The following is a 53,440-nucleotide window of genomic DNA, read 5'->3' as shown; positions in this document are numbered from 1 at the left end:
CCCCCAACCCCTCCCGCGAGCGGGAGGGGAGTTATGAAACCGACGCCCTCATCGCCTCCGACATCGACGCCTATCTCACCCTCCACCAGAACAAGTCGCTGCTCCGGTTCATCACCTGCGGCTCGGTCGACGACGGCAAGTCCACCCTGATCGGCCGCCTGCTCTACGATTCGAAGATGATCTTCGAGGATCAGCTCGCCGCGCTCGAGGCGGACAGCAAGCGAGTCGGCACCCAGGGCCAGAATATCGACTTCGCSCTKCTSGTCGACGGCCTCGMCGCCGAGCGCGAGCARGGCATCACCATCGACGTCGCCTATCGCTTCTTCGCCACCGAGAAACGCAAGTTCATCGTCGCCGACACGCCCGGCCATGAGCAATACACGCGCAACATGGTCACCGGCGCGTCAACCGCCGATCTCGCCGCGATCCTGATCGACGCGCGCAAAGGCGTGCTCACCCAAACGCGCCGCCACTCCTATCTCGTCAACCTGCTCGGTATCCGGCACATCGTGCTCGCGGTGAACAAGATGGACCTGGTCGGCTATGATCAGGCGACCTTCGACGCGATCGTCGAGGACTATCGCGCCTTTGCCGACTCGATCGGCATCGAAAACTTCACCGCCATCCCGCTCTCCGGTCTCGCCGGCGACAATATCGCGTCGCGCTCCGACGCGATGGACTGGTACACCGGCCCTTCGCTGATCGAGCATCTCGAAACCGTGCCGCTCGGCACCGACGCCGCGCAGGACCGTGCGTTCCGCCTGCCGGTGCAATGGGTCAACCGCCCCGATCTCGATTTCCGCGGCTTTGCCGGCATGATCGCCTCGGGCGTGGTGCGCCCCGGCGATGCCGTGCGCATCCTGCCCTCGGGCAAGACCAGCAAGGTCGCCCGGATCGTCACCATGGATGGCGATCTCGACCAGGCCGTCGCCGGCCAATCGGTGACGCTCACCCTCACGGACGAAGTCGACTGCTCGCGCGGCGACGTGATCGCCACCGCATCGTCCCCGCCCGAGGTCGCCGACCAGTTCAAGGCGACGATCGTCTGGATGGCCGAGGACCAGCTCCTCCCCGGCCGCACCTATTGGATGAAGATCGGCACCCAGACGGTCGGCGCGACCGTCCAGCCGCCCGATTATGCCGTCGACATCAACACGCTCGCCGAGCTGTCGGTGAAGACCTTGGGCCTCAACGATATCGGTGTCGCCCAGCTTTACACCGACCGGCCGATCGTCTTCGAGGCGTTCGACGAAAGCGCCGATCTCGGCGGTTTCATCCTGATCGACCGCGCGACTAACGCCACGGTCGCGGCGGGCATGCTGACCTATTCGCTCCGCCGCGCGCAGAACGTGCATTGGCAGGCGATCGACGTGACCCGCGAGGCGCATGCCGCGCAAAAGGGTCAGCACCCGAAGGTCCTGTGGTTCACCGGCCTCTCAGGCTCGGGCAAGTCGACCATCGCCAATCTGGTCGAGAAGAAGCTCCACGCGCTCGGCCGCCACAGCTTCCTGCTCGACGGCGACAATATACGGCATGGCCTCAACAAGGATCTCGGCTTCACCGATACCGATCGGATCGAGAATGTCCGCCGCATCGGCGAGGTCGCCAAGCTGATGGCCGATGCCGGGCTGATCGTGCTGACGGCGTTCATCTCGCCTTTCCGCGCCGAGCGCGAGCTGGTGCGATCGATGCTGCCGCATGGCGAGTTCGTCGAGATCTTCGTCGACACCCCGCTCGCCGAGGCGGAGAAGCGCGACGTGAAGGGCCTCTACGCCAAGGCGCGGAGCGGCGAGATCGCCCATTTCACCGGCATCTCCAGCCCCTATGAGGCGCCCGAGCGGCCCGAGGTCCGGATCGACACGACGCGCGAAAGCCCCGAGGCGGCAGCGGAGCGGATCGTCGAGCATATCATGGGCGTCTGGAGCCCCGATCTGTGACCGACGCTGAAGTCGCCCGGTCGGTCGCGCTCCAGGCGGCCGCCCTGCTGCGCGAGCTGTGCGCCGCCGGCAATTGCATTGATGCGGATCTCAAGCGGCGCGGCGATGCCGAAGCCAATGCCCTGATCCTCGACCTGCTTCATGCCGACCGTCCCGACGACTTCGTCCTGTCGGAAGAGGCCGCCGACGACCGCACGCGCTGCGCCGCCAGCCGCGTCTGGATCGTCGATCCGCTCGACGGCACACGCGAGTTCGGCGAACGACGCGAGGATTGGGCTGTCCATATCGGCCTGGCGATCGATGGGGCGCCGGTGACCGGCGCCGTCGCCCTGCCCGCGGCGCACCGCATATTCGTCACCGATGACGCGCCGCCCGTCTGGCCCCCGCTCCCCGTCCGCCCGCGCATGGTGGTCAGCCGCACCCGCGCGCATGCAATCGTCCAGCAGGTGGCGGAGACGCTCGGCGCCGAGCTGGTGCCGATGGGCTCGGCGGGCGCGAAGGCGATGGCGGTGGTCGACGGCCAGGCCGAAATCTATCTCCACGCCGGCGGTCAATATGAATGGGACAATTGCGCGCCGGTCGCAGTCGCGCTGGCGGCCGGCCTGCATGCCTCGCGCATCGACGGCAGCCCGCTCGTCTATAATTGCGCCGATCCCCTTCTCCCCGATCTGCTGATCTGCCGCCCCGAATATGCCGAGGCGGTGCTGGCCGCGGTGGCCGCGACAGCTGCCTGAACCGCCGGCGGGCGGACAGATCGATTTAAATCTGGTCCGCGCATGTCACTATAGCCTTGCGGCGATTGTCTTGCCTCGACCGGCTCTTTCTCATGACTGGAGATATCGAAGGCCCGGGCCTGTTCCGCACCTTTTATCGAGGGAACAGGTGATAGTTGGATTTAGCTGCCGAACTTCACGCCGATCCACAGCGTGCGTGGCGTGCCGAGGTCCATCGATCCGCCTGCGTTGCGCGTGATGACCGTCTCGTCGAACAGATTCTCCGCGCGCGCCACGATGGTGAAATGCCGGCCGATCGGCAGCCGGGCGACCGCGTCTACCGTCGTCGCCGCCGGCAGCACGCCGGTCTGCAGATCGTCCTCATATTGCTTGCCGACATAACGGACGGTGGTCGAGAAGGAGGGACCGGCCTTGGGCTCCCATGCCAGGGTGGCGCTCGCCGCATGCTGCGGGCTCTGCGCCGGGATCAGGCCGTTGAGGGCGGCCGAGGCGCCCGACGCACGGACATGGCTGTCGCTGAGCGCATAGGAGCCGTCGAGCGACACCGCACCGTGGCGAAGACCGGCGGTGACCTCGATCCCCTTTGCGACGATCGCATCGACATTCTGGCGCTGGCGCAGGTTCGTGCCGATCGTCACATTGGCGATGGCATTGTCGAGCCGGTTGTAGAAGCCGGTCAGTCCGATCGAGATGCCCGGCGCCGGCGTCAGGTCGATGCCCCCCTCGACCCCTTTCAGCTTCTCCAGACCCAGATTTTCATTGGCCTGAGTCAGGATCGGAAAGACCTGGAAGGGGCGGTACAGTTCGTTGAGCGTCGGCAACCGGAAGCCGGTATACCCCGCCGCCCGCAGCGCGACCGCGCTGGTCACATGATAGAGCGCCCCGACCCGGCCGGTCGCCTCGAACCCGTCGCGATCGGCGAAGCGGTTGTCCTTGGTGGTCGCGCCGGCCCCGGAAAGCTCGCGGATGAAGCCGTTGGTCAAGGTCCAGCGGTCGCCGCGCACGCCACCGGTCAGCACGAGATGGCCGATCGTCCAGTCGTCCTCGATAAAGGCGCCGATGGTGCTGCTGTTACCGCCCGCGTTGCGGCGCGTGGTGACGGCACCGCTGGCGGCGTACGCGTCCTCATACAGCTCGCCATCCGCAAGCCGCGCATCGACACCGACGCGGAGCACATGGTCGGCGCCGATCGGGGGCCGCACCTCGATCTTGCCGCCCAGGCCGGTAGACGGCGTATTGCGCTGGTCGAGCGTCAGCTTGAAACTGGTCGCGCTGATCACCTTGTTGGTGAAGTTGCGCGCCTGGACATAGGCCAGCGCATCGATTGCCCAGTCGCCGCGATGGACCAGACGGATGCTGGCATCCTGCCCTTCCGAGCTGCTGTCGGCGCCCTTGAAGCGCAAGGTGCGGTTGTCGCGGAACACGAGGCCCCGCGCCTGGATCTCGGTCTCGGCATCGACCGGGACGACCGCGCGGACACCGCCCGACCAATCCTCGAACCGCGCGCGCGAATCGGCGGGCGTGCGCTGCGAATCGGGCGTGGTGCGATAGCCGTCGCTGCGTTCCCACTTGCCCGAGACGGACACGAACCCGCCGCCCAAATCGGGAGTCAGGCTGGCCGTGACGTTCTGCGAATCATAGCTGCCGTAAAAGGCGCTGCCCGCCAGGAGCGGCAGGTCGGCCCGCGTCGCGCTGGCCAGCTCGACCGTCCCGGCGACGGCGCCCGCGCCGAACGCGCCCGCGCCGCCGCCGCGTGTGATGCGCACGCCCGAGAAGCGATCGCCGACCAGCGCGTTGAACGGGATGTAACCGAAGAACGGATCGGCCAGCGGCACACCGTCCAGCAGCACCAGTGCCCGGCTCGAGGCGTTGCCGCCCAGCGCGCGCAACGTCACGCCCTGTGCCGACGGATTGGCCGAGCGGCTGTCCGACCGGCGGAATTGCTGCAGCCCGGCGACATCGGCCAGCACATCCTCGACCCGGCCCGACGCGTCGTTGGTCAGCCGGTCGCGGTCGATCACCACGGAGCCATAAGCGGGCGTACCGGGCGGGAGCGGCAGGCCGGAGCCGAGGACGACGATATCGGCTGGGTTGGTGGCGTCAGGCGTGGCCTGCTGCGCGAGCGCCGGAACGGGAAGCAACAGGGCAACAAGAGGGAGACCGTAAAAGCGACGCACCGGCAACTATCCTCGTCCGTGAATGATCTTGGCACATCCTATATGATTCGGAGGCGCAACGGCCCACCTAGGGGCTTTAGGCCGCGCGCGCTACATGATCGGCGGCGGCGCGGCGCGCAATGTCATTGATTTTCGGGAGTGCCCGAACGCCTCGACTAGGCCGCGCCGGTCAACCGATACCCCACGCCGATCTCGTTGCGAATGATCGTCGGCTGCGCGGGGTCCGGCTCCAGCTTCTGGCGCAGGTTGCGAATGACGATACGCAGATACTCCACCCGGCTTTCATGCGCGGGTCCCCACACGTCGCGGAGCAGTTGCGCATGGCCGACGATCCGGTCGGGCCGCCGCGCCAGTTCGGCCAGCACGCCATATTCCTTGGGCGAGAGATGGACCTCCTCCCCTGCCCGCAGCACGCGGCGGCTGTCGAGATCGATCGTCACTTCCCCGATCGTCACCACCGGCTGTGCCGTCTGGTCGGCGAGCCGGTGGCGCAGTGCCGTGCGGATGCGGGCAAGCAGTTCCTCGGTGTCGAACGGCTTGGTCAGATAATCGTCGGCGCCGAGATCGAGCGCCGCGACCTTCTCGGCGGTATCCTCGCGCGCCGAGACGACGATCAGGGTCGCGCCGCGCGCCTTGATCAACTGGATCAGCTCGAGCCCGTCGCGGTCGGGCAGGCCGAGATCGAGCAGCACCATATGGGGCTTGTCGATATCGAGCAGCGACAGCCCTTCCCGGGCCGTCGCCGCCTCCCCGGCCTTGTAGCCGGCGCGTTCGGCGGCGACGCGCAGCAACCGGCGGATATGCGCGTCGTCCTCGACGATCAGGACCTTGGCGGCGATCGGCATGCCCCTTGTTACGGCCGCGCCGCCGCGCGGTCGAGCGCCCGGTTTAGCGCCAGCACGTTCACGCGTGGCTCGCCGAGGAAACCGAGCAGCGGATGCTCGGCCTGTGCCTCGACCAGCACGCGCACGTCACCGGGTGTGAGCCCCCGCGCCTTCGCGACGCGGTCCACCTGATAAAAAGCCGCCTCGGGGCTGATATGGGGGTCGAGCCCCGAGGCGGAGGACGTCACCAGATCGGGGGGGACCCTGTTGCTTCCTGGTGAAGGGGGGTTGGCGGCGACATCGGCCTTGACCCGGTCGGCCAGCGCCTGGGATGCCGGGCCGAGGTTCGAGCCCGACGACGCGCTGGCATCATAGCCCTTGCCCGCCGCAGAGGGGCGGCCATGGAAATAGCGGTCGCCGGAAAAGCCCTGGCCGATCAGCTCGGAGCCGATGATCTTGCCGTTCTCGGTGATCAGGCTGCCGTTCGCCTGGGCGGGGAACAGCGCCTGGCCGACGCCGGTGAGCGCGAGGGGATAAGCGAGACCCAGTAGCAGCGCATAGCCAATGGTCAGCGCGAAGGCGGGGCGGAGGGCGGATTTCAGGTCGGTGAGCATGTCTTCAGTTCCTTATGTGCTCCCGCGAAGGCGGGAGCCCAGACTGGGTCCCCGCCTTCGCGAGGACACAAGAAGGGCTAGGCGAGGTGCAGGGCGGTGACGGCGAGATCGATCAGCTTGATCCCGACGAACGGCGCCAGCAGCCCACCCAGCCCATAAACGGCGAGGTTACGCGCCAGCAGCGGCCCGGCCGGCATCGGCCGATACGTCACGCCCTTCAGCGCCAGCGGCACCAGCATCGGGATGATCAGCGCGTTGAAGATGATCGCCGACAGGATCGCCGATTCCGGCGTCGCCAGCCCCATCACGTTGAGCACGCCAAGCCCCGGATAGAGCGCGACGAACATCGCCGGGATGATCGCGAAATATTTCGCCACATCGTTCGCCACCGAGAAAGTGGTCAGTGCGCCGCGGGTCATCAGCAGCTGCTTGCCGAGGCCGACGACCTCGATCAGCTTGGTCGGATCGCTGTCGAGATCGACCATGTTGCCGGCCTCGCGCGCTGCCTGGGTGCCGGTGTTCATCGCCACGCCGACATCGGCCTGAGCCAGCGCCGGTGCGTCGTTGGTGCCGTCGCCGCACATCGCGACCAGCCGCCCGCCCTGCTGCTCCTTGCGGATCAGCGCGAGCTTGTCCTCTGGCGTCGCCTCGGCGAGAAAATCGTCCACCCCCGCCTCGGCGGCGATGGCGGCGGCGGTCAGCGGGTTGTCGCCGGTGATCATCACCGTGCGGATGCCCATCTGGCGCAACTCGCCGAAGCGCTCGCGGATGCCGGCCTTGACCACGTCCTTCAGCGCGATCGCGCCGAGCAGCTTGCCGTCCCGCGACACCGCGAGCGGCGTCGCGCCGGACCGGGCGATCTCCTCGGTCACGCGGCGCAGTTCGGCCGCGACGGGGGTGTTGCCCAGCCCCGGATCGGCCCGCAGGATCGCATCCACCGCACCTTTGCGGATCGTGCTGCCCCCGGTGATGATGCCCGACACGCGCGTCTGCGCGGTGAAGGGGATGATTTCCGCATCGGCCGGCATGGTGCGGGTCGGGACGGCATGGCGCTCGCGAGCCAGCACGACGATGGAGCGGCCCTCGGGCGTTTCGTCGGCGAGGCTCGCCAGCGACGCAGCGCTCGCCAGCGTATCGATGTCGATCCCGCCCACGGGCACGAACTGGCTCGCCTGGCGGTCGCCGATGGTGATGGTGCCGGTCTTGTCGAGCAGCAGCACGTCGATATCGCCCGCCGCCTCGACCGCGCGACCCGATTTGGCAAGCACGTTGAAGCGCATCAGCCGGTCCATGCCCGCAATGCCGATCGCCGAGAGCAGCGCGGCGATGGTCGTCGGGATGAGGGTGATCAGCAGCGCCGCGAGGATCGCCACCGGCACGCCGCCGCCCGCATAGGAAGCGAAGCCCGGAATGGTGGCGACCGCGATCAGGAAGATGATCGTCAGGCCGACGAGCAGGATGGTCAGCGCGATCTCGTTCGGCGTCTTCTGCCGCTCCGCACCCTCGACCAGCGCGATCATGCGATCGAGGAAGCCGTGCCCCGGCTCCTGGGTGATGCGGACCTTGATCCTGTCCGAGATGACGCGGGTACCCGCCGTCACGGCCGAACGGTCGCCACCTGCCTCGCGGATCACCGGCGCACTTTCGCCGGTGATCGCGGCTTCGTTGACCGAGGCGACGCCTTCGACGACTTCGCCGTCAGCGGGGATCAGGTCGCCGGTCTCGACCAGGACGAGATCACCCTTTTCGAGTTGGGTGGCAAAGGCGATCTCATAGGTCTCGCCGACGCCGAGCAGCCGCTTGGCCTTGAGATCGGCCTTGGTCGCGCGGAGCGAGGCAGCCTGGGCGCGGCCCCTGCCCTCGGCCAGCGCCTCGGCAAAGGTGCCGAACAGCACGGTCAGCCATAGCCAGACGATAAGCTGGATCTGGAAGCCGAAGCTGAGCGGCTCGCCGCCGATGACCAGCAGCACGGTGAGCAGGGTCGCCACGACGGCGGTGGTGAACATCACCGGGTTCCTGATCAGCTGGCGCGGATCGAGCTTCTTGAACGAGTCGCCGATCGCCGGGACGACCAGGCTCGCGGTGAAGATGGAGGTTGGTGCGGACATGGATCAGTCCCGATCGAGGATGAAGGAAAGGCGGATGCCGAAATCTCTGCCGTCACCCCGGACTTGTTCCGGGGTCCATCGCGCCTCAGGCGTTGCGGCGCGTGAGGAGGGATGGATGCCGGAACAAGTCCGGCATGACGGTTGGGATAGCGCGCTCATGACAGCGTGCCGTTGATCATCGCGAGATGGTCCGCGATGGGACCCAAAGCGAGCGACGGCAGGAAGGTCAGGCCGCCCATGATCAGGATGACGCCGATCAGCAGCCCCACCCAGAGCGGTCCGGTTGTCGGGAAGGAACCCGAGGACGGCGGCGTGTATTTCTTGGCCGCGAGACTGCCGGCGATCGCCAGCATCGGCACGATCATGAAGAACCTGCCACCCCACATCGCGATGCCCAGCAGCGCATTGTAGAAGGGCGTGCCCGCGGTCAGGCCGGCAAAGGCGGAGCCATTGTTCGCGACGGCCGAGCTGAAGGCGTAGAGGATCTCCGAAAAGCCATGTGGCCCCTTGTTGAGCGGCCCGGCGAGCCCGGCGGGCATCACCGAGGCGATCATTGTGCCGCCCAGGATGAGCAGCGGCAGCACGGCGATGGCCAGCACGGCGAACTTCACTTCGCGGCCTTCGATCTTCTTGCCGACATATTCGGGCGTGCGGCCGACCATCAGCCCGGCGACGAACACCGCGAGGATGGCGAACAGCAGGAAGCCGTAGATGCCAGCGCCGACGCCGCCGACGACGATCTCGCCCAGCTCCATGTTGATCATCGGGATCATGCCGCCGAGCGCGGTGAAGCTGTCGTGCATGGCGTTGACCGCGCCACACGAGGCGGCCGTGGTGACGCTGGCGAACAGCGCCGAGGCGGCGATGCCGAAGCGGACCTCCTTGCCCTCCATATTGCCGCCGGCGACATGGAGCGAATGCAGCACCGGGTTGCCCGCGGCTTCCTGCCAATAGGCGACGCCGGTGCCGGCAACGAAGATGATCAGCATCGCGGCGAGGATCACCCAGCCCTGGCGGGTGTTGCCGACGGCCTTGCCGAAGGTCCAGGTGAGCCCGACGCCGATCAGGAAGATCGAGAGCATCTGGACCAGGTTGGTCATCGCGCTTGGGTTCTCGAATGGATGCGCCGAGTTGGCGTTGAAGAAGCCGCCGCCATTGGTGCCGAGCATCTTGATCGCTTCCTGAGAGGCGACCGGGCCGAGCGCAATGGTCTGCTTCACGCCCTCGAGCGTGGTCGCGTCGATCGACTGGGCAAAGGTCTGGGGCACGCCGCTCCAGATCAGGTAGACGGCATAGACGATCGAGATCGGCAGCAGCAGGTAGAGCGTGACGCGCGTGACGTCCGCCCAGAAATTGCCGATCGACTTCGCTTCGCGCCGCGCGAAACCGCGGAACAGCGCAAACGCCAGCGCGATGCCGGTGGCGGCGCTGAGGAAGTTGTGGATCACCAGCCCGAACATCTGGCTGAAGTTCGAGAGAGCGACCTCGCCCGAATACCATTGCCAGTTGGTGTTGGTGGTGAAGCTGATCGCGATGTTCCACGCACCATCGGGCGCAATGCCGGGATAACCGCGCGGGTTCATCGGCAGCAGGTCCTGGAAACGGACCACGAAATAGGTGAGCAGCAGGAGCGCGAGGTTGAACGCGATCATGTGCACTGCGTAGCGGCGCCAGCTCTGCTCGGCGTTCGGGTCTATCCCGCCGAGCTTGTAGAAGCCCCTCTCCACCGGCCCGAACACATAATGAAGCGGCGTGCGGCGGCCCTCGTAGAGCGCGAACAGCCACATGCCCATCGGCTTGGCCAGCGCGACGAGGATGATGACGAAGAGGGCGATCAGCCCCCAGCCCTGAATATCCATGACGATACCGATCAGAATCGCTCGGGCCGCAGGAGCACGGCCACGAGGTAAAGGAGGAGGGCGGCGGCGGTGATCGCGGCCAGGGTGAGATGCAGCGTCATTGCGTCACGCCTCGTCGCACAGGCGGATATAGGCGAGCGTCAGCGCGAACAGCCCGGCGAGCGCGCCGAGCCACAGGATATCGGTCATGGGGCTGTGCCTCCGATCGGCCGGCACGGTATGGCCGGGTCGGAAAGGCAGATAGGCGCGCGGTGCGTTAAGGTGCGACGGCGAATGGGACCGAAACGCGTTAAGTTCGCATATAGATTGGGGCGTGGGCGTGGCGTTTGCCGATGGGGAAGGTCATATCCCTCTTGGCCGGTTCTCCCTTCTCAACCCCTCCCCTTCAGGGGAGGGGCAAGGGGTGGGGCAGCGACGAGCGGGGCTCGATGCCCCGATCGGCGCTTCGGGCTTGGCGAAGAGTCTTTATGAGCGTGCAGACGCACGCCCCCACCCCCAAACCCCTCCCCTGAAGGGGAGGGGCTTAAGTGAGAAGGTTGGCGCGATAACCGACAAACGCCCCTCGCCCGACGCCTTGCTCCGCGCCGCGGAGCGGGAAGCACGCGGGCAGCTCAAGATCTTCCTTGGGGCAGCCCCGGGCGTCGGCAAGACCTATGAGATGCTGAGCGAGGGTGCCGCCCGCCTTCGCTCCGGTACCGACGTGGTGGTCGGCGTGGTCGAAACGCATGGCCGGGCCGAGACCGAAGCGCTGGTCGCGCCGTTCGACGTGATCCCGCGCCGCACCATCGATTATCGCGGCCAGGCGCTGACCGAAATGGACCTGGACGCTATCCTCGCGCGTCGTCCGGCTCTGGTGCTGGTGGACGAGCTTGCACACAGCAATGTCGAGGGCAGCCGCCATCCCAAACGCTGGCAGGACATCCAGGAACTGCTCGATGCCGGGATCGACGTGTTCTCGACGGTCAACATCCAGCATGTCGAGAGCCTCAACGACCTGGTCGCCAGCTTCACGCGCGTGCGCGTGCGCGAGACCGTCCCCGACAGCGTGCTGGAGGAGGCCGAGATCGAAGTCGTCGACATCCCGCCCGACGAGCTGATCGAGCGGCTGAAGGACGGCAAGGTCTATATTCCGGCCGAGGCGACACGGGCGCTCGGGCATTTCTTCTCCAAGGCGAACCTGTCGGCGCTGCGCGAGATGGCGCTGCGCCGTGCGGCGATGAGTGTCGACCGGCAGATGCTCGAGCATCTCGACGCGAGCGCCCTGCCGGGCGCCTTTGCGGCCGGGGAACGGGTGCTGGTGGCAGTCAGCGAGCTGCCGGGGGCCGAGGCGCTGGTGCGCACCACCAAGCGCCTGGCCGATGCGCTGCGGGCGCCCTGGACCGCCGTCTATATCGACACGCCGCGGGCGGAGGGCTTCGGCACCGAGGAGAAGGCGCGGATCGCCGCCACCCTGCGCCTCGCCGCGAGCCTTGGCGCCACCATCGCCACCGTGCCGGCTGAGAGCGTGATCGACGGGCTGCAGGCTCAGGTCGAGGGCATGCGCGCGACTCAGCTGGTGATCGGCAAGTCGCGGCGGAGCTGGTGGTTCGAGATGCGCCATGGCTCGGTGGTCGAGAAGCTGCTGCGCAACGTCGAGGGGCTGGCGATCCATGTCATCCCGGCCGATGTGTCCGCACCGTCGCGAAAGTTCGGGCAGGGTTTTCGCTGGGATGCCAAGCCCACAGTCTATGCGGCGGTCATCGCGTTCGTTGCCGGGACGACTCTGCTCGCCAAACTGGTCGAGCCGTGGATCGGCACCGGCGCCATCGACCTGCTCTACCTGCTGCCGGTGGTCACCGCCGCCAGCCGGTACGGGCTGAAGCCGGGGCTCGCCGCGGGCGTGCTCGCCGCGCTTGCCTTCAACTTCTTCTTCCTGCCGCCGCTCTACTCCTTCACCATCACCGAGCCGCAAAGCGTGCTGACGGTGCTGGTGCTGATCGGCATCGCTGCCTTCACCAGCCGGCTGACCGGAGGCATGCGGTCGCGTGCCGCGATCGGCGTGCGCAGCGCGCATGAGAATGCCGCGCTCGCGGCCTTCGCCCAGGCGCTGACGCGCGTGTCGGACGCGCAGTCGACCGCGGACACGGTATGCGTCGAGGTCTCGCGGCTGCTCGACGTGAACGCCGTGCTGCTGGCGGAGCGCGATGGCCAGCCGGCGATCGTCGCGGCGGCCCCGCCCGCCAGCGACCTGACCCCGATCGACGTCGCGGCGGCCGACTGGGCGTTCAAGCGCGGCGAGACCGCCGGATATGGCACGGTGACGCTCAATGCCTCGGACTGGCAGTTCCATCCGCTCAAGACGTCGATGGGCGTGCTGGCGGTGCTGGGCGTCGCGCGGAACGACGGGAGCGACCCGGTGCCGTCCGATCGGGCGGTGCTGCTCTCCACCCTGGTCGGGCAGGCGTCGCTGGCGCATGAGCGGCTGCGCCTCGACGACGAGATGCGCGAGTTGTCGGTACTGAAGGAGCGCGACCGCCTGCGCGCCGCGTTGCTTTCCTCAATCGGCCACGACCTGCGCACCCCGCTGACCGCTGTGACGACGGCGATCGAGACCGTGGCGGCCGAGCACCCCGATTCGGCGGCGATTCCCGTCGCCCGGGCCGAGATGCAGCGGCTGCGGCGCTTCCTCGACAATCTGCTCGACATGGTGCGGCTCGATACCGGCGCATTGAAGCTGTCGATCGAACCGATCGACCTGACCGACGCGGTCAGCGGCGCGATCCACGACCTGAAGGACCTGCTGCGCGGCAAACATATCGACTTCCAGGTGCCGGCGAACCTGCCGCTGGTCCGGGCTGATGCCACCCTGCTGCATCACATCCTGATCAACCTGCTGGTCAATTCGGCCCAGCATGGCGGCGCCACGGGCACGATCACGATCGAAGGGCGTCGGACCGCCGATGCGGTGACGATCGCGATTCGCGACGACGGGCCGGGGCTGACGGCGCCCGACCACGACCTGTTCCAGGTCTTCACACGCGGCACGGGCAGCGACCGTGAGGGCGGCAGCGGGCTTGGCCTCGCCATCGTGAAGGGATTCGCCGACGCAATGCAGGTCGGCGTGCGGGCCGGCAACCATGCCGAGGGCGGCGCCGTATTCACCCTCGCGTTCGTTCCGGTCGCCGCTGACTGACGGGCACGTCAACGTCTCAGCTCATACGCCCCTTGGGTACGCCTTGCGGCGAAGCACGCGATCAAGCGGGGACATAGGTCAACCGGATCACATCCTCGGCAATCCGGTCATGGGCGACGAGACGGAGCGGTGGCCGTGGTCCGGCGAAATATGGCTTGCCGTGACCAATCACGACTGGGTGCAGGTAGATTCGATATTCGTCGATCAGGCCGAGATCGGTGAGGCTTTGCGCGAGATCCGGACCGGCTACTTCAATTTCCCCCTCGCGCTCGGCCTTCAGCGCGCGGATGGCGTCCTCAAGGTCTTCCCCGACGAGCCTGGCGTTGGGCCCGACCGACGTCAACGAGCGCGAGACGACCCATTTCGGCTGCTTCCGCCACGCCGCGGCGAAGGCGCGTTCGTCCGCATTCCATTCAGGCTGCTCGTCATCCCAGTAGCGCATGATCTCGTACATCTGACGGCCATACACACTGCCCGCCTGCCCCTGAGCCTCCTCGACGAAATGGCGGAAGAGCGCAGGACCGGGCGCGAACGCCATATGGTCGACATAGCCGTCCAGGGACTGGTTCATTCCGAACACGAGCTTGGCCATCACCCTTCCTTTCCTCACGCCGCGCATCCGCGCAGTTCTGGTTGCGCTCTGCAATCAGTCTGAAGCTAGTGCGACCGATTTTGCGATGCAAGTGGCCGTCGGGGCCGGCGGCGGGGCCGTGATCACGATTCAATGTGGAGAGGTGGAACCGGCGCCGACAGGCCGGAAAAACAAACCCCCGCCAAGTCAGTGACTGTGGCGGGGGATGTTGGCGCGCCCGGAACGATTCGAACGTCCGACCCTCAGATTCGTAGTCTGATGCTCTATCCAGCTGAGCTACGGGCGCTTGGGAAGTGGGCACATAGAGGCGTCTTTCGCGGGGCGCAAGTGCGTTGCGTGCGTTGCGTACCTCTTATTTGCCGCATAGAGCGAGGGGGCATGAAACGCGCCCTCCCCTTCACCTGCCTCGCATTGCTCTGCGGTTGCGCCGAACAGTCGACCGGCCGCTATCCCTCGCTGCTGCCGCGGCCGATCGAGACGACGAGCCTCGCCGAGCCCGAATCGCCGCCGCCCGCGCCCGTGGTGGCGGACCCGGCCGTCGACGCGAAGCTCGTGACGCTGAAGGCCACTCTCGGCGAATCGGCGACGGCCTTCGCCCCCGCCGCCGAGCGTGCCGAGCGGACCGCGGTGGCGGCCAAGGGCCAGGCTGCCGGCAGCGAAGGCTGGATCACCGCCCAGTCGGCACTGGCCGAGCTGGACGGCTACCGCGCTACCACATCGGCGACCCTGACCGATCTCGAGGATCTGGCGATCGAACGTGCGACCGCCGGCCAGCCGGATTATCCGGGAATCGAGGCGCTGCGGACCGAGGCCAATGCCCAGCTTCAGGTCCAGTCGGCGCGAATCACCGCCATCCAGGCGATGCTGCCCGAGGCGTGAGGCGGCCCGTTCGCCCGCGAGTCGAAGGCCTGATTCCGCGGTTCCGCGGGTAACAGCGGCGGGACATTTTTCTTTCCGCTGTTATGTTGGATTTCAGGGCTGGATTATACCCCCGTTTCCAGCAGCTTAGGTAACGCTTTCCCTGTTACGGGATAACAGCGGAAAAAACGCGGAATAATGCGGCGTTTTTCCGCTGTTCTGGAGCCGATTCGCCATCAAATCGGCAGGCAGGACCTCCGTTGGTTCATGACAATGAGAAATAGCGGGGCGAGAAGCAGCCAGCGTCCCGCCGGCTCGACTTTGCGATGTGGCTTCGTCTTGTTGAATCGACCGCAAGCGGGGACGAGAAAACCACAGCCCGGGACGAATCGATAGGCGCTCGGCCGCCCTGAGAGAGAGTTCGCGCAGCTATGGCCTGCCCTGAACATCGACCCGCCCCTAAGGCTTTCGAAATAGCTTCACCAGCGGGACGATCGTCGAATAATCGTCGGTCCAGGGCGTGAACGCCGGATAGTCGTTCAGCGGCTGCCAGGTGGCATCGCGTGCCTTCAGCGCCTCGATCGTCGCCGGATCGTGCGACAGCGCCACCCAGAAGGAGACGGCGCGGGGCTGCTCGACATTCGGCCCCGGGAAATACAGCAGCTTCGCCGAGCTCCACCCTCCGGCCTTCGCCGCGGCCGACACGACCGGCTCCAGGTCGAGGAATTTGTTGGAGATATGGAAGAGCAGCACGCCGTCATGCGACAAAACCCGCCCATAAGTATCGAACGCCTCACGCGTCATCAGATGCATCGGCACCGCATCGGACGAGAAGGCATCGAGCGTGAGCAGGTCAAGCGAGCCGGTCGCTTCAGCAGCGAGATTGAGCCGAGCGTCGCCCACCTCGATCGTCGGGTCGGGCAGGCAATTCTTCAGAAAGGTGAATTGCCCCGTGTCGCGGGCAATGCGCACAACGGCCGGATCGATCTCGTAGAAGCGCCAACTCTGACCGGGCTTCGCATAACAGGCAAGCGTCCCCGCCCCGAGGCCGACGACACCGATCCTGGCATGATCGCCAAACAGCGCCGGCACCGCCTGCATTGCCTGCCCCACGCCGGAGCCGGTGACATAATAAGCAGTCGGCGTACGCTCGCGATCGACGCTGCCGAGCAACTGCGTGCCGTGCACGGTGGTGCCGTGCTGGAGCTGGCGCACCTCCTTGTTGGCGCGAATCGTATAGACGCCGAAATAGCTGCGGGTCCGGGCGCCGGGGTCCATCGACAACAGGATCGAGCGGTAGCCGCCGAACACGATCAGCGCGCCGGCCAACGCGCAGACGAATGCGCCGCGTGCGCCGATGGTGAACACCGCCACTGCAACCATCACGACGAAAACCATCGCTTGCAGCGGCCCCGGATCTTCCGATCCGGCGCTCGGGCTGTTCATCACCACGAGGATCAGCAGCCACATCAACAGCCCGACGGCGACCGTGATGAACCCCCGGTACTGCGCATGTCGCGCCCACAGCGTGCCGATCACCGGGACAAGGAAGCTCTGGGGCGCGAGCACGCCGGCGGCAAGGACCAGCAGCGGATATTCATAGGTCCAGTCGAACACGAAGGGTGCGATCAATGCGGCAAACACGCCGCCGAGCGCTCCGCCGACCGACATGGCGAGATAGAAGCCGGTCAGCCGGTCGGCCTCAGGCCGGAGCCGGTACATCTTGGTGTGGAGCGCGACGGCGGCCATGAACAGCAGGATGAGGGCGAGCACGGCGTTGAGCCAGGGCTTGCCCTGCAGTTCACCGACGAGCACCCCGCCGATCAGCAGGATGACAATGGGCGCGAGCCGGGTAAGCAAATCCGGCGGACCGCGCCGCGTCGCGAAGGCGATGGTGAAGCTCAACAGATAAAGCCCGAGCGGCAGCACCCAGAGCAGCGGCATCGCGACGACGTCAGTGGTGATATAGGTCGAGGTCGCGAGCATCAGGCCGGAGGGCACGAAGGCCAGCACAATCCAGTGCGCGACGCGCTTGAGGGTCGGCGCCGGACTTTCAGCGACCGGCCCCTCGACGATCTGCATCTTCATCCTGGGCAAGGTCATCGCGCAGACCGCGACGAGCAGGCCTAGGATGATGTAACCAACGGTCCACAGCCGGCTCTGGCCCGCCAGGGCGAGCCCCGGCTCGACGAAGATCGGATAAGCGATCAGCCCGGCAAAGCTGCCGAAATTGGAGGCGGCGTAGAGCGCATAAGGGTCCTGCCCCTTGCTCGACACGTTGAACCAGCGCTGGAGCAGCGGCGCCTGCGCCGAGATGACGAAGAACAGCGGCCCGATCGACGCGCCGAGCAGCCATGGCACCCAGATGGCGGGCTGGGCATTGGCGGGGAGCTGAGTCGCCATCAGCCCGATCGGCAGCCACAGCGCCGCGACCAGCAATAACGCAAGATGGATCGCCGCCTGAAACCGCGGCGTCACCCGGCCGAGCCAGTGCGCATAGGCATAGCCGCCGAGCAGCAGCGCCTGATAGACCAGCATCGCCGAATTCCACACGGCGGGGGCGCCGCCGAGCCGGGGCAGCGCCATGCGCGCGACCATCGGCTGGACGAGGAACAGCAGGAACGAGCCGGCCAGGATGGTCGCCACGAACAGCGGCCGGGCGAACCGCGCCGGCACGGCGATGCGCGCCATCAGGCCGGGCGCGCGATTCGGTAAAGGATATGGCGCTTCAGCGGGCTGCCATCCGGCACTGCGGGATGATCGAAGTCTCCATCCAAGACTCGGCTCATGCCGATGCGCTCCATTAGCCCCCAGCTTGCCTTGTTGTCCTGAACGGTGATGGCGGCCACCCGCGGCGCATCGGTATGCGCCCAGGCCCAGGCGAGGCTCGCCTCCGCAGCTTCGCGGGCATATCCCTTCCCCCAATAGGCAGGGGCGAAGCGCCAGCCAATCTCCATATCCTGCGCGATCGGCGTGTCGGGTGCGCCCGGCTTCACGCCGCAAAAGCCCAGAAGCGCACCATCCTCGCGGCGTTCGACCGCCCAGAAGCAATAGCCATGACTCTCGAGATACCCATTCTGCCGATCGAGTGCGGCATCGGTCTCGGCCCGAGTCATCAAGGGCCCGAGATACCGCATGACCTCCGGATCGCTGCAATGCGCGTGGAAGACCGGGCGATCCTCGTCCCGCCAGTGACGCAGGATCAGGCGTTCGGTATCAATCACGACACTGCTCCCGGCCGGTCTATCGCGAAAACCACGCTGTTTCCCAAGGGGTCGCCCGGCGCGAACAGGGGGTGGGAAAAGTCGCTCTCCGGCTGCCGCGCCATGCCGAGGCGCTCCATCAACATCCGGCTGCGCGTGTTGCGCTCGGCGGTGATCGCGGTGACCCGCGGCGCCGCGCTATTCGCCCAGGCCCATTCCAGCCAGGCGGCGGCCGCCTCCCGCGCATAACCCCTGCCCCACCAGCCGCTGGCCAGGTTCCAGCCAATCTCGACTTCGCCCTCGATCGGCGTGCCCTCCGCGCCCGGCTTCAGCCCGCAAAAGCCGATCGCCTTGTGGCCGTCGCGCAGTTCGATCATATGGAAACCAAATCCATGGCTGACCCCATAGCCCGCGTGACGCGCGATCGCCGCGTCGCTCTCTTCCGGCGATTTGACCGGACCGAGATTGGCCATGACGAGGGGATCGGCCCACATCGCGTGCAACATCGCGCGGTCGGACTCGGCCGGCCTTCGTAGAATCAGACGCGCCGTTTCGATCACGCGTTCAAGAGACGCGCCGCATGCGCCGCATGATAGGTGAGCACGCCCGAGCAGCCGGCGCGCTTGAACGCCATCAGCGTTTCCAGCACCACGCCGTCGCGTTCGGCGGCGCCGGCAGCGACGGCCGCCTCGATCATCGCATATTCGCCGGACACCTGATAGGCGAAGACCGGCACCTGGAACTCGCTCTTCACCCTCAGGATGATGTCGAGATAGGGCAGACCTGGCTTGACCATCACGCTGTCGGCGCCCTCCGCCAGATCGAGCGCGACCTCGCGCAACGCCTCTTCGGCATTGGCCGAGTCCATCTGATAGGTCTTCTTGTCGCCCTTGAGCAGGCCGCGCGAGCCGACTGCGTCACGGAACGGCCCGTAGAAGCCGCTGGCGTACTTGGCCGAATAGGCCATGATCTGGACGTTGGCGCGGCCGTCACCTTCCAGCGCTGCGCGGATAAGGCCGACGCGGCCATCCATCATGTCGCTCGGTGCAATGATGTCGGCGCCCGCCGCCGCCTGGTTGAGCGCCTGACCGACAAGAACCTCGGCAGTCTCGTCGTTGAGCACATAGCCCGTCTCGTCGAGTAACCCGTCATGACCATGGCTGGTATAGGGATCGAGCGCGACGTCGGTCAGCACGCCGATCTCGGGCACTGCGTCCTTCAGCGCGCGGATCGCGCGACACATCAGATTGTCGGGATTGAGCGCTTCCTCGCCGCGATCGGAGCGGCGATCGGGCTGGGTGTTGGGGAACAAGGCGATGCACGGAATGCCGAGATCGCGCGCTTCCTTCGCCCGGGCGACGATACCATCGACCGACCAGCGCGACACGTCGGGCAGGCTGGCGATCGGCTCCTCCACGCCCTGCCCTTCGGCAATGAACAGCGGCCAGATCAGGTCGGCGGGCGTGAGCACGGTCTCGGCGTGCATACGCCGGCTCCATGCCGAAGCGCGGGTGCGGCGGAGACGAAGCGCGGGGTATTGGGCGGACATGCGCGGCTTGTGCTGGATCAGCCGTCAGCGTGCAAGTGCAACGACTTTACGCCGGGGCTCAACCACGATATCTAAGGTGACGTTATAACATTTAACAAAGCGAGAGACTGAGATGCGTTGCACCAAAGCGTTCATGGCAGTGGCACTGATCCCAGCCCCGGTGTTGGCCCAGACCGGGCGAGAGGCGAAGCCGGCCACGATCATTGTTTCCGCGACCGGCAATGTGGAAACAATCCCCGACAAGGCTACTCTGTCGATCTCTCTACGTGGCGAAGGCAAAACTGCCGACGCAGCCTCCGCTGCGCTCGCGGCACGGCAGAGGGCCGTAATCTCGGGCCTGCGCTCGCTCGATCCGAAGGTCGAGCTGCGAACCGGCGCCGTATCGATCCGCGAGGCCTATGCCGGCAGCTGCGACAATGGCGATCACTTCTCGATGATGTCCGACGATCCGGAAACCATCGCCGACACTCTCGAGACCGTGGCGGTTTCGATGGCGGCGGATGACACGCTGGATGGCGCCCCACCGCAAGGCCGCAAGAAGGACTGTACGGTGGTCGGCCGGGTGGCGCAGATCGAGGCCTCCGTCATCATGAATTCGATAAAGGACGCCGGCACCGCTGTTGGGCTCGCTGGCCGGCTTGGAGCGAGCCGGGCCAGAATCGATGATTTCGGATTGCGTGACGATTCGACCGCCTCCAATCGCGCGATTGCAAGAGCGATGGAAAATGCGCGCGCCAAGGCCGAAGCGATCGCGGCAGCCTCAGGGGCGAAGCTCGGCGGTATCATATCCGTAAATGACGGCAGCGAGCGAGACGCCATTGATGGGTACAGCATGGATTCGGCCCGGTCGCCTGTCATGGCGATGGTTCCGCCGGTCGTGATCGACGTCTCGCCAAAGCCGGTGGAGACCAGCGCTCGCTTGACCGTTACCTTCGCGATCGAACGGTAACGGCCTCGTTCAGCCGGTCGGATGCTGCCGCCCGGCCGGTTCGCCCGTGGCATGGGCATGCTCCTCCGCCACTTCCGGCTCGGGCGGTACGATCAGCACCTGCTCGCGCCAATGCGCGCTGCGATAATAGAGGATCGCGAGCGACAGCGACACGAGCGAGCCGAGCGGAAAGGCATACCACAAGGCGTCCGGGCCGATGAGCCGCGGGCCGATCACCGCGAAGCCGATCCTGACCGGATAAAAGGCGATCGCCAGGATGATCAGCGGCGCCATCGTCGCGCCATTGGCGCGGACCGTGGAGAACAGCACCATCGTCGCGCCGAACATGACGAAGGTCCAGCTTGAGATCAGCTGGATGTGGCGTGCGATGGGGATTGCCGGGCTTTCGCTGCCGACGAACAGTGCCATGACCTGCCGGTCGAACAGGATGATCGCAATGATCACCACCAGGGTGATGACGGTATTGTAGATGATCCCGGCGCGGGTGATCGCGTTCACCCGTTCCCATTTGCCCGCCCCGATATTCTGCGCCGCCATGCTGCTGACGGCGACGCCGATCGCCATCGCGGGCATCTGGATATAGGTCCAGAGCTGCTGCGACACCGCATAGGCAGCGGCCGTGTCGACGCCGAGGCGGTTGACCAGCCCGACCATGGTGAGGCCCGCGCTCGACATCACCAGCATCTGCGCGCCCATCGGCAGGCCCTTGGCGACGATCGTCCTGACGAGCGCCGCTTCGGGGATCAGATAGCGCAGTTCGCGGCCGCGCAATCGGATCGGGAGGTCACGCCAATAGACATAGACGAGCAGGCCGGCCGAGGAGACGATTCCGGCCAACAGGGTCGCCGTCGCCGAGCCGGCGATGCCCATGCGCGGGAATGGGCCGATGCCCTCGATCAGCAGCGGGTTGAAACTGCTGTCGATCACCACGCTGAGCAGCATGAACCAGAGGGGCGTCAGCGAATCGCCGGTGCCGCGCAGGCTCATCTGGATCAACACGCCGAGCATCGAGAAAGGCAGGCCGAGAAAGATCACGCGCAGATAGTCGCGCGCCATGTTCTGCGCCTCGCCCGGCGTGGCGAGCAGGCGGAGGATCTGCGGCGTGAACAGCCAGCCGAGGATCGAGATCGCCACCGCCCCGCCCACCACCAGCCCGACCGTCGAGCCGAAGGCGCGCCGCGCCGCCTCGATATCGCGGCGCCCGACCGACTGGCCGATCAGGATCGTCGCCGCCATGCCGAAGCCGAACACGGCTGAGAACATCAGGAACATGATGATGTTGGCGTTCGACGTCGCGGCGAGCGCGCTTTCGCCGAGAAAGCGCCCGACCCAGATCGAGTTGATCGACCCGTTGAGCGACTGAAGGATGTTCGAGCCCAATGTCGGCAGCGCAAAGGCGAGCAGAGTCGACGCGATCGGCCCCGTGGTGAGGTCGCGCTGGCCGGGACGGGTGGTTACCTTCTTCGTCATGCCGGGCTTGTTCCGGCATCCATGGTTCCACAAACACAATGACCGTGGCGCATGCGGGACGATGGCCCCCGGAACAAGTCCGGGGTGACGGGTTGGTTAGGGTCGCTCATCCCAACCGCGCCAGCGCCGCCGTCAGCCGTTCGGCTTCGGCTGACTTCTCGGCATGATCCGCACGGGTCTTCTCGACCGCTTCGGGTTTGCCCTTTTCCACGAAGTTGGCGTTCGCCAGCTTGCCGGCGAGCATGTCGCGGTTCTTCGCGGCCGCTTCGATCGCCTTGGTGAGGCGCGCCCGCTCGGCGTCCAGATCGATCACGCCTGCCAGCGGTAGGACGAAGGTCGCCTCGTCGATCACGACCTGGACCGCGCCACTCGTCGGTGCTTCACCCTCGGCCCGGTCGATCCGCGCCAGCCGCGCGATCGCCGGCGCCTGACGGCTCAGCCGGTCAAGGGTCGCGGCGTCGGCGTCGCGGACGTGGAAGGGCATGCGCGCACCGGGCGAGACATTGAGCTCGTTGCGGGCCGCGCGGACCTCGCCGACCAGGCGGATCAGCCAGTCGATTTCCTTGCTTGCCTCCGGATCGATCGCACGCGCATCGGCCATCGGCCATTTGGCGACGATCAGATCGGAGTCGCGATCACCAAGGGCGTGCCACAGCTCCTCCGTGATGAACGGCATGAACGGATGGAGCAGGACCAGCATCTGATCGAGCACCCAGCCCGCGACCTTGCGTGTCTCTTCCGCTTCGGGGCCGGTCGCCGGGCCATCAGCATTGCCGAGCAGCGGCTTGATCAGTTCGAGATACCAGTCGCAGAAACGGCTCCAGACGAACTGATACACGGCGTTCGCGGCGCCATCGAAGCGGTAGTCGGCCAGCGCGAGATCGACCGCCTGCACCGTCTGGATCGTCTCGGCGATGATCCAGCGATTGACCGCGAGCTTCGCCTCGGGTGCTTCCAGTGCAACGCTCGCGCCGATGCCGTTGGACTGGCAGAAGCGCGCCGCGTTCCACAGCTTGGTCGCGAAGTTGCGATACCCCTCGACCCGCTTCTCATCCATCTTGATGTCGCGGCCCTGGCTTTCCATCGCCGCCATGAAGAAGCGCAGCGCGTCGGCGCCATATTTGTCGATCAGGCCGAGCGGATCGACGGTGTTGCCCTTGGACTTGGACATTTTCTGCCCGTCCGCCGCCCGGACCAGACCGTGCAGGTAGAGGGTGCGGAACGGCACGTCCTTCATGAAGTGCATGCCCTGCATCATCATGCGGGCATCCCAGAAGAACAGGATGTCGAAGCCGGAGATCAGCACGTCGTTTGGGTAGCGGCCGTGGAGGGTCGGATTGCCGTCCTCGGGCCAGCCCATCGTGGCAAACGGCCAGAGCGCGGAGGAGAACCAGGTGTCGAGCACGTCGCTGTCCTGGCGCAATTCGACGCCCTCGCCCGCCTGCGCCCGGGCACCTGCCTCATCCATGGCGACGAAGATGCGGCCGTCCTCGGCGAACCATGCCGGGATTCGGTGCCCCCACCAGAGCTGGCGCGACACGCACCAGGGCTGGATATTCTCCATCCAGTTGAAATAGGTCTTTTCCCAGGTCTTGGGCACGACCTTGACCGCACCGTTTTTGACCGCCTCGATCGCCGGCTTCGCCAGGGTCGCCGCGTCGACATACCATTGGTCGGTCAGCCAGGGCTCGATCACCGCGCCCGAACGGTCGCCGAACGGAGTCTGGATCACGCGATCCTCGACGCGTTCGAGCAGGCCAGCCTCATCCAGCAGCGCCACGACCCGCTTGCGGGCGTCCGCGGTGGACAGACCGATCAGATCGTTCGGGATCAGCTCGTCGGCGGTCTGCTGTACCCACGCCCTGGCATCGAGCATGTTGAGCATGTCGGCGGCCTTGAACCCGGCGCGCTTGCCCACTTCGAAATCGTTGAAGTCGTGGCCCGGCGTGATCTTCACCGCGCCGGATCCGAGCTCGGGATCGGCATGCTCGTCAGCGACGATCGGGATCAGGCGGCCGGTGATCGGCAGGCGCACATTCTTGCCGATCAGCGCGGTGTAGCGCGCATCGGTGGGATTCACCGCGACCGCCATGTCGGCAAGCATTGTCTCGGGGCGCGTGGTGGCGACCGAGATGAAGCCGGAACCATCCTCCAGCGGATAGCGCAGATGCCAGAACTGCCCGTTGATCTCCCGTGTCTCGACCTCGAGATCCGAGATGGCGGTGCCGAGGCCCGGATCCCAGTTCACCAACCGCTTGTCGCGGTAGAGCAGACCCTGATTATAAAGGTCGACGAACACCTTCAGCACGGCCTTGCTGAAGCCCTCGTCCATGGTGAAACGCTCGTTGGCCCAGTCCATCGAGCAACCGAGGCGGCGGAGCTGCTTGGTGATGATCCCGCCGCTCTCCGCCTTCCATTCCCACACCTTGGCGATGAATTCCTCGCGGGTGAAATCGGTGCGCTTCTGCTGGTGGAGCGCCATGTTGCGCTCGACCACCATCTGGGTGGCGATGCCCGCATGGTCAGTGCCGACCACCCACAAAGCGTCCTTGCCCTTCAGCCGCGCGTGGCGGACCAGAATGTCCTGCAGCGTGTTGTCGAGCGCATGGCCGATATGGAGGTTGCCCGTCACGTTCGGCGGCGGGTTGACGATCGTCCAGGGCTCGGCGCCCGGGCGATCGGGGTGAAACAGGCCCTCGCCTTCCCAATGGGCATACCAGCGGGATTCGATGTCGGCGGGGTCGAAGGTTTTCGGGAGTTCGGTCATGGTGCGACGCCTCTACAGAGGTTTTGCCCCGAAAATAAACCTTCGTTCGCCCTGAGCCTGTCGAAGGGCTGCACTTTCTTCGCCGGAAGAAGGGCCGTGCTTCGACAAGCTCAGCACGAACGGGAAGTTAATCGCCCTTCTTGCCCGTCCATTTGTCCATCCAGCCGAGCACCTCGCGGTACCATTGGCGGCTGTTCTTCGGCTTCAGCACCCAATGATTCTCATTCGGGTTGACCAGCAGGCGCGACGGGATGGCGCGGCGCTGGAGCGCGGTGAAAGCGGCGAGGCCCTGAGTGTACGGAATCCGGAAGTCCTTCTCGCCGGTGATGACCAGCATCGGGGTCTTCCACTTGTCGACGAGATTGACCGGGTTCCATTTCTCGAACGCGGCGGGATCCTCATAATAGGTTTTCCCGCCATGCTCCCATTCGTCGAACCACAGTTCCTCGGTCTCGTACGCCATCGCGCGGGCGTCGAACACGCCGTCATGCTGGACGATGCACTTGAACCGGTCGGGCCATTTGCCCTCGAACCAGTTCATCATATAGCCGCCATAGGATGCGCCGAGCGCGCAGGCATTGTCGCCATCGAGCCAGGTGAATTTGGTCGTCGCGGCGGCGAGGCCCTTTTGCAGATCCTCGAGCGGCCAGCCGCCCCAATTGTCGCGGATCGCGTCGCTGAAGGCCTGGCCATAGCCGGTCGATCCGTGGAAATCGACCGCGACCAGCCCATAACCGGCGCCGGCGAACACCGCGGGGTTCCAGCGATAGGACCAGCTGTTGTTGCTCGATCCCTGCGGGCCGCCATGGACCATATAGGCGACCGGCACTTTCGCGCCCTCGGCGAGGCCGGCGGGTTTCACCGCATAGCCCCAGACGGTGTCGTTGTTCGCGCCCGCGAAGCTGAAGCGCGTGACGGTCGGCATCTCGATATCGGCGAGCTTCGAGGCGTTGACCGAGGTGAGCCGCGTCGTCTTCTTGCCCGCGAGCAGGTAGAAATCGTCGGGCGCGGTCAGGCTGTTCATCGCCAGCACCAGCCCCTTGGGCGTGACGGTGAGCGAGGAGACATGCCCCTGCTGAGTCAGTCGCGTGACCTTGCCGCTGGCGGTATCGATCGCAAAGGCGGGGGTTTCCTGCGTGTCGTCGGCGGTGACGTAGATGGTCTTGCCGTTGGCGGCCCAGGCGATCGACGCGACGGACCGGTCCCAGCCTTCGGTCAGCGCGCGAACCCGGCCGGTGGCGAGATCGCGCACCATCAGCACCTGGCGATCCGCTTCATAGCCGGGGCGCTTCATCGAGAAATAGGCGAGCCACTTGCCGTCGGGCGAGGCAGTCGGGAGATTTTCCATCCCGTCATTGTCGGGCGTCAGGTTGGTCGGGGCGGCGGAGCCGTCGGCGGGTGCCGCGAAAATATCGAGATTGGTCGAAGTCGCCTCGATCCGGCCTGCCTCGCGGAGTGCGAAGAAGATTGTCTTGCCGTCGGCCGACCAGTCGAGTTCCTCGCCGCCGCCCATCGGCTTTGACGGGGTGTCGCCGACGAGTCCGCCTTCGATCGCGACGCCGTTGCCGATGGCACCCTCGGCAGTCAGCGGCAGGACGAAGAGCTGCGAGCGGGTGCCGTCGCCCCATGTGTCCCAGTGACGGACGAAGAGCTGATCATAGGTGCGACCGGCACCCGCGTTCGGGTCCTTCTTGACCATGGCCGGCTCGAGGCTCGGCGCGCCGGGACGGCGATCGGCCCAGACGAGCAGCTTGTCGCCGGTCGGCGCCACCTTGAAGCCGCTGAAGCCGCCGGTGAAGCTGGTTACCTTTTTCGGCGCGCCACCGGCCGTGGCGACGACCCAGACGGCGTCATCGCCGCCCTTGTCCGACTGGAAATAGACCGCGCTGCCGTCGGGTGAGAATTGCGGGCTCGTTTCGTTGACATCGGCCTCGGCGGCGAGCTGTTCCGGGACGGCGCCCTTTTTCGTCAGGTCGAGCCGCCACAGGTCGAACCGGCCGCGATCGGCAGCCAGATCGGTCTCGCGCTGCTGCCAGACGAGCCAATGACCGTCCTTCGATACGGTGGGCGATGCGACGCGCGAGAGCATCGTCACATCGTCGATGGTGAGCTGGCGGGCATGAGCAGGCGCAGCGGCGGCGGCAAGCGCGAGGACACTCGCGGACAGGAGCATTTTCATGGCCGCCGATAGAGCAGAACGCCGCGCCGCCCGCAATCGCGCGGGCATCGGATCGATCAGCGCGCGCCGGTGATCCTGGCGATCTCGCGCGAGACCAGGGTCTCGACCATCGCCGGCAGATTCGCGTCGAGCCAGTCGCGCAACATCGGGCGAAGCATCTCGCGCACCAGCGACTCGAGCGTATCGCTGCCCTGTACGTCGGGCTTCACGATCACGCGGGACAGCGCGTCGAGCGAGCCGCGGCTCGCCTCGGCCGCGCGATAGGAGAGGATCGGGTCTGCCGGAGCGCCGGGCGCGGCCGATGCTTTCTGAGGAGAGGCCGTCGAAGCTGCAGCCGGCGCAGATTCCCCGTCAGCCCGGGGCGCGCCCGCTGCGGCGAACCGCACCGGGTCGCTGAGTTCCAATATTTCGTCATGCCCGAACGACCCGGGCCCGGCCTTCGACATGGCCGTCCCGGCCATCGCGCGGCGGGCGCGGATCGTCGCCGCGCTCTCGCCCTCTTCAGCGATGATGCGTTTGATCGACGAGAGGATATCCTCCATCGAAGGCTCGGCGCTGATATCTCCCATCGAACGAACCTCGTGACCGAAGACCGCTCGTCAGCGGCCCTTACCTGACGCCACCTGCGGGATTCGGCGTCCCTGTGTCAACCGCGGGATAGGCCGGCGCGTCGAGGATCGGATCGAGCGGACGCGTGACGACCGAGCCCTGAGCAGGCGTGCTGGCGGTGCTGGTGCTGGTCGAGACGGGATCGGGCTCGGAGCCGTAATCCCAGATCTTGCCGCGCACGCTCTTGTAATGCGCGACCGGATCATAGAGCGGGCCGCCTTCCAGTCCGAGATCCTTCGCCTCGGCATCGCCCATCGCGGCGAGCAGCGCGAAGCCGGCGACATAGGCGTCGCGCCGCGCCGTCACCAGCGTGACCTGCGAGTTGAGCAGTTCCTGCTCGGCGTTCAGGATATCGAGGATGGTGCGGTTGCCCACACTGTTTTCCGCGCGAACACCTTCCAGCGACAGCTTGTTGGCGTTCACCGCGACTTCCGACGACGCGATCACTTCGAGCGACGACCGCCAGACCGCATAGGCCGAGCGCGCCTGCGAGATCACGCCGCGCTCGGTTTCCGTCACCTGCTCGTTCGCCTGGGCCCGGCGCTCCTGCGCCTGACGGACCTGCGCCGCGGGACGACCACCCTGGAACAGCGGCACCGTCACGCCGAGGCCGACCGTGCCGGCCGACCCGGAATTGGGCAGGCCGACCGAAGTCCCGACCGAATCGAAGTAATTGTAATAATTGCCGCCGACATTGACGTTGACTCTCGGCAAGCGATTGGCGCGCGCAACATTGATGTCATAGCCCGCAGCGTCGCGGCTCTTTTGCGCGGCGAGCAGGGTCGGGTTGTTCTTCAACGCGACATCGACCGCGGTATCCGGGCTGGCGGGGAGATTGGGCAGCTCGGGCGGCACCTCCAGTTCGCCCGGAGGCGTACCGACCAGACGGATATAGCTTTCCCGGCTGGAGATCAGCCGCGCCTGCGCCGATTGAAGCTGGCTGCGCGCCACGGCCAGGCGGGCATCCGACTGGGCGACGTCAGTGCGAGTCAGGTCGCCGACCTGGAAGCGATCCTTGGATGCCTGCAGGTTGACGTCGAGGACCTTCACATTCTGCTCGTTGAGCGAGACGATCGCTTCGTCGCGGATCACGTCCATGTACGCGCCGACGACGTTGGTGAACAGGTTCGCCTCGGTACCGCGCAGGCCGAACTGGCCGGCATCGACACGAGTCTCGGCCGCGCGCACTGAATTGCGCACGGCGCCGCCGCTGAAAATCGGCACGGTGAGCGTGGTCGCGGCGGTGAGCTGGCGGTCCGGCGACGTGATGCTCGGCGAGGAATCGAGCACATTCTCGGTATAGCCGCTGGTCAAATTGACGCCCGGCAATCCGGAAGAGCGCGCGATCGGCACATTCTCGTCGATGGCGCGCACATTGGCACGCTCGGCCGCAAGCGTCGGGTTGGTGTTATAGGCCTTCACCAGCGCACCGCGCAGCGTCTCCGCCGCCACTGGTGCCGTCGTTGTCAGCATCACCGCAACACCGGCTAGCAAATGGGTCCGTCGCATGGTTGGCGGCATCTTTCAGAAGGTGAAGGTCTTGGGCCGGGAAAATCCCGGAAGTGGAACGCAATCGATGTCGGCGAAGTCGAGCAGGCCGAAGCCCGCCTGCGACTTACGGCCCGAGGCGAGCCGGGTAACGGCGCGGTCGGCGATGCCGGTCACGACCCGCCCGCCGGCGGCGAGCTGGGCAATCAGCGCATCGGGCACATGCTCGACGGCACCGTCGATCACCAGCACGTCATAGGGCGCTCCGCCCTCATGGCCCGCGCCGAGCGGGCCCTCGATCAGCGTGACATTGGCCTGACCGGCCAGCGCTTCGCGCGCCTGTGCGGCGAGCGCGGGATCGCTCTCTACCGCGACGACATGCGCGACCAACTCGGCGAGCACGGCGGCGGTGTAACCGCCCGCGGCGCCGATCAGCAGCACCCGGTCCGCCGGCAGCAGATAAGCTTCGGTCAACAGCCGCCCGGTCGCGATCGGCACGTTCTGGAAGCGGCCATGGCCGAGCGGAACCGCGGTATCGCGATAGGCGATCTCGCGCACCTCGGCCGGCAGGAACGCCTCGCGCGGCACGCGGGCCATCGCCGTCACGATGCGCGGATCGCTCACCGCATTGGTGCGCAACTGGCTCGCCACCATCGCGTGGCGCATCGTCTCGAAGCGAGCTGAATCGATTCCGGTCATTTCCATCGGGTCACCCTGTCGCACAACTGTTTTAGTCATGCAATACACATGTTGTCGCTGCGCGGCTTGTATCGTGCGCTTGGCCCCGCGCCAAGCGCAGCCGCAGCGATATTATCGAAGCGCGCGAAGGCAGGACCAACGGTGGCGGAAAGAACGAATTCCGGCACGAGTTCATTCAATCGTCAGTCGCATGTCATTTCCATTGTGCTATGCAGCAAGAACGGGGTCGAGTCAGGTAGTGGGAGGGCTCCAGATGAACCTGATGCAGCTTCTTCGATGTGCGACGGGGCATCATGTGCGATCGACCAGGCACTCGCGTATCGTCGATGGTCGCCGGGAAAGCGTGTGCCGCGGTTGCGGGCGCCGCATGGTGAAGGACGACTTCGCGACTCGCCTCGTCATAACCGAAGACGGTGCACCCGCCCGGGGGGACGCGCTCTAGCCGAGTGCGCCCAGCCCGTCAGGTCGCTCCTATTCCGCCGGGTCCCCCTTCTCCGTGACGATCACCGGCGCGGCGCCGCCGAGCAGGCCATTGAGCGTGGCGCCGCCCATGCCGAGTTCCGCCATCAGTGCGTCGATCAGCGGGCCGCCGACCCGGTAGCGCATCGCCGCAGCCACGGCGGCGTCGGCCAGATTGCCGCCTCCTTCCCCGCCATCCGCGCCGCCGGGGTTGCCGTGCAGGCCCCGCGCGTCGAGGATGCTGATCTTGTCGATCTGCTCCATCGGCTTGCTCGCTGCGGCGATGATGCCGGGCAGCGCCTCGAGCATCGCCTTGCGGATCAGCAACGCGGTCTGCGCGTCGTTGAGCACATTGGTGGCCTCGTTGATCGCGGTCTGGCCGGCGGCATCGACCTTGAACGCGGCGGCGCGACCCTCGGCACGGGCCTTTTCGGCATCCGCATCCGCCGTCGCCTCGGTCCGCAGCGCGATCGCGCGCGCTTCGGCGGCTTCCTTCTCGGCACGGGCAGCGACGGTGATGCCGACCGCCTCTTCCTCGGCCTTCTGAGTCGCGGCGATGACGGCGACGTTTTTGGTACGGTTGGCGATTTCGGTCGCCTTTGCCGTCGCGACGCTTTCCTCGGCGCGGACGGCATGCGCGCGCGCCTCGTTAGCGGCGGCGGTAGCGGTCGATTCCTCTTCCGACTTTTGCGCGGTCTGCACCGCGGTGGTGATGCGGGCGAGTTCGATATTGCGGTCGCGCTCGATCGTCGCGGTCTGGACAGCGCCGTCACGGGCGATGGTCGCGGTCTGGATGACCTTGTCGGCTTCGGTCTGCGCCACTGTCTGCGCCTGTTCGGCGGTGATGCGCGCGATTTCGGCGAGGCGAGTCTGTTCGGCCTCCGCGGTGGCGATCGCGGTCGCCTGTTCGGCGCGGCGGGCGGCGAGCGTCTGTTCCTGGGTCAGCCGGGCCTGCTCCGCCGCCTGCGCGATCTCGAGCGACTGGTTATTGGCATCGAGGTTACGCTGCTCGATCTCGACACGGTTGGTCGCGACGATGTCGTTGCGGATCTTCTTGCGCTCCTCGATCGTGCGGGTGAGCACGGTCAGGCCCTCGGCGTCGAAGGCGTTGTTCTCGTTGAAATGCTCGAACGCGGTCTGGTCGAAATGGGTGATCGAGACCGATTCGAGCTGGAAGCCATTCATGTCCAGGTCGGTCATCAGCGCTTCCTGGACCTTCTGGATGAAGTCGGCGCGATTGGCGTGAAGATGCTCCATCGTCATCGTCGCCGCGACCGAGCGCAGCGCCGAGACGAGCTTGCCGTCCAGCAGCGCCTTCACCGCGTCCGGGCTGTTGACCGATTCGCCAAGGGTCTGGGCGGCGGCGGCGATCGACTGGGCGTCGGGCTTCACCTTGATGTGGAACAGGCCGACCACGTCGACGCGGAGCTTGTCCATCGTGATCAGCGCGTCCTTGTTGAGGCGCGACACTTCGAGCTTCACCGTGGTGAGGCGGACCTGCATCAGTTCGTGCAGCACCGGGAAAACCAGAATGCCGCCGTTGAGCACGACCTTCTCGCCGCCAAAGCCGGTGCGGATCAACGCCACGTCCTTGGTCGCGCGGCGATAGAGCCGCGTCAGGATGAGCATGATCACGATCAGGCCGACAATGGCGATGCCGGCGTAGATCAGGATGTTCAGCAGCGATGCGGGCACGGGATTCTCCTAGGGGCGATTTGTTATAGCAGCGGGCGCAGGGTCGGATGGTTTTCCGGCAATGCGTAGAAGATCACGCCTTCGCGGCGGACAAGCAGGACGGTTTCGCCCTGGGCGATGGTGTCGGCGTCTTCGTGGGGTTCGACCATGACGTAATGCGCCTGGTCGTGTTGGTCGACGACCCGGACCCGGGCGGGAAAACCGCGGCGTGCGGTGCCTTCCAGGATGGTGCCGCGACGGCGCAGCAGGTCCCCGGGATCGATGACGCTGGATTCATAGCCAGGCAGGATCCGCCCGAGCCCGCGCGCCGCAAAGATGTTGGCGAGACCGCCGGTGCCGAGCGCGGCGGCCGACGCGATACCCCAGTGAAGGGGTGCCCCGACAAGTGCAGTCGCGATCTGCTGGACAGCGATGCCCGCGATCGTGAAACAACACAGGAGCGAGGTGAGCCAGATCAGAAGCGGCAGCCCGCCGCCAAGGCCCAGCCACTCGAATACGCCGTGCGCATCCAGTTCGGCATGGCCGTCGATACCCGGATCGAGATCGAGATGGCCCAGCCCGAGACCGACTGCCTCGACCAGGCCGATCCCCAGCATGACGACGAAAGCGACCGCGAAGGGAAAATAGTCCGACGTCAGAAAGATCGAGAACATGGTGGGATCATCCAGTGCGCGGGCGGCCCGCGTCAAGCGGGATCGGCGCCATTTCCATGGCTTGATGGTGAATCGCCCCCGCCCGTACAAGCACGGTTGACCCCGCGACAAAAAGGAAGCATCTGCGCCCGCCTCTGGCCCGATGGCGGAGTGGTGACGCAGAGGACTGCAAATCCTTGCACCCGGGTTCGATTCCCGGTCGGGCCTCCACTTCCTTTGCAACCCCTGCTCCACACGGCGACGATCGTCGTTCGTGGCGGCGGGGTCGACCGTACCGTCCCGCCGCTCTCAGACGACACCGAATGCGAGCATCGCGTCGGCGACCTTCTTGAAACCGGCGATGTTCGCGCCCTTCACATAATCGATATAGCCGTCGGGCTCGCGCCCATAAGCGACGCAGCGATCATGGATGCCCTCCATGATGTCGAGCAGCAGCTGTTGCAGCTCGGCTTCCTTCCAGGCGCGGCGTTCGCTGTTCTGGCTCATCTCGAGGCCCGAAACGGCGACGCCGCCGGCATTGGCCGCCTTGCCCGGCGCGAACAGGATGCGCGCCTCCTTGAAGACATGCACGCCCTCGAGATTGGTCGGCATGTTCGCGCCCTCGGCCACCGCGACACAGCCGTTCCTGACCAGCGTCCGCGCATCCATGCCGAGCAGTTCGTTCTGCGTCGCGCAGGGCAAGGCGACGTCGCAGGGCACGCCCCAAGGCGTCTTGCCCTCATGGAAGCGCGCGCCGGTGAACTCCTTCGCATAGTCCGAGATGCGGCCCCGCCGCTTCGTCTTGTGGGTCTTCACCCAGTCGATCTTCTCCTGATCGAACCCGTCGGGATCGTGGACAAAGCCTTCGCTGTCGGACAGGGTCAGCACCTTGCCGCCGAGCTGTGCGATCTTTTCCGCCGCGTGCGTGGCGACGTTGCCCGAGCCGGAAATGACCGCGGTCTTGCCCTCCAGGTCGGTGCCGCGGGTCTTCAGCATGTTCTGCAGGAAATAGACCGCGCCATATCCGGTCGCCTCGGTCCGGATCAGCGAGCCGCCATATTCCAGGCCCTTGCCGGTCAGCACGCCGGTGAACTGGTTGGTGATGCGCTTGTACTGGCCGAACATATAGCCGATCTCGCGCGCGCCCACGCCGATATCGCCGGCGGGCACGTCCACATCGGCGCCGACATGACGGTAGAGCTCGGTCATGAAGCTCTGGCAGAAACGCATCACTTCGTGATCGCTCTTGCCCTTGGGATTGAAGTTCGCCCCGCCTTTGCCGCCACCCATGGGCAGGCCGGTCAGCGCGTTCTTGAAGGTCTGTTCGAAGGCGAGGAACTTGAGCACGCTCTCGGTGACCGAGGGGTGGAAGCGGATGCCGCCCTTGTACGGGCCGATCGAATTGTTGTTCTGCACCCGCCAGCCGCGCTGGACGCGGATATTGGCGTTGTCGTCCTCCCAGCAGACGCGGAACGACACGATCCGGTCGGGTTCGGCGATACGGCGGAGGATCTGATAGTGATGATATTCCTCCTTGTCGGCAATAAACTCGTAGATATCCTGTGCTACTTCCTGAACCGCCTGAATGAATTCGCTTTGTCCTGGATTACGTTTCTTGACGCCTTCCATGAATGTCGACAGGTCGACATGGTCGGTCATTGCCATTTCCGTCCTCCCCTTGTCGGCTGATCAGCCAAGGTTGACGCGACCGGCCGCTTCGAGTCGCGGCTTTCTATTGGTCGGAGAATACACTATTTCGAACCAGCAAGTCGTCCGGCAGAGTCGACTCACGCTCAGGTCGTTTTGTTCGGTGACACCGCCAGGGGGAAACGATCGATGAAAGCCTCCGACCTTTTCGTGAAATGCCTGGAGGAAGAAGGCGTCGAATACGTCTTCGGCGTGCCGGGCGAGGAGAATCTCGATTTCCTCGACAGCCTGTCGCGCTCCCCGATCAAGCTGATCCTGACGCGGCACGAACAGGGCGCGGGCTTCATGGCCGCGACCTATGGCCGGCACACCGGCAAGACGGGCGTGTGCCTGGCGACGCTCGGGCCCGGCGCGACCAACCTCGTCACCGCGGCGGCCTATGCCACGCTGGGCGGCATGCCGATCCTGATGATTACCGGGCAGAAGCCGATCAAGAAATCCAAGCAGGGCCGGTTCCAGATTCTCGACGTGGTGGCGATGATGGGGCCGATCACCAAATATACCCATCAGCTCGCCAGCGCCGACAATATCCCGAGCCGGGTGCGCGAGAGCTTCCGCCTCGCCGAGGAGGAGAAACCGGGGGCGACTCATCTGGAATTTCCCGAGGATGTCGCCGAGGAGGTGACCGAAAGCCGTCCGCTCAAGGCCAGCCTCTGCCGCCGCCCCTCGGCCGAGCCGAAGGCAGTGCGGGCGGCGGTCAAGCGGCTCGAACAGGCGCGCTCGCCGGTGCTGGTGATCGGCGCGGGCGCCAATCGCAAGATGACCGGGCGGATGCTGCTCCAGTTCGTCGAAAAGACGGGCATTCCCTTCGTCACGACGCAGCTCGGCAAGGGCGTGATCGACGAGATGCATCCCAAGTTCCTGGGGTGCGCGGCGCTGTCGGCGGGCGATTTCGTCCACCGCGCGATCGAGGCGGCCGACCTGATCGTCAATATCGGCCATGACGTCATCGAGAAGCCGCCCTTCTTCATGAAGGCGGGAGGGACCGAGGTGATCCACATCTCCAGCCGGTCCGCCGAGGTGGATCCGGTCTATTTCCCGCAGATCGAGGTGCTGGGCGATATCGCCAATGCCATCTGGCAGATGAAGGAGGATATCGTGCCCTCCGCCGGCTGGTCGTTCGACGCGATGCATGCGGCGCGGGCGGCGGAGATGGCGCATACCGGTTCGCTCCACGGGGATGCGCGTTTCCCGATCTTCCCGGCGAGCCTCGTGCGGGAAGTGCGGGCGGCGATGCCTAGCGACGGGATCATCGCGCTCGACAATGGCGTGTACAAGATCTGGTTCGCCCGCAATTATCCGGCGCGCAAGCAGAATACCGTGCTGCTCGACAATGCGCTTGCGACGATGGGCGCCGGCCTGCCTTCCGCCATGGCATCGGCGATGATCTGTCCCGGGCGCAAGGTAATGGCGATCTGCGGCGATGGCGGTTTCATGATGAACAGCCAGGAGATGGAAACCGCGGTCCGGCTGAAGCTCGATCTGACCGTGCTGATCCTCAACGACGGCAGTTATGGCATGATCCGATGGAAACAGGCCAATATGGGTTTCGCCGATTTCGGCCTGACCTATGGCAATCCCGATTTCGTCAAATATGCCGAAAGCTATGGCGCGATCGGGCACCGGGTGGAGAGCGCGGCGCATCTGCCCCAATTGCTGAAGCAGACACTGGCGACGCCGGGGGTGCATCTGATCGATTGCCCGGTGGACTATGCCGATAACGACCGGATCCTGAACCATGAGATCAAGGAGCTGAGCGCGAAAGTTTCGGCTTAATCGGAGCGCGGCGCGAATTGCTCCGGAGAGATATGGGACACCATCATGTCCCATATCTATCTTCAACGAGCGATGCCATTCAGGAGCCAGTGATGATCCATCTTAAATCGGTTTATCCGCTATATCTCAATAACAAGGCGGCCCAACCTAATATTGATCTTGAAGTCACTGACAAATTTAGCGGTGAGGTGGCATTCCGCGTTGCCCAAGCTGATACAGCTACTATCAACGAGGGAATCGCGGGCGCCGTCCGCGCGGCCGAGCCGATGGCACGGATGGCATCCTACGAACGCCAGGCGGTGCTGCAGCACTGCGTCGACCGGTTCAAACAGCGGTTCGACGAACTCGCTTACGCACTGTGCGTCGAGGCGGGCAAGCCGATCAAGGACAGCGAGGGCGAGGTCGGCCGGCTGATCGACACCTTCCGCATCGCCGCCGAGGAATCGGTGCGGATGACCGGCGAAGTCCAGCCGCTCGACATTTCCGCGCGGGCCAAGGGCTATCAGGGCATCTGGAAGCGGGTACCGATCGGCCCCTGCTCGTTCATCTCGCCCTTCAACTTCCCGCTCAACCTGGCCGCGCACAAGATCGCGCCGGCGCTGGCGGTGGGCTGTCCGTTCGTGATGAAGCCGGCGAGCCGCACGCCGCTGGGCGCGATCATCATCGGCGAAGTGCTGGCCGAGACCGATCTGCCCGAGGGCGCCTTCTCGATCCTGCCGGCGCACCGCGAGGGCGCCGAGCTGTTCACCGAGGATGAAAGGCTGAAGCTGCTGAGCTTCACCGGGTCACCCGTCGTCGGCTGGGACCTGAAGGCGAAGGCGGGCAAGAAGAAGATCGTGCTCGAGCTTGGCGGCAATGCCGCGGTGATCATCGACCAGGACGCCGATCTCGACGATGCGCTGGAGCGGGTGGTCTTCGGCGCCTTCTATCAGTCTGGGCAAAGCTGCATCGGGGTGCAGCGCATCATCATCCATGAGGCGGTGTATGACCAGTTCCGGAACATGCTGGTCGCGAAGACGAAGACTTTGGTGGCGGGCGACCCCAAGGACCGGTCGACCTTTATCGGGCCGATGATCTCCGAGGGCGAGGCGCGGCGGCTCGACGAGTGGATTCAGCAGGCGGTGTCTGGTGGTGCCCGGCTGCTCTGTGGCGGCAAGCGTAAGGGCGCGATGCTCGAGGCGACGTTGCTGGAGGACGTCGACCGGGCGAGCGCGGTATATCGTGAAGAAGCGTTCGGGCCCGTTGCCTTGCTCAGCAAGTTCAGTGACTTCGGTTCCGCTCTTGCCGAAGTGAATGACAGCAAGTTCGGCCTGCAGGCGGGTATCTTTACCCGCGACCTGTTCAAGATGTTCTACGCCTGGGACCGGCTCGAGGTCGGCGGGATCGTGATCAACGACGTACCGAGCTACCGCGTCGACAACATGCCTTATGGCGGTGTGAAAGACTCGGGGCTCGGCCGCGAAGGCGTGCGGTTCGCGATGGAGGACATGACCGAGATCCGTAATCTGGTCATCCGCAGACGCTGAACCGCCCTTCTCCGCGCTGAGAAGCACGTTTTATGCTATTCTGAACAGGCCGTTTCGGGCAGAGACGAAACGGGTTGCACGCGTTTCGACACGCTGCCGAAGCGCAAAGCGCCGGCGGCCAAGGGGACTGAGCGCTGCATGGCGATCGGGGGCCAATTCGTCGGATTGCGGATCGGCGCGCTCGTGACGAGCGTCGCCGTTGCGGCCGTGCTTGGCCTGGCACTGATCATTGGCTCATCGGCCTCGCTGGCTGGGCAGACCGCACGCGAGACGAGCGGGCTGGAAGGCGTGGCGAGCTGCGCCGGCACGACCTGCCACGGTCGGATGGAAGCAGACGGCGTGATCGTCCGGCAGGATGAGCTGATGCGCTGGCAGGAGCCCTCCACGCCGGGCGGCGCGCATAGCCGGGCTTTCGCCGTGCTCTCCTATCCTCGCGCGCGCCAGATCACCGCGACGCTCGGCCTGGGCGAGCCGAGCGCGGCTCCGGCCTGTCTCGGCTGCCACACCACGCCGGTGAGCGGGGCGACGGGGCGGCGCTTCCTGAGCCGGGACGGCGTGGGCTGCGAGGCGTGCCATGGCCCGGCGGCGGGCTGGATCGCGTCGCATTACACGGTGGGAGCGAGCCATGCCGCCAATGTCTCGCGCGGCATGCTGGCGCTCGACCGGCCGGCGATACGGGCGGCCGTGTGCCTCGATTGCCATTTCGGCAGCAGCAAGCCCGGCCAGTTCGTTTCGCACCGGATGATGGCGGCGGGGCATCCACGCGTCTCGTTCGAGCTCGACCTGTTCTCGACGCTGCAGCAGCATCACGACGAGGACGCCGACTATATCCGGCGCAAGGGCCGGACGGACAGCGTGCGCATGTGGGCGGTCGGCCAGGCGATGGCGGTCAACCGCGCGCTGACCCTGTACGCCACGCCCAAGGGGACCGAAGGCGCGTTTCCGGAATTCTATTTCTTCGATTGCCATAGCTGCCATCGGCGGATCTATGACGGGGAGGAGCGAACCAGGACCTGGGAGGGTAACCCCGGGCGCCCAATCCCCGCGGGCATGCCGCCGTTCAACGACGAGAACATGATCCTGCTTGCCGCTGCTGCGAAGGTGGCCGCGCCGGGCATGGCGGCTCGGCTCGACAGCGACAGCCGGGCATTCCACGCGGCGCTGGCGAAGGACCGCGGCGCTGCCGTGGCGGCAGGTGGGCGGCTCGCCGCCACGGCCACCGCCCTCGCCTCCGCCCTGTCTTCGGCCGGCGGGGGCGAGACCGCCTTTGCGATGGTCGATGCCATTGCCGGGCCGGGCATCGCGCCGCGCTTCACTGACTATGAGGGGTCGGTGCAGGGCGTGATGGCGATCGACACGCTGCTCAACGCGCTGGTCAAGGAGAAGCGCGTGACGATCGGCGCGGCGGCTGGCATCCGCGCCAATATCAACCGCGCCTATGCCGCGGTGAAGGACCCGAACGGCTATCGTCCTGCCGATTTCCGCGCATCGCTCGGCCAGGCGGTGCGCAGCATCCGGGCGTTGCGATGAAGCGTCGGCTCACCGGCCTGATGACGAGCGCCGCGCTGATCCTGTCGGCGTGCGGCGGCAGTGGTGGCGGTTCGGGTGGGGGATCGCCCGCGCCGACCCCAGCGCCCGCCCCTGCCCCGACCTCCACGCTCTACGCCGTGCCGGCCGCGGAGGCGCTGAGCGTCGCCGACGTACAGACGGTGATCGCCCGCGCTGCCGCCGAGGCCAATGCGCGGCATCTGCCCGCCGTCATCGCCGTGGTGGACCGGGTCGGCAACGTGCTCGCGGTGTTCCGCATGACCGGCGCGGCGGCGAATGCGACGACCAGCGCCGCGCCCAATGGCGTCAATATCGACGCGCAGAACCTGACCGTGCCTGCGGAGGCGGGGGCGATCGCCAAGGCCATCACGGGTGCCTATCTGTCGAGCGGCGGCAACGCCTTCTCCACGCGCACCGCCAGCCAGATCGTCCAGACTCACTTCCCGCCTGCGCCGTCCACGGTCGGGCTGGAGAGCGGGCCATTGTTCGGGGTGCAGTTCAGCCAGTTGCCCTGCTCCGATCTTGCAGCACGCTACGGCGCGGGTGGCAGCATGGCGTCGATCGGGCCCAAGCGTTCGCCGCTGGGACTTTCCGCCGATCCGGGCGGCTTTCCGCTCTACAAGGACGGGGTGGTTGTCGGCGGCATCGGGGTGATGGCTGACGGGGTTTATGGCTTCGATCCGAACATCCTCGATGTGGACAATGACCCGGAGGAAGCGATCGCGCTGGCCGGCACGGTCGGGTTCGAGGCGCCTGCCGCGATCCGCGCCGACCGAATCTATGTTGACGGGACACAGCTTCGTTTTTCCGATGCGAGCTATGCCGGACTGATCGCAACCGGCACGCCGAGCTACGCCGCCACCAATCCCGGGCTGGGGACGCTGTTAGCGGTACGAGGCTATTTCGGCATACCGACACCGGCAATCCTTACCGGAGCTACCTATGGAAGCGAGGTGTCTGGCATAAGACCTTCCACTGCTGCAGAATTTTCCAATCGTGATGCCTTTGTGCTGACGGACGGATCAGGCGTCGACCGTCTCCCGATCCGCGCCGGCACCGATGGGGCGGATATCGCCCAGCCGCTCACTGCCGCCGAGGTCCGGGCCGTGCTCGAAGAGGCCTTTGCGGTGATGAGCCGCGCCCGGGCACAGATCCGCCAGCCGCTCGATAGCCGGGCGCAGGTCAGCATTTCGATGGTCGACACGCGCGGGGCGGTGCTGGGGCTGGTGCGATCGCCCGATGCGCCGATCTTCGGGACCGACGTGTCGCTGCAAAAGGCGCGGACCGCGGCCTTCATGTCGAGCCCCCATGCCGGCGCACAACTGCTCGGCGATCCGAGCGCAGACGTGCGCGGCTTCGTCGCGGCGACGCGGACGTTCCTCGGCGATCCCAATGCGCTGACCGGGACCATCGCCTTTGCCGACCGGTCGGGTGGGAATCTTGCCCGGCCCTATTTCCCCGATGGTGAAGTCGGTCGGCCCAATGGCCCGCTCTCCCGCCCGGTGGCGCAGTTCAATCCCTTCTCTACGGGGCTGCAATCGGCACTGGTGTTGACCAATCTCGGCCAGCATCTGAGCTTCGTGACGGGCGCGAGCGGGACGGATACGCCGCAGCGCTGCACCTTCATCCCCGATGCGGCGCTGGGCCAGAACCGCTTGCAGAATGGGCTGCAGATCTTCCCGGGATCGGTGCCGATCTATCGCGGCAATGTGCTGGTCGGCGGGATCGGCGTGTCGGGCGACGGGATCGACCAGGACGACATGATCAGCTTCCTCGGGCTGCACAATGGCGGGCTGCGTGTGGGGAGCATCGGCAACGCACCGGTGGCGATGCGAGCGGACCAGGTGGTGGTCGCTCCCTCGAATGTAAGGCTGCGCTACATCAATTGTCCGTTCGCGCCGTTCCTCGATAGCGCGACGCAGAATGTCTGTGCGGGGCTTTAGGCGTGAGCCCGCCCCCTTCTTCCTTCCCCGGCGAAGGCCGGGGTCCAGTTGGAGAGGTCGCAGTAACGGCGCGCGGCGTTCGATCATTAGCCTCCCCCGACTGGACCCCGGCCTTCGCCGGGGAAGGAAGAAGGGGTGACGGAGAGTGAGCCCGCTCCTGTCCCCTCTGCTGCTTCTCGTGCAGGCGGCCAGTCCTCCGCCCGAACAGGTGCAGGAACCGCCCCGCAAGGAAGAGGCTTCCCCGGTCGAGACGATCGAAGGCCGGCGCCGCCCGGGATATGAGAAACCCCTCCCCGACCCTGTCACCCAGAACAATATCGGCGCGGTCCGACCGCCGCCGCCCGAGGCGTTTCCGACCGATCAGATTCCGGTGCCCGACCGCTGGCGGCTGATCCAGTCGCTCGGGCTGGTCAGGGAACGCTGGTTCGATCCGTACAACCAGAACACCCTGAAGGGCGACCGGCCGATCGATCCGCACAAAGTGCCGTGGCTGCCGATTCACGGCGAGGATTGGTTCTTCGCCGCCAGCGCGGTCAGCGATACCGTGCTGGAGCCGCGCACCTTCCCCATTCCCGTCGGCGTGCAGACGACCGAGCGGCCGCAGAGCTTCGATATCTTCGGCAAGGATGCGAGCTACGTCTTCTCGCAGACCTTCATCCTGGGCGCGTCGCTGTTCAAGGGATCGACCGCGTTCAAGCCGCCCGAGATCGAATATCGCATCGCCCTCGCCTTCAACCTCAACCATGTGAACGTGCCCGAGCGTCGCGTGCTGTTCGTCGAGCCGAGCAGGCCGAGCCACCGTACCGACAGCTTCGTGGGCGTGCAGGAATTGTTCGTCGACTATCATTTCCGCAATACGTCCGATCGTTATGATTTTGAATCGATCCGTATCGGGATCCAGCCGTTCCAGAGCGACTTCCGCGGGTTCCTGTTCAACGATCAGCAGCTCGGCGTGCGCTTTTTCGGCAATCGCGACAATAATCGCTTCCAGTTCAACCTCGCGGCGTTCTGGCGGCTGGAGAAGGACACCAATTCCGGCCTGAACAGCGTGATCGAGCGGCCGCGCGACGATGTCGTGTTCGTCGGCAATGTGTACCGCCAGGACTTCCTGATCCCGGGCCTGACCAGCCAGGTCACCGCGGTCTACAATCGCAACCGCGAGGCGGGCCGGATCGAGGTGGACGATAACGGCTTTCCGGTCCGCCCCGCCTTGCTCGGCGACCTGCGCGGGCGGGACTATGACGTGGTCTATCTCGGCTATAATGCCGACGGGCGGATCGGGCGGCTCAACCTGACCGCATCGCTCTATGGCGCGCTGGGGCAGGATCGGAACAGCTTCTTCACCAGCCGGCCGGCGCAGATCCGGGCCTATTTCGGCGCGGCGGAGCTGAGTTACGACAAGGACTGGATGCGCTTCCGGCTTTCCGGGCTTTATGCGAGTGGCGACCGGCATCCGTATGACAATGTCGAGAACGGGTTCGATGCGATCTTCGAGAACCCGATCTTTGCCGGCGCCGATACGAGCTACTGGATCCGCCAGACCATCCCCTTTGCCGGCGGCGGGCGGGCCGTGGCAATCAGTGGGCGCAACGGCATTCTCAACTCGTTGCGCTCCTCCAAGGAACAGGGCCAGTCCAACTTCAACAATCCGGGGACGGCGCTGGTCGGTGTCGGCGGGGATTTCGACATCACGCCGACGACGCGGCTGTCGACCAACGTGAACCATCTCTGGTTCGCCGATACGGCCGTCCTGCAGACGCTCCGCAACGAAGGGAGCATCCCGAAGGATATCGGCTGGGACCTGTCCGCCGCGGCGATCTGGCGGCCCAGGGCGACGCAGAACATCGTGGTGCGACTATCGGCCGCGGTCCTGGTACCGGGTAGCGGTTTTCGCGACCTGTTCGCGGCGAGTGATCGGGACCGATCCTATTATTCGATCCTCGCCAATATGATCCTGAGCTACTGATGCGCAGGCTCCTCTTCCTCCTGCCGATCGCGATGGCGCTTGTGCCGGCGGCGATGCTGCGCGCGAGCGACGAGGAGAAGCCGGTCGCGCGCACCTATGCGCCGATGCTGACGGCGCCGATGAGCCAGACGCCGGAGCAGGTCTCCGCCAAGTCGGACGGCTGCGCCTCCTGCCATACCCGCACCGACGAGCCGTCGATGCATGCGAGCCCGGCGGTCCAGCTCGGCTGCACCGATTGCCATGGCGGCGATGCAGCGATCCGGGGCAATCCCGATCTGGGCTTCAACGACCCCGCTTACGTCGCGGCGCGCGAGAAGGCGCATGTGCTGCCGCGTTATCCGCACAGCTGGAACTATCCGGATTCGGCCAATCCCAAGGGAAGCTACACGCTGCTCAACAAGGAGGCGCCGGAGTATATCCGCTTCGTGAACCCCGGCGATTACCGGGTGGTGCGCAACAGCTGCGGGGCCTGCCATCTCGAGGTGATCGAGGCGGCCGAGCGGTCGCTGATGGCGTCGGGGGCGATGCTGTGGGGTGGGGCTGCGTACAATAACGGCATCGTGCCGTTCAAGAATTACGTGTTCGGCGAGGCCTATACCGACAAGGGCGAGCCCGCGAAGATCGTCTCGCCGGGATCGCCGCCGGGCACGGTGACCGAGGCGCAGGCCAAGCGCGGAGCGCTGGCGGCGATGTATCCGCTGCCGACCTGGCAGGTGACGCCGCCGGGTGACGTGTTCCGGGTGTTCGAGCGCGGCGGGCGCAACGTCAGCACTCAGTTCGCCGAGGTCGGGCTGCCCAATCCCACGGGCTCGATCCAGCGACTGGAGGAGCCGGGGCGCCCTGACCTGAAACAGTCGAACCGCGGGCCGGGCACGGGGCTACGCGTCGCCATCCCGGTGCTCAACATCCACAAGACCCGGCTCAACGATCCGCTGATGTGGTTCATGGGGACGAACGAGCAGCCGGGCGACTATCGCGGATCGGGCTGCACCGGCTGCCATGTGATCTACGCCAATGACCGCGAGCCGCGGCACAGCCTGATCTATGCCGAATTCGGCCGCGACGGGCAGAGCGCGACGGTCGATCCGACCATTGCCGCGAAGACCGCCAACGCAGGCCATGGCGGCCTGATCGTGCCCGGCATGCGGGAGAGCGGCCACCCGATCCGCCACGCCTTCACCCGCGCTATCCCCACGGCACAATGCATGAGCTGCCACATGCACCAGCCCAACATCTTCCTGAACTCCTACCTTGGCTACACGATGTGGGATTATGAATCCGACGCCCCTTCGATGTGGCCGAAGGAGCAGAAATATCCGACCGCGGCCGAGGTGCGCGCGAGCAACGATCGCAACCCCGAGGCGGCCGCCGCGCTGGGGAGGTGGAGCGACCCGGATTTCCTGCGCAACGTCTATGATCTCAACCCGGGCCTGAAGGACACCCAGTTCGCCGATTATCACGGCCATGGCTGGAATTTCCGCGGGGTGTTCAAGCGCGACCGCGAGGGCAATCTGCTCGATGCCGAGGGCAAGATCGTCTGGCCGGACGATCCCGAGAAGTGGCGCAAGAAAGGCGAAGGCGCCTTCGTGCCGCCGGGCAGCAATCCCGGCAAGGCAGTGCACCTGATGGACATCCATGCCGAGAAGGGCATGCAGTGCGCCGACTGCCATTTCTCGCAGGATAGCCATGGCAACGGGCTGATCTATGGCGAGGTAGCCAATGCGGTCGAGATCGGCTGCAAGGACTGCCACGGCACCGCCGATGACTATCCGACCCTTAGAACGTCGGGGCCGGCGGCAAGGCCTCAAGGTAACGACCTGTCGATCCTGCGGAATCCCGACGGGCAGCGCCGTTTCGAATGGATCGGCAAGCCGCTCGGGCCGAGAGTGCTGATCCAGCGATCGATCGTCGATCCGAAGCTCAGCTGGGAGGTTCGGCTGGTCAAGGACAGCGTCGACCCGGCCAGCAGCCACTTCAACGCCAAGGCGGCGCGCGCGAAGCTGATGAGCCGCTATGGCGGGGAGGACGGGAAATTCTCGTTCGGGCCGGGCATCCCCGCCGTCGACCGGGCGCATGGCGAGGACAAGGTCACCTGCTACACCTGCCATCTGAGCTGGACGACGAGTTGTGGCGGCTGCCATCTGCCGATCGAGGCGAACTGGAAGACCTCGACCCACCATTTCAAGGGCGAGGAGACGCGCAACTTCGCGACCTACAACCCGCAGGTGGCGCGGGACGACATGTTCCAGCTTGGGCGCGGCATGACGACCAAGGGCAATGTGGTGACGCCGGTGCGCAGCTCCTCGGCGCTGGTGCTGTCCTCCACCAACGTCAATCGCGAGCGCATCTATATCCAGCAACCGCCGATCAGCGCGATCGGCTTTTCCAGCCAGGCCTTTGCCCCGCATTTCCCGCATACGGTGCGCACCACCGAGACCAAGACCTGCACCGACTGCCATTTGTCGGCGAAGGACGACAACAACGCGATCATGGCGCAGCTGCTGCTGCTCGGCACCAATAGCGTCAACTTCGTCGGACTGAACGCCTGGACCGGGCTCGATCGCGGGTTCGAGGCCGTGCGCGTCACCGAATGGGAGGAGCCGCAGGCGGTGATCGGCTCCTATCTCCAGCGTTATGCCTATCCCGATTACTGGCGGATGCATGTCGAGGGGAACAAGCGCGAGCTGAAAAACTGGGTGCGCGGCAAGACCTTCGACAGGCGCTTCTCCGGCGAGACGCGGTCGAAGGAGGCGTTCCGCAACGTGGTGCAAGGTACGTCCGACCGGGTCGGCTGCCTGCAGCTGCGCGGCGAATATATGTATGTGGCGGAGGGGCGCGGCGGTTTTCGCGTCTATGATGTCGCCTCGATCGCCAACAAGGGCTTCTCCGACCCGATCGTCTCGGCGCCCTTCTCGAAGCTCGGGCAGAACACGCGCGTCGCGTCGACAAACGCGACCTGCATGGCGCTGCCGACCGGTCAGCCGATCAACCCGCAGCGCAACACGCCCGCCATGCGTGCAATGAATCAGGAACAGGCGTTCCTGCCGATCTACAGCTATGCCGCCGTCACCGATGCGGTCGAGGGGCTGATCCTGGTCAATATCGAGACCATGGCGGACGGCGAGTTCCGCAACAATTTCCTGAAGCGCGCGGTGACCTGGAACGAGGGCGGCGTGCTGAAGGGCGCGCGGCACATCGTGCTGGCGGGGTCGGTCGCGTACATCACCGCGGATGCCGGGCTGGTGGTGGTCGACCTGGCCGATCCGCTGCATCCGCGCCTCGCCGCCGTCCGCCCGCTCCGGGATGCGCGGGCGAGCGCGATCCAGTTCCGTTATCTCTGGGTGACCGATGCCGAGGGCGTGAAGCTGTTCGACGTGACGAAGCTGCTCGATCCGGTCGCGGTGCCCTCCGGCACGATCCCGCTGGCCGATGCCCGGCGGCTCTATGTCGCGCGGACCTATGCCTATGTCGCGGCGGGCGCCGAGGGGCTGGTGATCGCCAATGTAACCAATCCGACGCGGCCGGTTCTCTACAAGAAGGTCACTTTTGACGGGCAGCTCAACGATGCGCAGGATGTGATCCTGGGCAGCACCAATGCCTCGCTGTTCGCTTATGTCGCCGACGGGCGGAACGGGCTGAAGGTGCTGCAACTGACCTCGCCCGGCAGCCAGCGCAACTTCTACGGCTTCTCGCCGGCGCCGATGCCCGAGCTGATCGCCTGGGCGAAGACTCCCTCCCCTGCGCTCGCCCTGTCCAAGGGGCTCGACCGCGACCGGGCGGTGGATGAGACGGGCGGACAGATCGCAGTGTTCGGGCGGCTCGGCTCGCGGCCCTTCACCCGGCCGGAGATGGAGAAGCTGTTCCTGACGAGCAAGGGCGTGCCGTGGAAGGTGAGCGACACCGCGGACATGAAGGACTGGCGCCCGCCGATGCTCGCGCCGAAGCGATAGTCTCCAACAAAAGCGCGATTTTTCGCCTCACTTTTTTCTTCCGCTGTTATGTTGGATTTTCGGCGATATTTTTTCGTTCAGCGCCAATGCCTTGAGGTCGGTTTTCCCTGTTATGGAATAACAGCGGAAAAATGTGCCGGACCAGCGGAAAACCGGCGCGATTTTACCGCTGATCAGCGGGAAAATGCCTCCAACATTCAATCGACAATGAGAATGAGCTGGGCGGTTGGCCGATGGCGCCGCCGGGCTGCATCCTGCATTGTTCGCGCTAGTGTTGAATCGGGCGCCAACGCATGGCCCAGACGAAAGAGACGATGGCTTCACGACACCGCCTGTTGCTGATCCGACACTTCGGTGCCCCCACCGGCGGTAACGTCAAGGTGCGCGACTATTATCTGCATGCGGCGGCGCACCCGTCGATCGACGCTGCCCTGTGGTTTTCGCCCGGGTCGCGTCACCGCGAAAGCGACATCTGGGAGGGCATCGCCGACGCGGCGATCGTCGGCGATCCTCGTGCCGATCTTGCCGACGCCCGGTTTGTCGCCCTGAACGGCAAGGACTGGTCGCTGCTGCCGGAAGGCGCGTCGAGCCAGGAAATCCTCCATTTCACCCAGCATCCCGGGTATCTCACCGATCCGGTGCTCCGCGGCTATCTGGCCCGGCCGGCGCGGCGCATCTGTACGACCCCTGCCTTGCTCGACGCGCTCGCTCCGGCGGCGGGCGGGCCGATCCATCTGGTGCCAATCGGGGCCGCCGACGGGTTCTTCGCGCGGCGATCGGACAGCAAATCGATCGGCGTGACGATCCTGTCCGGCAAGCAGCCTGCGCTCGCCGAGGCGCTCGCGGGGCGCCTCCGGCGCCGCGGGCTTGCGCCTGCCCTCGCCGGCGTCCCGCGCTTGCCGCAGCCAGAGTATGAGGCCTTGATCGGGGCGACGGATGTGCTGGTCGCCTTGCCCAATGCCGTAGAGGGATTCTACCTCCCCGCACTCGAGGGAATGGCAGCGGGATCAGTGGTGATCACCAACGATGCCGGCGGCAATCGCGGCCATTGCCGGCCCGAGGCGACCTGCCTGATCGCGCCGCGCGACGACCTCGATGCGCATGAGGCCGCGGTGATGCGCGCGCTGTCCGACGCGCCGCTTCGCGACAGGCTACGCGCGGGCGGAGACGCGGTCGCGAGCAGGCACACGATGGCGGAAGAGCGTCGCGCTTTTCACGCGGTGCTCGATATCGCACTCGCCGAACGCTGACGGCCGGCGGAAGCGGCATCAGGCATGGTGCGGAAGAAGGCGTGCTTGGATCCGGCACCGGGCGCGAGCCTGCGACCGAGCGGGCCGGCAACCAGCCATTCACCAAGTCGCGCAAGGTCATCGGCGACGGTCTCGGCCGTCGGAAAGGGCGCGCCCGGCACCGTGCCGATAAATTCGATCTCGACCTGATCGAGCCGCCCCTGCCCCGCAGTGCAGCGGTCCAGGCTGACGAGGTAGGCACGCCCTTCCGGAAGAGCGAAGGGGATCTTGGTCTGCGCCTTTTCGAACATGGCCATGTGTGTCCAGCCAAGGTCGCGGGTGAACTGGGCGACCGGGCACAGCGCGCCGTCGGTATCGGTAGTACGCGACGCGATCGTGTCGCGCAGCAAGGCCGATCCGAGCCGGCGTTCGCCCTGCTTGCGCTTGGCCGACAGGCGACCGGAGGCAGTCTCGACCACGGTGCACTCCGCGCCGGCGTCACCGTCGTGGCAGACATGGTAGCGCCGCACGCGCTCGATCCGGGTCGGCGACGGCAGCAGCACCTCGAAGGTGTCGGCGATCGCTTCAGCCACCGCATCGGCATCGTCGTCCGCAAGCCCACCGGGGACGTCGAACTTGATCTCCATCTCCGGAAAGCCGGCGGGTGCCGAGTCGATCCTCTGCCGCAGCACGTCCTGGAAGAGCAGCGCCAGGGACGCGTTCGGCCGCACGCGAATGGCGCCGCGCGGATCGAGCGTTCGCCGCACGGTATCGACCGCGGCGCGGGTCGGCGCCTTGATTTCGAGACGCGGGCCGAGATCGCCGAGGGACCTGACCGTTCCTGCCGCCGGGTCGATACGGAACAGCGCGCGCGTGCGATCGACCGTGATCCGGCGTAGTTCAGCGGCGGGCCCGAACGGCGCCGCCGCTCCGGGCGAGAAGCTTCGGTGTTCGCGCGCCGAAACCCGCACCGAATGGACGCGGTACACCCTGCCGCGCGACGTCAGAAGCGGCGCGCCGCCATCGGGCATCGTGCGGAGCAGAACCGGGCCCAGCTGCTCTATTTTGCCCAGGGATGATTTTGCCTGGAGCTTGCCCTCCACCCCGGACGACAGGACCGCCGCAACCGCGTCGGCCGATACTTCGGGCAAATTCCGGTAGGCGCGCATCCGGATCGCGGTCGCGACGTCCCAGTCGTCGTCGACCGGATGCAGGAAGAAGGTCAGCGTGTGCTCGAACGGTCGCGGGATCAGCGGCCATGCCGCCAGCCGTGCGGAAACCTCGTCGAGGTCAGCGACGAACAGATCGCCGCGCCATTCCACACGGCGCGTGCCCACTTCAGTGCCAGACATGGTGGGCAGCCGGGTAGATCTTCATTTCCACCGGCCGGCCAGACCGCGCGATCAGCTTGGCGTGATTGAGCGTCCGCACCACCCCGCTTCGCGCGTTCAGCAGCTGACCCGTCCACCGCGCCCAGTCCGGCAGATCGTCGACGACCGGGCCGGCCGCCTCGCCGGGCCAGGAGAGCCAGCGCACCACGTCCGCGTCGCTGCACCAGCCGCGCCGGCGGCATAGCCCAAGGAAGCGCTCCCAATCCTTCACATAACATTCCAGGCCGACCCGATCGGATAGCGCACCGCGCGTCACATCGACGCTCCCCACACAATAACTGGTGACATCGGCCACGCTCGCCGCGAGTTGCTCCAACGGTGCAACACACAGGATTCCCGCGGCCAGAAGATTGAGACGGAGAAGAGAAGGTGAGCGCGCGGGCATTGCCGCCACATGCGAAACATAAGGCGCCAGGTCGTCGGGGACCTGCGTTCCCGGTACGACGAGGCTCGCGACCGCCCGCGCGGCAGTCTCGCGGGCCGGCAAGTCAGTGCGCAGCCCGACAAACACGCCCGGCGCATCGGTGTAGGGAGCGTCGAACTCGAGATACGCGCTCTGCACGAACGCCGCGCAAGCCGCCTCCTCGTCGAGGCAGGCGGCGAGGATAAGAGGATGGAACCGGCGCCACTCCCCCCGGCGCGGCGGCACATGGGCGCACAGGCTAAGTGAGTCCGTGTCGCCGCTCCGCAACTCGATCGCGATGTAGGAGGAGAAAGGAAGCGTCGCCGCCATGCGCCGGAGTTCCGGCGCGTTGCGACCAAAGGGCAGAAGGTCGATCAGAGGCAGGAGCGAATCCGGCACCTAGTCGAGGGCCAGCACGCAGGGCAGCGTACCCGGAACGGCGCACCGCAACAGGCTGTAGCCGATGCCCGCCGAGCCGCGAAAGAAACCCGGTTTGACGTCGTCCGCCGATGCGTTCGCCAGCAGGCGGAACCCGCCATTCGCCTCCGCGCGCCGGCTCAGGAAGACGCTCGCCGCCACGGCCTCGTCGACGATCGCGGCACGCCCCTGACGCACGCCCGCTTCCAGCAGCCAGTCGATCCGACCCATGGTGCCGCAGCAGACATAATCGGGTCCCTGGATGCCGGACCGCCGCGTCGCGTCGATTGCCGCGTCGATCTCCCGAGCGCTCGCGGCCTGGTCGCCCTCCAGTCGCGACAAGCCGATACCCGGAGCACCGTGACACCAGGCGGTCGAGAAGGCAGGCGTATCGCCCACCCGGAAGGCATCCCGGAGATCGGGCCAATTACTCTGCTCGACGCTGAACAGGTCCTGCTCATAGGCGCGGGCTTCCGCCGCCGCCTCCGCCATGCGTGCGTCGCCGGTGACCTCCGACAGGCGCAGCAGCGCCATGGCGATTCCGGCCGCGCCGTGCCCCATGCCGGTCAGCGGCACCGCGGCAAAGGTCCGCCACGCGCGCCGGCCAGCTTCGCCCGTCCGGTGCCGCAGCAGATGGTCGCCGCAGGCCACCGCGCGGGCCAGTAGCAGGGGGTCGGGATTCATCTTCCAGAGCGCCAGCAGCGCGCACAGCGTACCGGCACTGCCGCTCGCGATGTCGTAATAGCGGTCTTGCTCGATCCGCTCCGGCGTGATCAGCCGCGCCGCCTCGCATGCCGCGCTGACCAGGTCCGTATCGCCGAGGATGCTGCCGACCCGCGTGAGCGCATACACGACCGATCCGATGCCGCTCAGGCCGCCGGCGGGCACGCTTCGACCGAGCGCCTCCCGCAAGGTCGCATCGTCGGACGTCAGGGCACGGCGCAGCGGCTCGACCGTTTCCCGGGCGGCGGCGACATAGCGGTCGTCGCGCAGCACCATGCCGGCGGCGGCCAGGAATATCGCGATGCCGGACGTGCCGCCATACAGATCGAACCCGACCGGTTCGACCTGGAAGCACGGTGCCGGCGACCTGTCCTGCAGGGCGATCCAGCTTCGCCCACCATCGACCAGGAAGCTGGCCTGTAACAGCCGGTCGGCGATCGTTCGGGCAGCGCGCAGCAGCACGGCCTGGCCCGCCGAACCGTCATGCTCGGGAAAGGGCAGCGGTGGTTCGACGAACGGGACGGGTATGGCGGCCAGAGCACGGAGCGCGCCCCTGACGATCGCCTTTTGACGGCCAAAGGCCTCATCGTTCCAATGCCGGAGCCGTGCACCAACGTCGTTCCAGGCCGAATCACGAAAAGGCAGGGACGAGGGCGCGAGTGTCGAGGCGCCACATGCCACGGTGAACAGCGGGACATCGCGCCGCCGCAGCGCCGCGCGCTCCTCTTCGGCAAGCTTCCGCTCCGCGACGGGATCGCACAGGACCTCCATCGCCTTGTCCAGCACACCGAACGCCTGTTCCTGCGCTGCGGGCGACTGCAGGCTCTCGGGCTGGGACGCTTGCCAGAGCAGCTCGGCATAGAGCTGCGTCGGCCGATAGATGAAGCGCGTCGTCAACTCGGCGAAGGGCTGCAAGGGCAAGTCGTCCCTTGCGCCCTCCAGCGCGCGCCACATCTCCTCGAACCCCGCCTCGACCTCGGCCTGCCAGTCGGCGGCGCTGGTCGCGGCGCCGTCGAGCCGGGCCAGGTTCGGCATCGGCCGCGTCGGCAGGTCTCCCCAGGTCAGCCGCATCGCGTCGGTGTTTGCCTCCAGCCACACAGGGCCTCGGGCTGCGGTATCCGCGCCACCGCTCAGACCGCTTATATCAACCAGCCGGCCGGTATCGGTCAGTTCCCAGCGCGGCAGATAGCCTGACCGCGCGACCGTATCCCAGCCCAGCGGGTCGGCGATCTCGTAGAGACCGGTTGTGGGCAAAGGCGGCGTATAGCGCGGCTGCAACAAGGTCTCCGCGTCGACGAGCACCGGATATGGGCCATGCGCGACGACATTCTCGCAATGGCAGTCGGTCGCCCCCAGCAGGTACAGCAACGCGGCGAGCCCGCCGGCACGTCGGTAGAAGTGCCGGACGTCGCGCGCATCCGTGCAAGGAAGCGTCTCGACATATTCCATCCAGCCATAGCCGGCCTCGCTGCGGACCCACGGCACGTACCAGTCGAGACCCGGCAGGGCCGGATTGCGGTTGCACCAGTCGAGCAAGGCGGAGAAGGCGTGTTCCATCGCCACGCTGCGCGGCTTGTAGATCATCGACTCGCCGCCGGTCATGAAGAGCCGCACGACTTCGCGGCCGCCATTGTGCGGGTCGGAGCCAGCCATCCGCAGCCCCTCGACGGCCGTCGCGGGGAAATCCGCCCGCACTCGCGTCGCGAGTTCCGAACAGAAATGCGTCCAGTCCCGGATCAGCCCCGCCATGACCTCCGCGAGAACGGGATAGTCCGAATGGACTTTGCTCCAGCCATCGCCGAGCAGCCACGCCACGAAGGCGCGGTAGCGGAAATCGGCGGGTCGCGACGTTTCGGCCGAGACGAACAGCGACACCAGGCGCGCGCCCGGAGCGGCGAATTGCTCGAACGCGCGCTGCAAGACCGGCGCCGAGGCGGCCGACAGCCTGCGCACGAGATGATCGGCCAGCACATCCCGCGCCGCGGGATGAAATGCCGTGAAATCTACCCCGGCGAGCGCCGCCTCCCGCAACCGCCGCAGCGCGTGGTGAAAAGGAATATCGGCACTCTCCGGGCTTTCACTCAGAGCGTGCAAAGGCAGTTCTGCGTCGTGAACCCGCACTGCATCGAATAGCCCGAAGCCGTACTGGGCGAGCTGCACGGCGACGGCCCGGGGCTGGGCGAAGGACCGGGAGTGGGCGGCGGCCCAGGGGGTTCCGGCGACGGCGGAGGTGCTGGAGGCGGCGGTGGCAAGGGCGCCGGCGGCGGCGGAGGCGGCGGCCCCGGGG

35 protein-coding genes and 2 tRNA genes are annotated in these 53,440 nt (G+C 66.2%); 13 read left to right on the top strand and 24 right to left on the bottom strand.

Features of this window, described 5'->3' with window-relative positions; genetic code table 11:
- The first annotated feature begins 50 nt into the window (after window positions 1–50).
- A complete protein-coding gene (cysN, locus tag AC1DX5_RS23250) occupies window positions 51–1,937 on the top strand; it encodes a sulfate adenylyltransferase subunit CysN (RefSeq protein ID WP_478017632.1) in 1,887 nt (628 codons plus the stop codon).
- On the top strand, window positions 1,934–2,671 hold the full coding sequence (locus AC1DX5_RS23245) for a 3'(2'),5'-bisphosphate nucleotidase CysQ (protein WP_478017630.1): 738 nt from the start codon (window positions 1,934–1,936) through the stop codon (window positions 2,669–2,671). The genes cysN and AC1DX5_RS23245 overlap by 4 nt, the downstream gene beginning before the upstream one ends.
- A 161-nt stretch (window positions 2,672–2,832) precedes the next feature.
- Here the strand turns inward: AC1DX5_RS23245 and AC1DX5_RS23240 are convergent, their stop codons facing one another.
- The 6 genes from AC1DX5_RS23240 to kdpF all read right to left on the bottom strand — a co-directional run bounded on the left by AC1DX5_RS23240 (window position 2,833) and on the right by kdpF (window position 10,354).
- The gene (locus AC1DX5_RS23240; RefSeq protein ID WP_478017628.1) at window positions 2,833–4,848 is read right to left on the bottom strand and encodes a TonB-dependent receptor plug domain-containing protein; all 2,016 of its coding nucleotides are present in this window, start codon (window positions 4,846–4,848) and stop codon (window positions 2,833–2,835) included.
- Window positions 4,849–5,003: 155 nt separating this feature from the next.
- A complete protein-coding gene (locus AC1DX5_RS23235) occupies window positions 5,004–5,693 on the bottom strand; it encodes a response regulator (protein WP_478017625.1) in 690 nt (229 codons plus the stop codon).
- An 8-nt stretch (window positions 5,694–5,701) separates the two neighbouring features.
- A complete protein-coding gene (gene kdpC, locus AC1DX5_RS23230; protein WP_478017623.1) occupies window positions 5,702–6,286 on the bottom strand; it encodes a potassium-transporting ATPase subunit KdpC in 585 nt (194 codons plus the stop codon).
- Window positions 6,287–6,363: 77 nt separating this feature from the next.
- Window positions 6,364–8,394: a potassium-transporting ATPase subunit KdpB gene (gene kdpB, locus AC1DX5_RS23225; protein ID WP_478017621.1), complete on the bottom strand. Its 2,031-nt coding sequence runs from the start codon at window positions 8,392–8,394 to the stop codon at window positions 6,364–6,366.
- Window positions 8,395–8,549: 155 nt separating this feature from the next.
- Entirely contained in the window at window positions 8,550–10,253 is a 1,704-nt protein-coding gene (kdpA, locus tag AC1DX5_RS23220) for a potassium-transporting ATPase subunit KdpA (RefSeq protein WP_478017618.1), read from the bottom strand.
- Between the two features lie 11 nt (window positions 10,254–10,264).
- Window positions 10,265–10,354, bottom strand: a complete 90-nt coding sequence (gene kdpF, locus AC1DX5_RS23215) for a K(+)-transporting ATPase subunit F (RefSeq protein ID WP_272626678.1) — start codon at window positions 10,352–10,354, stop codon at window positions 10,265–10,267.
- A gap of 473 nt (window positions 10,355–10,827) precedes the next feature.
- Between kdpF and AC1DX5_RS23210 the strand changes: the two genes are divergently transcribed.
- Window positions 10,828–13,425 carry a DUF4118 domain-containing protein gene (locus tag AC1DX5_RS23210; RefSeq protein WP_478017616.1) on the top strand — a complete coding sequence of 866 codons (2,598 nt, stop codon included), beginning with the start codon at window positions 10,828–10,830 and terminating at the stop codon, window positions 13,423–13,425.
- 61 nt (window positions 13,426–13,486) lie between these two features.
- Here the strand turns inward: AC1DX5_RS23210 and AC1DX5_RS23205 are convergent, their stop codons facing one another.
- Complete coding sequence (locus AC1DX5_RS23205; protein ID WP_465176552.1) at window positions 13,487–14,017, bottom strand: dihydrofolate reductase family protein; 531 nt, start codon at window positions 14,015–14,017, stop codon at window positions 13,487–13,489.
- A 209-nt stretch (window positions 14,018–14,226) separates the two neighbouring features.
- Window positions 14,227–14,303 (bottom strand) — tRNA-Arg (locus AC1DX5_RS23200).
- Window positions 14,304–14,395: 92 nt separating this feature from the next.
- On the opposite strand from AC1DX5_RS23200, the gene AC1DX5_RS23195 reads away from it, so the two are divergent.
- Window positions 14,396–14,896 (top strand): hypothetical protein, encoded by a 501-nt coding sequence (locus AC1DX5_RS23195; RefSeq protein WP_478017614.1) that lies wholly within the window; start codon window positions 14,396–14,398, stop codon window positions 14,894–14,896.
- 438 nt (window positions 14,897–15,334) lie between these two features.
- Here AC1DX5_RS23195 and AC1DX5_RS23190 read toward each other — a convergent pair whose 3' ends face one another.
- Genes AC1DX5_RS23190 through hemB form a run of 4 tightly spaced genes read right to left on the bottom strand, consistent with a single transcriptional unit; the run spans window position 15,335 to window position 19,627 of the window.
- Window positions 15,335–17,566, bottom strand: coding sequence for a fused MFS/spermidine synthase (locus tag AC1DX5_RS23190; RefSeq protein ID WP_478017612.1), 2,232 nt, complete (start codon window positions 17,564–17,566; stop codon window positions 15,335–15,337).
- Window positions 17,566–18,099 (bottom strand): GNAT family N-acetyltransferase, encoded by a 534-nt coding sequence (locus tag AC1DX5_RS23185; RefSeq protein WP_478017610.1) that lies wholly within the window; start codon window positions 18,097–18,099, stop codon window positions 17,566–17,568. The genes AC1DX5_RS23190 and AC1DX5_RS23185 overlap by 1 nt, the downstream gene beginning before the upstream one ends.
- The gene (locus tag AC1DX5_RS23180) at window positions 18,096–18,638 is read right to left on the bottom strand and encodes a GNAT family N-acetyltransferase (protein WP_478017607.1); all 543 of its coding nucleotides are present in this window, start codon (window positions 18,636–18,638) and stop codon (window positions 18,096–18,098) included. Before AC1DX5_RS23180 ends, AC1DX5_RS23185 begins: the two co-directional genes overlap by 4 nt.
- The gene (gene hemB / locus AC1DX5_RS23175; protein ID WP_465181481.1) at window positions 18,635–19,627 is read right to left on the bottom strand and encodes a porphobilinogen synthase; all 993 of its coding nucleotides are present in this window, start codon (window positions 19,625–19,627) and stop codon (window positions 18,635–18,637) included. Before hemB ends, AC1DX5_RS23180 begins: the two co-directional genes overlap by 4 nt.
- 133 nt (window positions 19,628–19,760) lie before the next feature.
- Between hemB and AC1DX5_RS23170 the strand changes: the two genes are divergently transcribed.
- Window positions 19,761–20,576: an SIMPL domain-containing protein gene (locus tag AC1DX5_RS23170; protein ID WP_478017604.1), complete on the top strand. Its 816-nt coding sequence runs from the start codon at window positions 19,761–19,763 to the stop codon at window positions 20,574–20,576.
- Window positions 20,577–20,585: 9 nt separating this feature from the next.
- Here AC1DX5_RS23170 and AC1DX5_RS23165 read toward each other — a convergent pair whose 3' ends face one another.
- The 8 genes from AC1DX5_RS23165 to AC1DX5_RS23130 all read right to left on the bottom strand — a co-directional run bounded on the left by AC1DX5_RS23165 (window position 20,586) and on the right by AC1DX5_RS23130 (window position 32,595).
- Window positions 20,586–22,046, bottom strand: a complete 1,461-nt coding sequence (locus AC1DX5_RS23165) for an MATE family efflux transporter (protein WP_478017602.1) — start codon at window positions 22,044–22,046, stop codon at window positions 20,586–20,588.
- A gap of 106 nt (window positions 22,047–22,152) precedes the next feature.
- The gene (locus tag AC1DX5_RS23160) at window positions 22,153–24,813 is read right to left on the bottom strand and encodes a valine--tRNA ligase (protein ID WP_478017600.1); all 2,661 of its coding nucleotides are present in this window, start codon (window positions 24,811–24,813) and stop codon (window positions 22,153–22,155) included.
- A 127-nt stretch (window positions 24,814–24,940) separates the two neighbouring features.
- Entirely contained in the window at window positions 24,941–26,992 is a 2,052-nt protein-coding gene (locus AC1DX5_RS23155) for a S9 family peptidase (protein WP_478017598.1), read from the bottom strand.
- A gap of 56 nt (window positions 26,993–27,048) precedes the next feature.
- Window positions 27,049–27,561: a DUF2497 domain-containing protein gene (locus AC1DX5_RS23150; protein WP_465173101.1), complete on the bottom strand. Its 513-nt coding sequence runs from the start codon at window positions 27,559–27,561 to the stop codon at window positions 27,049–27,051.
- A gap of 40 nt (window positions 27,562–27,601) precedes the next feature.
- Window positions 27,602–29,110, bottom strand: a complete 1,509-nt coding sequence (locus AC1DX5_RS23145; protein WP_478017595.1) for a TolC family outer membrane protein — start codon at window positions 29,108–29,110, stop codon at window positions 27,602–27,604.
- A gap of 15 nt (window positions 29,111–29,125) precedes the next feature.
- Window positions 29,126–29,794: a protein-L-isoaspartate O-methyltransferase family protein gene (locus AC1DX5_RS23140; protein WP_465176542.1), complete on the bottom strand. Its 669-nt coding sequence runs from the start codon at window positions 29,792–29,794 to the stop codon at window positions 29,126–29,128.
- Between the two features lie 465 nt (window positions 29,795–30,259).
- On the bottom strand, window positions 30,260–31,942 hold the full coding sequence (locus AC1DX5_RS23135; RefSeq protein WP_465173099.1) for a flotillin family protein: 1,683 nt from the start codon (window positions 31,940–31,942) through the stop codon (window positions 30,260–30,262).
- A 23-nt stretch (window positions 31,943–31,965) separates the two neighbouring features.
- Window positions 31,966–32,595, bottom strand: a complete 630-nt coding sequence (locus tag AC1DX5_RS23130; RefSeq protein WP_465176541.1) for an OB-fold-containig protein — start codon at window positions 32,593–32,595, stop codon at window positions 31,966–31,968.
- 136 nt (window positions 32,596–32,731) lie between these two features.
- On the opposite strand from AC1DX5_RS23130, the gene AC1DX5_RS23125 reads away from it, so the two are divergent.
- Window positions 32,732–32,805, top strand: a tRNA-Cys gene (locus tag AC1DX5_RS23125).
- Window positions 32,806–32,883: 78 nt separating this feature from the next.
- On the opposite strand, the gene gdhA is transcribed toward AC1DX5_RS23125, so the two are convergent.
- Entirely contained in the window at window positions 32,884–34,239 is a 1,356-nt protein-coding gene (gene gdhA, locus AC1DX5_RS23120) for an NADP-specific glutamate dehydrogenase (RefSeq protein ID WP_478017593.1), read from the bottom strand.
- Between the two features lie 171 nt (window positions 34,240–34,410).
- On the opposite strand from gdhA, the gene AC1DX5_RS23115 reads away from it, so the two are divergent.
- From AC1DX5_RS23115 to AC1DX5_RS23085, 7 genes are all read left to right on the top strand, one after another.
- The gene (locus AC1DX5_RS23115; RefSeq protein WP_478017591.1) at window positions 34,411–36,057 is read left to right on the top strand and encodes an acetolactate synthase large subunit; all 1,647 of its coding nucleotides are present in this window, start codon (window positions 34,411–34,413) and stop codon (window positions 36,055–36,057) included.
- 92 nt (window positions 36,058–36,149) lie between these two features.
- On the top strand, window positions 36,150–37,583 hold the full coding sequence (locus tag AC1DX5_RS23110; protein ID WP_478017587.1) for an aldehyde dehydrogenase family protein: 1,434 nt from the start codon (window positions 36,150–36,152) through the stop codon (window positions 37,581–37,583).
- A 138-nt stretch (window positions 37,584–37,721) separates the two neighbouring features.
- A complete protein-coding gene (locus tag AC1DX5_RS23105; RefSeq protein WP_478017585.1) occupies window positions 37,722–39,113 on the top strand; it encodes a multiheme c-type cytochrome in 1,392 nt (463 codons plus the stop codon).
- Window positions 39,110–41,074, top strand: coding sequence for a heme-binding protein (locus AC1DX5_RS23100; RefSeq protein ID WP_478017583.1), 1,965 nt, complete (start codon window positions 39,110–39,112; stop codon window positions 41,072–41,074). The genes AC1DX5_RS23105 and AC1DX5_RS23100 overlap by 4 nt, the downstream gene beginning before the upstream one ends.
- A gap of 145 nt (window positions 41,075–41,219) precedes the next feature.
- Window positions 41,220–43,040: a hypothetical protein gene (locus tag AC1DX5_RS23095; RefSeq protein ID WP_478017581.1), complete on the top strand. Its 1,821-nt coding sequence runs from the start codon at window positions 41,220–41,222 to the stop codon at window positions 43,038–43,040.
- The gene (locus tag AC1DX5_RS23090) at window positions 43,040–46,990 is read left to right on the top strand and encodes an LVIVD repeat-containing protein (protein WP_478017579.1); all 3,951 of its coding nucleotides are present in this window, start codon (window positions 43,040–43,042) and stop codon (window positions 46,988–46,990) included. The genes AC1DX5_RS23095 and AC1DX5_RS23090 overlap by 1 nt, the downstream gene beginning before the upstream one ends.
- 293 nt (window positions 46,991–47,283) lie before the next feature.
- Window positions 47,284–48,240, top strand: a complete 957-nt coding sequence (locus tag AC1DX5_RS23085; protein ID WP_478017577.1) for a glycosyltransferase — start codon at window positions 47,284–47,286, stop codon at window positions 48,238–48,240.
- Here AC1DX5_RS23085 and AC1DX5_RS23080 read toward each other — a convergent pair.
- The 3 genes from AC1DX5_RS23080 to AC1DX5_RS23070 all read right to left on the bottom strand — a co-directional run.
- A complete protein-coding gene (locus AC1DX5_RS23080; protein ID WP_478017575.1) occupies window positions 48,204–49,571 on the bottom strand; it encodes a hypothetical protein in 1,368 nt (455 codons plus the stop codon). The genes AC1DX5_RS23085 and AC1DX5_RS23080 overlap by 37 nt on opposite strands.
- Window positions 49,558–50,412, bottom strand: a complete 855-nt coding sequence (locus AC1DX5_RS23075; RefSeq protein ID WP_478017574.1) for a hypothetical protein — start codon at window positions 50,410–50,412, stop codon at window positions 49,558–49,560. Before AC1DX5_RS23075 ends, AC1DX5_RS23080 begins: the two co-directional genes overlap by 14 nt.
- Window positions 50,413–53,440: type 2 lanthipeptide synthetase LanM family protein (locus AC1DX5_RS23070; RefSeq protein WP_478017572.1), on the bottom strand; the 3,028-nt coding region annotated here is incomplete at its 5' end.

The sequence above is a fragment of the Sphingomonas sp. P2_B6 genome (genome assembly GCF_056404755.1).
This window is presented reverse-complemented; position numbering and strand designations above follow the sequence as displayed.

Excerpts from the sequence above, each read along its gene's own strand:
- AC1DX5_RS23235 (WP_478017625.1), bottom strand. The coding sequence starts at position 5,693 with ATGCCGATCGCCGCCAAGGTCCTGATCGTCGAGGACGACGCGCATATC.
- kdpC (WP_478017623.1), bottom strand. The coding sequence starts at position 6,286 with ATGCTCACCGACCTGAAATCCGCCCTCCGCCCCGCCTTCGCGCTGACC.
- kdpB (WP_478017621.1), bottom strand. The coding sequence starts at position 8,394 with ATGTCCGCACCAACCTCCATCTTCACCGCGAGCCTGGTCGTCCCGGCG.
- kdpA (WP_478017618.1), bottom strand. The coding sequence starts at position 10,253 with ATGGATATTCAGGGCTGGGGGCTGATCGCCCTCTTCGTCATCATCCTC.
- kdpF (WP_272626678.1), bottom strand. The coding sequence starts at position 10,354 with ATGACGCTGCATCTCACCCTGGCCGCGATCACCGCCGCCGCCCTCCTC.
- AC1DX5_RS23205 (WP_465176552.1), bottom strand. The coding sequence starts at position 14,017 with ATGGCCAAGCTCGTGTTCGGAATGAACCAGTCCCTGGACGGCTATGTC.
- AC1DX5_RS23195 (WP_478017614.1), top strand. The coding sequence starts at position 14,396 with ATGAAACGCGCCCTCCCCTTCACCTGCCTCGCATTGCTCTGCGGTTGC.
- AC1DX5_RS23190 (WP_478017612.1), bottom strand. The coding sequence starts at position 17,566 with ATGGCGCGCATCGCCGTGCCGGCGCGGTTCGCCCGGCCGCTGTTCGTG.
- hemB (WP_465181481.1), bottom strand. The coding sequence starts at position 19,627 with ATGTCCGCCCAATACCCCGCGCTTCGTCTCCGCCGCACCCGCGCTTCG.
- AC1DX5_RS23170 (WP_478017604.1), top strand. The coding sequence starts at position 19,761 with ATGGCAGTGGCACTGATCCCAGCCCCGGTGTTGGCCCAGACCGGGCGA.
- AC1DX5_RS23165 (WP_478017602.1), bottom strand. The coding sequence starts at position 22,046 with ATGACGAAGAAGGTAACCACCCGTCCCGGCCAGCGCGACCTCACCACG.
- AC1DX5_RS23160 (WP_478017600.1), bottom strand. The coding sequence starts at position 24,813 with ATGACCGAACTCCCGAAAACCTTCGACCCCGCCGACATCGAATCCCGC.
- AC1DX5_RS23155 (WP_478017598.1), bottom strand. The coding sequence starts at position 26,992 with ATGAAAATGCTCCTGTCCGCGAGTGTCCTCGCGCTTGCCGCCGCCGCT.
- AC1DX5_RS23150 (WP_465173101.1), bottom strand. The coding sequence starts at position 27,561 with ATGGGAGATATCAGCGCCGAGCCTTCGATGGAGGATATCCTCTCGTCG.
- AC1DX5_RS23145 (WP_478017595.1), bottom strand. The coding sequence starts at position 29,110 with ATGCGACGGACCCATTTGCTAGCCGGTGTTGCGGTGATGCTGACAACG.
- AC1DX5_RS23140 (WP_465176542.1), bottom strand. The coding sequence starts at position 29,794 with ATGGAAATGACCGGAATCGATTCAGCTCGCTTCGAGACGATGCGCCAC.
- AC1DX5_RS23130 (WP_465176541.1), bottom strand. The coding sequence starts at position 32,595 with ATGTTCTCGATCTTTCTGACGTCGGACTATTTTCCCTTCGCGGTCGCT.
- gdhA (WP_478017593.1), bottom strand. The coding sequence starts at position 34,239 with ATGGCAATGACCGACCATGTCGACCTGTCGACATTCATGGAAGGCGTC.
- AC1DX5_RS23115 (WP_478017591.1), top strand. The coding sequence starts at position 34,411 with ATGAAAGCCTCCGACCTTTTCGTGAAATGCCTGGAGGAAGAAGGCGTC.
- AC1DX5_RS23110 (WP_478017587.1), top strand. The coding sequence starts at position 36,150 with ATGATCCATCTTAAATCGGTTTATCCGCTATATCTCAATAACAAGGCG.
- AC1DX5_RS23105 (WP_478017585.1), top strand. The coding sequence starts at position 37,722 with ATGGCGATCGGGGGCCAATTCGTCGGATTGCGGATCGGCGCGCTCGTG.
- AC1DX5_RS23100 (WP_478017583.1), top strand. The coding sequence starts at position 39,110 with ATGAAGCGTCGGCTCACCGGCCTGATGACGAGCGCCGCGCTGATCCTG.
- AC1DX5_RS23090 (WP_478017579.1), top strand. The coding sequence starts at position 43,040 with ATGCGCAGGCTCCTCTTCCTCCTGCCGATCGCGATGGCGCTTGTGCCG.
- AC1DX5_RS23085 (WP_478017577.1), top strand. The coding sequence starts at position 47,284 with ATGGCCCAGACGAAAGAGACGATGGCTTCACGACACCGCCTGTTGCTG.
- AC1DX5_RS23080 (WP_478017575.1), bottom strand. The coding sequence starts at position 49,571 with ATGTCTGGCACTGAAGTGGGCACGCGCCGTGTGGAATGGCGCGGCGAT.